The 41,941-nt window shown below is 51.9% G+C and carries 40 protein-coding genes and 3 tRNA genes; all 43 read right to left on the minus strand.

Annotated elements, in window-relative coordinates; translation table 11 throughout:
* Positions 1 to 211: 211 nt before the first annotated feature.
* Positions 212 to 457: a DUF433 domain-containing protein gene (locus KGZ92_03600; GenBank protein ID MBS3888374.1), complete on the minus strand. Its 246-nt coding sequence runs from the start codon at positions 455 to 457 to the stop codon at positions 212 to 214.
* A 266-nt stretch (positions 458 to 723) separates the two neighbouring features.
* Entirely contained in the window at positions 724 to 1,593 is an 870-nt protein-coding gene (locus KGZ92_03605) for a UTP--glucose-1-phosphate uridylyltransferase (GenBank protein MBS3888375.1), read from the minus strand.
* Between the two features lie 69 nt (positions 1,594 to 1,662).
* The gene (locus KGZ92_03610) at positions 1,663 to 2,574 is read right to left on the minus strand and encodes an NAD-dependent epimerase/dehydratase family protein (protein MBS3888376.1); all 912 of its coding nucleotides are present in this window, start codon (positions 2,572 to 2,574) and stop codon (positions 1,663 to 1,665) included.
* Positions 2,571 to 3,917 (minus strand): lipopolysaccharide biosynthesis protein RfbH, encoded by a 1,347-nt coding sequence (gene rfbH, locus KGZ92_03615; protein MBS3888377.1) that lies wholly within the window; start codon positions 3,915 to 3,917, stop codon positions 2,571 to 2,573. The genes KGZ92_03610 and rfbH overlap by 4 nt, the downstream gene beginning before the upstream one ends.
* Before the next feature lie 2 nt (positions 3,918 to 3,919).
* On the minus strand, positions 3,920 to 5,017 hold the full coding sequence (rfbG, locus tag KGZ92_03620; protein MBS3888378.1) for a CDP-glucose 4,6-dehydratase: 1,098 nt from the start codon (positions 5,015 to 5,017) through the stop codon (positions 3,920 to 3,922).
* Positions 4,999 to 5,775, minus strand: a complete 777-nt coding sequence (gene rfbF, locus KGZ92_03625; protein MBS3888379.1) for a glucose-1-phosphate cytidylyltransferase — start codon at positions 5,773 to 5,775, stop codon at positions 4,999 to 5,001. The genes rfbG and rfbF overlap by 19 nt, the downstream gene beginning before the upstream one ends.
* Positions 5,776 to 5,987: 212 nt before the next feature.
* Entirely contained in the window at positions 5,988 to 7,121 is a 1,134-nt protein-coding gene (locus tag KGZ92_03630) for a glycosyltransferase family 2 protein (GenBank protein ID MBS3888380.1), read from the minus strand.
* Between the two features lie 164 nt (positions 7,122 to 7,285).
* A complete protein-coding gene (locus KGZ92_03635; protein MBS3888381.1) occupies positions 7,286 to 8,611 on the minus strand; it encodes a hypothetical protein in 1,326 nt (441 codons plus the stop codon).
* A gap of 498 nt (positions 8,612 to 9,109) precedes the next feature.
* The gene (locus tag KGZ92_03640) at positions 9,110 to 9,595 is read right to left on the minus strand and encodes a hypothetical protein (GenBank protein ID MBS3888382.1); all 486 of its coding nucleotides are present in this window, start codon (positions 9,593 to 9,595) and stop codon (positions 9,110 to 9,112) included.
* A 277-nt stretch (positions 9,596 to 9,872) separates the two neighbouring features.
* On the minus strand, positions 9,873 to 10,994 hold the full coding sequence (locus tag KGZ92_03645) for a glycosyltransferase (protein ID MBS3888383.1): 1,122 nt from the start codon (positions 10,992 to 10,994) through the stop codon (positions 9,873 to 9,875).
* 105 nt (positions 10,995 to 11,099) lie between these two features.
* Positions 11,100 to 11,864: a glycosyltransferase gene (locus tag KGZ92_03650; protein MBS3888384.1), complete on the minus strand. Its 765-nt coding sequence runs from the start codon at positions 11,862 to 11,864 to the stop codon at positions 11,100 to 11,102.
* A gap of 296 nt (positions 11,865 to 12,160) precedes the next feature.
* A complete protein-coding gene (gene wecB, locus KGZ92_03655) occupies positions 12,161 to 13,294 on the minus strand; it encodes a UDP-N-acetylglucosamine 2-epimerase (non-hydrolyzing) (GenBank protein MBS3888385.1) in 1,134 nt (377 codons plus the stop codon).
* A 2-nt stretch (positions 13,295 to 13,296) separates the two neighbouring features.
* The gene (locus tag KGZ92_03660) at positions 13,297 to 14,406 is read right to left on the minus strand and encodes an NAD-dependent epimerase/dehydratase family protein (protein MBS3888386.1); all 1,110 of its coding nucleotides are present in this window, start codon (positions 14,404 to 14,406) and stop codon (positions 13,297 to 13,299) included.
* The gene (locus KGZ92_03665) at positions 14,403 to 15,425 is read right to left on the minus strand and encodes a polysaccharide biosynthesis protein (GenBank protein ID MBS3888387.1); all 1,023 of its coding nucleotides are present in this window, start codon (positions 15,423 to 15,425) and stop codon (positions 14,403 to 14,405) included. The genes KGZ92_03660 and KGZ92_03665 overlap by 4 nt, the downstream gene beginning before the upstream one ends.
* Complete coding sequence (locus tag KGZ92_03670; GenBank protein ID MBS3888388.1) at positions 15,401 to 16,645, minus strand: glycosyltransferase family 4 protein; 1,245 nt, start codon at positions 16,643 to 16,645, stop codon at positions 15,401 to 15,403. The genes KGZ92_03665 and KGZ92_03670 overlap by 25 nt, the downstream gene beginning before the upstream one ends.
* Positions 16,646 to 16,698: 53 nt before the next feature.
* Positions 16,699 to 17,826, minus strand: a complete 1,128-nt coding sequence (locus KGZ92_03675) for a DegT/DnrJ/EryC1/StrS family aminotransferase (protein ID MBS3888389.1) — start codon at positions 17,824 to 17,826, stop codon at positions 16,699 to 16,701.
* Between the two features lie 42 nt (positions 17,827 to 17,868).
* Positions 17,869 to 18,639 (minus strand): GNAT family N-acetyltransferase, encoded by a 771-nt coding sequence (locus KGZ92_03680; GenBank protein MBS3888390.1) that lies wholly within the window; start codon positions 18,637 to 18,639, stop codon positions 17,869 to 17,871.
* Positions 18,640 to 19,737: 1,098 nt separating this feature from the next.
* Complete coding sequence (locus tag KGZ92_03685) at positions 19,738 to 20,193, minus strand: GNAT family N-acetyltransferase (GenBank protein MBS3888391.1); 456 nt, start codon at positions 20,191 to 20,193, stop codon at positions 19,738 to 19,740.
* A gap of 20 nt (positions 20,194 to 20,213) precedes the next feature.
* Complete coding sequence (locus KGZ92_03690; protein MBS3888392.1) at positions 20,214 to 20,822, minus strand: sugar transferase; 609 nt, start codon at positions 20,820 to 20,822, stop codon at positions 20,214 to 20,216.
* A gap of 66 nt (positions 20,823 to 20,888) precedes the next feature.
* Positions 20,889 to 22,772, minus strand: a complete 1,884-nt coding sequence (locus KGZ92_03695; GenBank protein ID MBS3888393.1) for a polysaccharide biosynthesis protein — start codon at positions 22,770 to 22,772, stop codon at positions 20,889 to 20,891.
* A 44-nt stretch (positions 22,773 to 22,816) separates the two neighbouring features.
* Positions 22,817 to 23,500 carry a CpsD/CapB family tyrosine-protein kinase gene (locus KGZ92_03700; protein MBS3888394.1) on the minus strand — a complete coding sequence of 228 codons (684 nt, stop codon included), beginning with the start codon at positions 23,498 to 23,500 and terminating at the stop codon, positions 22,817 to 22,819.
* 8 nt (positions 23,501 to 23,508) lie between these two features.
* Positions 23,509 to 24,243, minus strand: coding sequence for a hypothetical protein (locus KGZ92_03705; protein MBS3888395.1), 735 nt, complete (start codon positions 24,241 to 24,243; stop codon positions 23,509 to 23,511).
* Positions 24,244 to 24,579: 336 nt separating this feature from the next.
* Positions 24,580 to 24,655, minus strand: a tRNA-Val gene (locus tag KGZ92_03710).
* Positions 24,656 to 24,805: 150 nt separating this feature from the next.
* A tRNA-Ile gene (locus tag KGZ92_03715) sits at positions 24,806 to 24,882 on the minus strand.
* A 5-nt stretch (positions 24,883 to 24,887) separates the two neighbouring features.
* A tRNA-Asn gene (locus KGZ92_03720) sits at positions 24,888 to 24,962 on the minus strand.
* 66 nt (positions 24,963 to 25,028) lie between these two features.
* Positions 25,029 to 26,147: an RNA polymerase sigma factor RpoD gene (rpoD, locus tag KGZ92_03725; GenBank protein MBS3888396.1), complete on the minus strand. Its 1,119-nt coding sequence runs from the start codon at positions 26,145 to 26,147 to the stop codon at positions 25,029 to 25,031.
* Positions 26,148 to 26,178: 31 nt separating this feature from the next.
* Positions 26,179 to 27,963, minus strand: a complete 1,785-nt coding sequence (gene dnaG / locus KGZ92_03730) for a DNA primase (GenBank protein ID MBS3888397.1) — start codon at positions 27,961 to 27,963, stop codon at positions 26,179 to 26,181.
* 33 nt (positions 27,964 to 27,996) lie between these two features.
* The gene (locus tag KGZ92_03735; GenBank protein ID MBS3888398.1) at positions 27,997 to 28,815 is read right to left on the minus strand and encodes a kinase/pyrophosphorylase; all 819 of its coding nucleotides are present in this window, start codon (positions 28,813 to 28,815) and stop codon (positions 27,997 to 27,999) included.
* Positions 28,816 to 28,826: 11 nt separating this feature from the next.
* Entirely contained in the window at positions 28,827 to 29,462 is a 636-nt protein-coding gene (locus KGZ92_03740) for a CBS domain-containing protein (GenBank protein ID MBS3888399.1), read from the minus strand.
* A gap of 4 nt (positions 29,463 to 29,466) precedes the next feature.
* Positions 29,467 to 30,219, minus strand: coding sequence for a DNA repair protein RecO (gene recO / locus KGZ92_03745; GenBank protein ID MBS3888400.1), 753 nt, complete (start codon positions 30,217 to 30,219; stop codon positions 29,467 to 29,469).
* Entirely contained in the window at positions 30,206 to 30,877 is a 672-nt protein-coding gene (gene deoC, locus KGZ92_03750; GenBank protein ID MBS3888401.1) for a deoxyribose-phosphate aldolase, read from the minus strand. Before deoC ends, recO begins: the two co-directional genes overlap by 14 nt.
* Positions 30,878 to 30,884: 7 nt before the next feature.
* Positions 30,885 to 31,772: a GTPase Era gene (gene era, locus KGZ92_03755; GenBank protein ID MBS3888402.1), complete on the minus strand. Its 888-nt coding sequence runs from the start codon at positions 31,770 to 31,772 to the stop codon at positions 30,885 to 30,887.
* Positions 31,769 to 32,170 carry a cytidine deaminase gene (gene cdd / locus KGZ92_03760; protein ID MBS3888403.1) on the minus strand — a complete coding sequence of 134 codons (402 nt, stop codon included), beginning with the start codon at positions 32,168 to 32,170 and terminating at the stop codon, positions 31,769 to 31,771. Before cdd ends, era begins: the two co-directional genes overlap by 4 nt.
* 51 nt (positions 32,171 to 32,221) lie before the next feature.
* Positions 32,222 to 33,265 (minus strand): DUF881 domain-containing protein, encoded by a 1,044-nt coding sequence (locus tag KGZ92_03765; protein MBS3888404.1) that lies wholly within the window; start codon positions 33,263 to 33,265, stop codon positions 32,222 to 32,224.
* Between the two features lie 106 nt (positions 33,266 to 33,371).
* Positions 33,372 to 33,740, minus strand: coding sequence for a diacylglycerol kinase family protein (locus tag KGZ92_03770; GenBank protein ID MBS3888405.1), 369 nt, complete (start codon positions 33,738 to 33,740; stop codon positions 33,372 to 33,374).
* Entirely contained in the window at positions 33,737 to 34,225 is a 489-nt protein-coding gene (gene ybeY, locus KGZ92_03775) for an rRNA maturation RNase YbeY (GenBank protein MBS3888406.1), read from the minus strand. Before ybeY ends, KGZ92_03770 begins: the two co-directional genes overlap by 4 nt.
* The gene (locus tag KGZ92_03780) at positions 34,170 to 36,269 is read right to left on the minus strand and encodes an HDIG domain-containing protein (GenBank protein ID MBS3888407.1); all 2,100 of its coding nucleotides are present in this window, start codon (positions 36,267 to 36,269) and stop codon (positions 34,170 to 34,172) included. Before KGZ92_03780 ends, ybeY begins: the two co-directional genes overlap by 56 nt.
* Positions 36,270 to 37,265, minus strand: a complete 996-nt coding sequence (locus KGZ92_03785; GenBank protein ID MBS3888408.1) for a PhoH family protein — start codon at positions 37,263 to 37,265, stop codon at positions 36,270 to 36,272.
* Positions 37,252 to 38,418, minus strand: a complete 1,167-nt coding sequence (gene yqfD / locus KGZ92_03790) for a sporulation protein YqfD (protein ID MBS3888409.1) — start codon at positions 38,416 to 38,418, stop codon at positions 37,252 to 37,254. The genes KGZ92_03785 and yqfD overlap by 14 nt, the downstream gene beginning before the upstream one ends.
* Positions 38,408 to 38,689, minus strand: a complete 282-nt coding sequence (locus KGZ92_03795; protein ID MBS3888410.1) for a sporulation protein YqfC — start codon at positions 38,687 to 38,689, stop codon at positions 38,408 to 38,410. The genes yqfD and KGZ92_03795 overlap by 11 nt, the downstream gene beginning before the upstream one ends.
* Before the next feature lie 112 nt (positions 38,690 to 38,801).
* On the minus strand, positions 38,802 to 40,520 hold the full coding sequence (locus KGZ92_03800; protein ID MBS3888411.1) for a HAMP domain-containing protein: 1,719 nt from the start codon (positions 40,518 to 40,520) through the stop codon (positions 38,802 to 38,804).
* Positions 40,513 to 41,199, minus strand: coding sequence for a response regulator transcription factor (locus tag KGZ92_03805; GenBank protein ID MBS3888412.1), 687 nt, complete (start codon positions 41,197 to 41,199; stop codon positions 40,513 to 40,515). Before KGZ92_03805 ends, KGZ92_03800 begins: the two co-directional genes overlap by 8 nt.
* A 179-nt stretch (positions 41,200 to 41,378) precedes the next feature.
* Entirely contained in the window at positions 41,379 to 41,555 is a 177-nt protein-coding gene (gene rpsU / locus KGZ92_03810) for a 30S ribosomal protein S21 (GenBank protein ID MBS3888413.1), read from the minus strand.
* Between the last annotated feature and the right edge of the window lie 386 nt (positions 41,556 to 41,941).

The following is a 41,941-nucleotide window of genomic DNA, read 5'->3' on the forward strand; positions in this document are numbered from 1 at the left end:
CCATCTCCCCTCCCCCCTAGGGGGGAGGGGAGATGGGAGCCCATCAGCTACGTTGCTCAACAAAAAGTAAGATTATTATTTGAGTGAGCTATCACCGTTGGGTAAGATTTTTAAATGAGTGGACACGGAGTTCGCAATCACTCATCTATAGCCTTCCCTAAAGCCATGCAACATGTTCCTCGCAACAGGATCCGTCCCTAGCGTAGCTTTTTCATGATGGGCTAAATGAAGCCGGCATAGGGCGATGATATTCTCCGGCAAGCCATGCTGCATAGCCAATGGCTTGAAGTATGTCTTCTGTCTTGAGTTCTGGGTAGGCCTTCAGAATTGCCTCGTTAGTCATACCAGAAGCCAGCAACTTGAGAACAAAGGCCACAGTAATGCGTAGTCCCCTAATGACTGGCTGCCCCATGCAAATCTCAGGATCCACAATTATGCGACCAAATGGTTTCGTCATGTCAAACCCTCCGTGTATTGATTCAGCTTCGCTAATGCCTCGTCAATCATCTTGCCAATATTATAGCCAATGCGCCGTCGTTTAGCTACACTTGGTGCTTCAAGAGCGCTTCACGATTCAAACACGCCTCGTTGCAGTCCTGACTGCCGGATATAGGATCCTCTTCTGCATGATAATATTGCTACCTCGCCTCCGCACCTCAACAAAGCTGTGCGCAGAAAAAATCACGCACAGCTCTTTGCCGCTAAGTACGCGCAACTCAAGCGCTAGGCTCCGTCCCTAGCGCTTGGCGTGGCTAAGATCTCTAGGACTCGGTCTCTCATATCTGGCCGGCTTAGGGCCATGCCGATATTGGCTTCTAGCAAGCCAAGTGGGTTGCCCGTGTCAAAGCGCTGGCCCACAAACTCGCATGCCCGCAGGGGGAGCCCGGCCTTAATCATCGACGCTAAGGCGTCCGTCAGTTGCAGCTCGCCACCCGCGCCGGGCGTTAACTGCTCTAAATGCCTAAACACCTCTGGCTGTAAGAGGTAGCGCCCAACCACCGCCAAATTGCTGGGAGCCTCACTCGGGCGGGGTTTTTCCACTATGCCCTTTATGAGGCCTGTGGCCTCGTCAATGCTTACTACTCCGTACTTCTCTGTGTCTTCAAGCGGAATGCGCTGCACGGCAATGACCGACTCGCTAGGGCTTTGCATCATCGCCAAAAGCTGCCTACACACCGGCACCTCGCTCAACACCAAGTCATCCGGCAGCAGCACAAAAAAGGGCTCCGAACCCGTGAAGCCCTTGGCGCAACCCACGGCATGCCCTAACCCCAAAGCCTGCTGCTGCCGCACAAACGAAATGCGGGCCAGCGCTGCCGGTGCAAGCACCTTAGCCAGCTGTTCAGTCTTCCCCCGCGCCTCAAGACAAGCCTCAAGCTCCGGCAGGCGGTCAAAGTGGTCTTCTATAGCCACTTTCCCCCGCCCAGTTACAATCAGTACATCGGTTACGCCACTCTGCACAGCTTCCTCAACCACATACTGAATAGCCGGCTTGTCCACCACCGGCACCATTTCCTTCGGTATCGCCTTCGCCGCCGGTAGCATCCGTGTGCCGAAGCCAGCGGCGGGTATTACAGCGCGGTATATAGTCATAGGCAAACCCCCTAATTCTAGGCTCCGTCCCTGTTGAGGGGATAGTGCGCGCGTGCGCGCACTATCCCCTCACAGCCCCAAGGTTAACTTGCAATCTTTGATGGTGTCCGACAATCCTTGATGCAATGATACATTTGGTCGCCATCCTATTTTCGCTGCTGTTTCAATATTTGCTTTCGAGTGCATGATTTCATTTTGCCGATATGGTAGTGAACCAAAGCGTAAGTAGGTATTAGCCTGGGTTAAATGAGCGACACGCTGCACGAAGTGTCTAATCGTGTTCGACTCGCCTGTGCCCAGTTCAAAATCTGTGTAGGCGGAGGTGAACTTCTCATAGCTATTGAGCATGCATGTGTAGGCTCTGACTACGTCCGAGACATATATGAAGTCTCGCTCTTGATCCCCTGCGGTCAATTCTAACTCTACAACGTTTCTCAGGCATTGCTCAATGATATAGGGTACGAATTTCTTGCTATCATCTCTTGGACCATACATATGCTCTAGCCTTACATTACAAATGCGCGTTGTCCTGGCATTTAATCTGAGCCATTCGCAGAACTGCCTCTTTGACAATGCATATCCACTTAAGTGTGCATAAGCGTGGTCAACCTTGCTAAAGAAGGTATCCGTGTTTATGAATGTTTTGGCGCCGTACAACTCAGCGTATTCATATAATCGGAGAGGGAAAACCATGTTGCTTAGCATTATATGCGAGCCCTCTTCAAGTCGCTGACCATAGCTTGTTGCTGCATGTATAACATGGTCGACCCCGCCAGCAGCATGAAAGGGGGCAGCCAAATCACCCTCGGAATCAAACCACTGCACTCGATGTTTGATATAGTCCACACGCCAAAGATCGGACGTTCTTCGCCGAAAAGCATACACCTCATGTCCAGTAGATAGAAGTTCTTTCAACAAATGGCTACCTAGAAAACCTGTCGCCCCCGTTAGCAACACTTTTTGTAAAGATGGAATGCTCATCTTGCCGCTCCTCTAAAAAAATCCTTGATGCTCTCGACGATAGCATCCACCATAGCTCTCTGTAGACCGGGATAAACACCCACCCAGAAAGAGTTACTCATAATCCGATTTGTATTAGAAAGGTTACCTACCGCCCTAAAACCGTCGTTGCTCTGTCTCATTTCATCAAAACATGGCTGCTTTAGTAAATTGCCTGCAAATAGCATTCTCGTTTGTATATTCCTGCGCTCTAGAAACTTGACAATTTCGTCTCGGGTAAAACCCGCATCATCTCTGACGGTTAGCATAAACCCAAACCAGCTAGGTTGGGTGCTTTCTGCGGCTTCAGGTAGAACCAGCTTGTCTGAAAGCGGATCGAGCTGGGCACGTAGTATCTCCCAATTTTGTGACCGTTGTTCGATGAAACTCGGTAATTTTTCTAATTGAGCGCATCCTATCGCGGCCTGCATTTCAGTGACTTTGAGATTGTACCCAAAATGTGAATAGACATATTTGTGATCATAGCCGTGGGGCAGTTCACCATGTTGCCACCCAAATCGCATTTGGCAGGTATCGTCGCTGCCCGATGGGCACCAGCAATCCCGCCCCCAGTCACGGAAGGATTCAATAATGTGTTTCAACTGCTGACTATTGGTGTAGACTGCACCACCCTCACCCATAGTCATATGATGTGGGGGATAAAATGACGAAGTTCCAATATCGCCAATAGTACCGGTATAGCGCCACTCGCCCTTGTAAAAATACTTGGATCCTAGCGCGTCACAGTTGTCCTCTATAAGCCAGAGGTCGTGTTGCTCGCAAAAAGACTTTACAGCGCTTAGGTCAAATGGGTTGCCTAGCGTGTGAGCTAACATTACCGCTTTAGTTCGCTTTGAGAGAGCTTTATCTAACTCAGCGCAGTCAATATTGTATGATGGCAGGGCTACGTCAACAAAAACGGGCACGGCTCCGTACTGAATAATCGGAGTCACGGTCGTAGGAAAACCAGCTGCCACAGTAATAACCTCGTCGCCTCGAGCTATCCTTCTCGCACCAAGCTTCGGCGAAGTGAGCGCCATAAAGGCAAGTAGGTTGGCTGAAGAACCAGAATTGGTCAGAGAGCAATATTTCACACCTAAGAAATTGGCGAATTCGCTCTCAAACTGCGCCGCATAGCGACCTGCAGTCAACCAAAAGTCCAGCGAAGCGTCAATGAGATTGGTGATCTCTCTCTGGTCAAATATGCGCCCGGCATAGGGGATACGGTCCCCGCTTACAAATGGTTTAACTGCCCTGTGCTCAGCTTCATAATACTTGACTGCTGCATCGATAGCCTGCTGACGCAACTCTTTTTTTTCATCCATACTTAGCACCCTTCCTTTCCCGAGAGAGAATAAAGGTTAATCTGCTCCTGGCATTTTGCTCTCATACATTCGTTTCGTGTGTAAGCCTGTGTCCAGTCTACGATACTATCGATCGCCTGGTCAATTGACCAACGCGGACGCCAGCCTAATTCTGCCCTAGCTTTAGAACAGTCAAGCCTGAGTGAGCGTGCCTCATGAGGATGCGAAGAAGCGTCAACAGAAAAAGCGGCATTACCGCCCCATTTTGTACAGAGACGGTTTACTATCCATTCAACTGGTTTAGCATCTTCATCAAGGGGGCCAAAGTTCCACCCCTCCGCATAGCGCGGACCTAGCTCGTACAGCCGCTGTGCTAGCAACATATACCCGCTAAGAGGTTCTAACACATGCTGCCAAGGCCTAATTGCATAGGGGTTACGAATAAAAATTTTTTCCTTTGCTAAAAGGGCCTTGATACAATCTGGAACAAGCCTGTCCGCAGCCCAGTCCCCGCCACCGATAACATTGCCTGCCCGTGCTGAGGCGACAGCTATACAACGTTCCGCATGGTGGATAGGGTTAAAAAAGGAACTGCGATAGGCATTCGTGACTAGCTCTGAGCATGCTTTGCTGCTAGAATACGGGTCATATCCACCCAATGCTTCGTTCTCCCGATAACCCCATACCCATTCTCTATTCTCATAACATTTGTCAGTGGTTACATTGACAAATGCTCTTACATTACTGCTTTGGCGCACAGCTTCGAACAAGTTTACTGTGCCCATTACATTAACCTCAAAAGTATCGCGCGGGTTTTGATAAGATTCTCTTACCAAGGGTTGGGCAGCCATGTGGATGACAATGTCAGGTCGCGCCCGCTTCACTGCGGCTACAAGCTTACTGTGGTCACGCACATCTCCAATGCCAGACTCTACTAGTTCATTAATCTTACACAACTCAAAGAGACTTGGACTGGTAGGCGGGGTCAGGGCATAGCCTGTTACTTCGGCACCCAGCATGTGAAGCCATAAACATAGCCAAGATCCCTTAAAGCCTGTGTGCCCAGTAACAAAGACTCGCTTACCATGCCAAAAAGAAGCTATCATCTCCAAACCTTCCATGCGGCGTTGCCAGCTCTCCACAATTCCTCAAGCTGATTCTTGTCACGAACCGTATCCATAGGCTGCCAAAAGCCGTGATGCTTATAGGCCACAAGCTCCCCTGACCGAGCCAAATTTTCTAGTGGGCCTCTCTCGAGAACAGTGTCATCGTTATCTATATACTGAAATACCGCAGGCTCCATAACAAAGAATCCGGAATTGACCCATGCCCCATCTCCCTTTGGCTTTTCCTGGAACGCGGTTACAACATTATTGTCCGCTAGACTTAGAGCACCGAATCTTCCTGCGGGCTGCGTAGTCGTAACAGTGGCCAACTTGCCCTGCGCGCTATGGTAAGCTAATAAGGCGCCGATGTCTACATTGGCAACTCCATCTCCGTAGGTAAGCATAAATGTATCTTCACCAACATATGGTTGAACTCGTTTCACTCGGCCTCCGGTCATGGTATTAAGCCCGGTATCAACTAAAGTCACACGCCAAGGCTCGGCAGAATGGGAGTGAACTACCTCTTGGTGGGATCTGGTGAAGTCGAAAGTGACATCCGACTCATGAATAAAATAATGCGCGAAGTATTCCTTGATGCTATAACCCTTGTACCCTAGACACACAACAAAATCATTGAACCCATAATGCGAGTAAATCTTCATTATATGCCAAAGTATAGGACGCTCCCCTATCTCGATCATAGGCTTCGGTTTGAGGTGTGACTCTTCACTTATCCTCGTACCGAAACCTCCTGCCAAAATAACCACTTTCATACTGCAGCCCCCCTTAACTCTACCGTTGCTCGGGTCACTTGCAAAGTCGATGCCACTGAGTCAATTACTCTACATCAAGACGTTGCAACAATCAGTCCTTTTTTTGTGGCATAAAAAACGGCATAGCTGTACAATATGCGCCTTGCACTAAGTTATCATGGTGCAAAACGACGACTTTATGCTGACTAGTTGCCCAGCGCAAAATACCATCTTCATTTGCGGCCGAGTCCTGGCATCATCGCTAACGCCTTCTGCCACCCTTGCCGCACGCAGATAACTGTTGGCCGGACTAGCCATCGGACTATACCCATATAAAACCATAGGTTGCTCCAGTGAATTGAGAGCATCTTCTGAGCGGAAATACTCTCCTCTGTTTTGACGCGTCCACCACGAATGTGTCGGTGGAGCATATAGGGCACGAACCACCGCCCGACTACTCCTCCTACCCACCTACGACACCTTCTAACTTGCCGTAATTGGAGTCCACCGCTCGCATATTCGTCCACAATTTCATCTAGCACTTTAAGGTAGATTACTGGCAAGGAGCTCTGCCATAAAGTAGACCCACTATCGGTTGCCCACTCCCTCACTCCATCCCCCGCCACAATGCAAGCTTTGCCATGATACCAGGCCTGTCGTCCAACAAATGCCTTGCTGAATACATAGCAGTGTGGGTATGTATTGTGTATTCGGGAAAACGCTCCGCTGACCGCAGCCTCATCCAAAGTAACCGATAGCCATAACGTTCGCCTGAACACATTCGCCATCACCGAACCCAACATGACGTTTTCAAACTTGGGGTCAACCAGTTCATCCCAAATGCATGCCTTGGAAATTTTGTGTGCCATAGCCGTTGCTTGCCAGTCAGCTTCCTTTGGCAGTCCCTCCTCGATTTCTCGAATCCACCCGCCAGCATTGGCACTTCGCAAATTAATGGAGTCGAACCCTATGCTGATAAAATCGATATTGGGCTGATTCCGAATTATGCCTAAAATGTCGCGCACTCCGCTGGCCAGAACAAAATCATCCGATCCAACTATCCAACAAAACGTGCCTGCGGACTTCCTTACTACTTCTAGAAAATTAGCTGCCATCCCACGATTCTCCGACAGAACTGAGTAGCGTACAACTACCCCTGGATTCTCGGAAGCTAAGTGTTGCACAACGTCGCAAATCGGTTCGGTTGACGCGTTGTCGCTAACAACTATCTCGACTAAATCCTCATAACCGCTCGCGGCCTTAATAGCACACCTTAGCGATTGTTCAAAAAGCAGCACCCGATTGTAGACCGGAATACAAATAGATAGTAGCGGAAAAGATATATCTCGCGATTGCAGCGTCATCATTCACACACCTCTCACATAACTCGCCTCAATGCTATATTTGCTTCATCATATTGACTCGGTCAAAGGGGGGATTTTGTTGCGTCCAAGCACCAGCAACTAACAAGTGGGACGATCAGGATGAAGCCAATGAATCTGGGCGTCGTCAAAATACCTCTTGCGCATCTTTAAAGTCGACCATCTCTGCTCCCATCTTTTCTCATTAATTGCTCACGCGTGTCTATCCCTAGACTATAAATAACGCCAGGGGTCACAAAAAACACCATGGATATAATGGGGACAGTCATCATCGTATTGATACAACCCAACAGAAAAAAGGTGATCATAGCGCACAAATACGTCTGTTTTTGAGTGCCTAAAACAAGGCGGCGATACACACACCGCACATTCGAATATAGGCTGACAAACAGAAGCCATGCGCCTACGATTCCATACTGGGCCAGATGGTCAAAGAAGGATGCATGCCCTCCAATCACATCATATGTGACGTAGACACCATATCTGCCACCAACACCTAAAATAGGGGCAGACAAAAATGTGCGGGCGGAAAGCGCTATTAAGCCTAATCGCCCTGCTGTGCTTATCGAACTCTCAAGACTAAGAGTCCTGCTAATTATTGCTAGTTCGTGAAAGCGCTCTGACAAAGCTTCGTGTCCCACTGAATCGCCGAGCACATGCAAGGCTGTACTCACAACAGGAGAGATTACCAGTAGAAACAATAGAATATATATGGTAGCTATTGCAAAATGCGAAGTGTTCTTTATTTTGAGGAGCAGCAACGTCACGGATATGGCCAATAGCAACAGCGCAATGGTGAAAGCGGCAGAGAAAATAGTATAAACAAAAATTACCGCCAAAGCAACTGCAGCAAATCTATGTTTTGCTAGAGTGCCGGCTCTAGTTGAACCGAGAATCGCGACGACAACAAATACGAGCCCATAGATAAATCCATAACTCCCTATGCCCATGCCTGCTAGTCCGATAGTCAGCTCCTCAATCCCAGTGGATAACAGCCGTGCAGCCATGGGATTCAGTGCCAAGCCTCGCAGCGTAGTAAGTGAAACAAAAAAAATGCAGATAAGCGCAAAAACGCTGAGCACTCTAACGGCAATCAAGTCGCTGCATTCCAAATAGTATCTAAAGAAGATCATGAAAAAGCCAATCCCAGCATAGTTAAATACACGGTCAAGTCCGGCACCATGCATATGACCGGCGAAAAAGAAAACACCATAGATTAAGAGCCATAAGTATACGCTATACGATTGAACGTTACGAACAATATATGCTCTGACGAACGCCTTTGGATTGGACAGAACGGCCAAGGCAGCCCACAATGCAAGCAACACTCCAAAAAAATGAACTCTCAAAAACCCAGGCACAATGCTCATCATCAATAACCCTGCAGCACTGGTATCCCGAAGCATTATGAGTAAAATAGTCTCTCTTTTTCTCGTTTGTGGCAAAAAAGACCTTTTCTGCACAGCTACCTCCATTGACAATTTCCTCCTCCCTTGCGCAAATATCCACACGATCTAATTTTTGACAAACACCTCTTGCCCCCTAAGACAAACGGCTTTACAGTCACACCCTTTGCAAGACTCTGCTTCTTGTACGGCGGTTCTGCGCGAATCAGATTCTTAGAACCGCGCTTCGACTAGCGAGCTTTCAGAAAGATTGCCCTCAGCATGAAACTCGCCTGCTAGGTCGCGCTACAGATATTCCAATTGCTGCTTGAGAAAATCGAAAGCAAGTCGTGACTTTGAATGGGTATTAGTATTGCACATAGCCACACCATTTACACTGAGACTCCGGAGCCAATACCCCACTTCCGTAGCACAAAGGCCTCAGCTCGAGTCACCCGCTCGTAGTAGTTGAACAAATTATATACCTTCATACATTGCAATGAGCCTCACGTCACCCTCGGTCGCTCCATAAATCCAAAGATGCTAAGTTAGGTGTGACAGGCAATGCTAAATGGCTGAAGCACGGTCCTATGCCTGTTTTCGCGAGTAACTCCACCTTCCAAGCATATTCACTGTTCCTTCGAAGGTGCCTTGTTGCAACGCATACGCGAACTCATTTACACGCATCGACAACGCCGGGTGTGCTACCGTGTGCCCAAAGTAAGTCAGTCTCCCGTGCAGCGGGAACGCCGAGAAAAGCAGACTGACTACCGCAATCGACAAGAGAACAGCTCCTCGCAGTGAGTTCTTGGCGTTAACTACATTCAGAGCGTACGCGACCACCACCAGCAACAGAGCCATGAATAGCCCAGCAGAGCATATTGTGCAGAGGAGGAGCGCTACTAGGGCAGCAAACTTACCCCAGGGATGTCTGATGAGATTCATGCGCAGCATGCCAACTATGGGAACTACAACACATACCGATCCGTAAACCAATCCGTAGCTACCGATATGTTGACCAGCAATGCCCTCGACCAGCTCGGCGCGCCCTGTAGCCAAAACTCTAGCTGCCATTGGATTATGCGCTAAAAACCGCGCCGTGTTTATCGAAATCCCAGCAATGGTAACTAAAGCTAGAACGATTAGTTGCTTTAGCGCTTACAGATCACCTTGATGAATGTAGCATTTAATAAACACACTCGAAAATCCTAGTCGAAAATGATTCATGAGACGAGAGACCTCGGAGCAACGACTAAACCTGACTGTACTAAAGTCATAAGTGATTGCCTCGTAGAAACTAGACGAACAATCGTCACCCCTGCACCTCTCTCCCAAAATTACACATGGAATTCTAATCCTGCACCTCAGATATCAGTTTTACAAGCTTGTCTACTTGAACATTCCATGTTTTTTCACGCAACACATATTCTCTGGCCGCAGTCGCTTTTGCAGCCAAAACATCGGGCGGTAGGGACAAAACAAATTCCAAGCCCGCAGTGATAGCGGATACTGAATCATCCTCAAAAACGTACATATGACTGAGATACTCCTCCGTCAATCCATTGAGCTTTGTTGTAATAATTGGCGTACCACTCGCCATATACTCAAGGATCTTGGAAGGAAAAGTGACTCTGCTGACTGGGTGGTCTACTAGGCGTGGATTTACAAGCAGAGTCGCAGCCTGCTGGGCAGTTATCACTTCTGAGTTAGGCTTTACACCCATATAACAAATTCTTAGATCTTCGCTACATGCTTTCTTTACATCAGGAACGAGAGGGCCATCTCCATACAAATCTAATCTAAATCTAGGGTTCTTAACATTCTTGGCTGCAGACAGCAAAGCGCGTATCCCGTTGTACTCAATGACCGCGCCGCTAAAAATGACCCGCAGGGCTTTGTTAGTAGAGTGGCCCAAAATATTGCTATCCGAGAGGGGGAAGTCGTTAGGATCGAGGCCCCCTTCTATTCGAACGGAACGCAATCCGGGCGCATACTCTATTGCCGCTCTGTCGTTTAGCACAACTACCGCAGAGAATTTTTTGATGCTACTCACTGTTGTGGCAGCCTCCAGACGCTGCGCAACACGGCCAACCAGACTTCTACTCATTACCTCTAAAGGCGGATCAGCTAAAATACAAATTACTTTAAACCCGAAAACTCTTGATGCCCATAGTAGTGGCAACGCCACGTATGGGTAGGCATTGTAACACAGGGCAATTTTAGGTTCACGCTTGAATTTCCAGCCCCATGCAAGTACCATAAAAAATGCGAAAACAATAAGGGTAAGTTGTTTTAACAGGAACACATTGATAAATGGGACTATTTTTGACTCCATGTGGCTTGTTAATTTCAATGTGTCAAACCCCATGCCAAGAATTCTCTCGCGTGGGTATGCTGCAACTGGGTACTCGGTTAGTATATGCAAATTTTGCCCATAGAGTTCAAAGAGTGCTTCCAAAAAACCAAGCTGCATTTTGTTCCCCGCCACTGATGGTCCGCGATGTCGTGTGCAGTCAACTGTTCTTATGGCACTCCCCAAAAAAAGCACTTTCAATTCGGGCACCTCACTTCCATGCGCCTACTTCTTTGGTCGTATTAACGAGCAAATCGCCTTAGCCCAGCTGGCAGCATCGTCGCCGTCACAATAAGTGACACTGCCTTTGTATTGGCCGATTACCTCTCGATACATTCCCAAGTTGTTGGCAATAATGTGGAGTGAAAAGCTTTGTGCTTCTAGCAGGGGCAGCCCGAAAGTCTCGACTTTGCTCGGGAAAACTAGGGCGTCTACAGATTGATAGTAATTCATAACTTGCTGGTAACTTAACTTGCCAGTTAAAACGACGTTCTCTTCAAGCTTGAATCCCTTTATGCAAGACCATGCTTTAGGGTTGTCGGGATCTAGCGTTAGGTAGAGCACGATTCCTTTCTTGCCAAACTTGTTCACAACTAATTCCATGGCTCGGTATAGAACTTGGTGATTTTTATACACAACACCACTTGCAGGATAAAATAGCTTTACCTCTCCCTTGAGGCCGCTCACGCCGCCCAACTCGCCAAGGTCAATTGTACCAATGTCCGGCCGTTCGACCACTATTTTTTCGTGGCTAACACGGCAACGCTCTGCCACACTACCTCTCATCCATTCAGTCTGAACGATCACTTTATCCGCCTCTGCAACACTTTTCTTTATAAGGTGGAAGTAAATGTTGCGATAGAACCACAGCATTCGCTCATCTTTGTTGAAGACGCCCCACTGATAGTCGAAAAACGGGAGGGACTGATGCACGTATACAGATTTGAACTTGACTCCACTTTTGAAGCCAAAAGGAAAATAGTTTTGCATAGAGAATAACTCGTCAGGCCACAATTTGTTTGCCCTACACCAATTTTGCATTCCAAGTAGGTTCCAGTAATCCCTACTTGTATAGTGAGGGTTAGCAGAGTTCTTCACTATCATGACATTGCTCGGGATGTTCACACTGTTACAGCTATCGGGAACAAACAAGTAGTACCTACTTGTGCGGTCTGCATTGAGGCTCAACCTTGCAATGTACTGGTTAAGTATAGTGAGCCCTCCGCCAGAAGCGAGAGATGTAGCATTAACCATAACAATCTTATTCATAGGAGCACGCTCCCCGCTCAATCATGAATGTCCCCCCACACCGTCCGGCGAACATAATCCGTATACGACAAAATAATCCGCAACACCTTGTCCGACACATTTGGTGCGTCGTAGTCGCGCACTAGGCGTATGGCACCTTTAGGTTGGGTTGCGAGTACCGCTAGCCCCTGCAAAATACGCTCTTTGGTGAGCCCCACCATCATGACCGCCGCCTCTTCCATGGCCTCGGGGCGCTCGTGGGCTTGGCGGATGTTTAGCGCGGGGAAGCCTAGGATGGAGGCTTCTTCGCTGATGGTGCCGCTGTCGCTAAGCACGGCTTTAGCGTGTAGCTGCAGCTTGATGTAGTCATTATACCCTAGGGGTTTGTGGATGTTGATGTGGGGGTGAAGTTCTAGCCCCTTGGCCTCTAGCCGCTTGCGCGTGCGGGGGTGAGTGCTAAAAATAACGGGCATGTTGTAAGTTGCGGCAACTGTGTTTAGGCTGTCGATTATATCAGTGAAGTTTACGTCGTTGTCGATGTTTTCTTCACGGTGGGCCGAAACAACGAAGTATTGTTCGGGCGTGAGGGCTAGGGTGTCTAAGATGCGCGATTTAGCGATGTCGTCACGGCGGGAATTTAGCACTTCGAGCATGGGGCTGCCGGTCTTTATGATGCGGTCTGGCGGCAGGCCCTCACGCAGCAAGTACTCGCGGGCGATGTCACTGTAGGTGAGGTTTATATCGGCGATGTGGTCGACGATTTTACGGTTGGTTTCTTCGGGGACGCGCTGGTCGAAACAGCGGTTGCCGGCCTCCATGTGAAAGATGGGGATGCGCTTCTTCTTGGCGGCAATGGCGCAGAGGCAGCTATTGGTGTCACCTAGTACAAGGAAGGCGTCTGGTTTTACTTCGTCAAGAACTGGGTCTATCTTGATTAAAATATGGCCGATAGTTTCAATCGCTGTGCCCGTGGCGGCGTTGAGCATGAAATCCGGACGGCGGAGATTGAAGTCCTTGAAAAAGACTTCGTTAAGCTCGTAGTCATAGTTCTGTCCGGTGTGGACGAGCACATGCTCAATGCTGGGCGATGCCTCAAGCTTTTGGATTAGCGCAGAGAGGCGGATTATTTCAGGGCGGGTGCCTACAACAGTCATCACTTTAAGTCTTTTCATGCTCACACCTGCAAAAAGAATGTATCTGGTCGTTGTGGCTCGAAGGCTTCGCTGGCCCACATCAGGGTGACTAGGTCCGCTTCGCCTATGTTCTCGATGTTATGCGTGTAGCCAGGGGGGATTTCGACTACCTTTAGTCTTTCGCCGTCGGTAGTAATGGCCACTACGCTGTCACTGCCGACTGCGCGTAGCCTAATTACCCCTTTGCCGCTCACGACTAAGAACTTTTCGTGCTTGGTGTGGTGCCAGTGATTGCCCTTGGTGATGCCCGGCTTGGCGATGTTTACTGAAAACTGGCCCTGACCCCTGGTGCGTGCAAATTCGGTGAAGGAACCGCGGGCGTCGGTATGCATATGTAGCTCATACGCCAAGGATTCCTCTGGCAAGTAGCTCAGGTAAGTGGCATAGAGTTTTTTGGTGAAGGCATCGTCAAGCGCAGGTATGGCAAGGCTTGCGCGCGCATGGTGAAATGATTGGATGAGGTCGGCCAGTGCCCCGACGGTGGTGCTGTGTGCCACAGGCAAAGAGGCGAACCGCCCAGTAGGGGTGACTACGCCGCGCAAGGCACGTAAGAATTCGTCTACCACATCATCCACATAAACTAAGGTGAGATTAGCACTTTGGTCGTTAATAGTGATGGGTTGTGCGCGGGCAATGTTGTGCAAGAATGTCGCCACTACGCTGTTGTAGTTTGGCCGGCACCACTTGCCAAAGACATTGGGCAAGCGGTACACGAAAACCGGGGCACTTGTCGCGTAGCTGTGAGCGAAGAGCAGGTCTTCGGCAGCTTTTTTGCTCTGCCCATAGGGGTTGTCTAGCGCTGCTTGCGCAGAGGAGGCAAAGAGAATGGGGCAGCGGTTACCATGTTTGCTTAAACTAGACAGTAAGGTGGCCGTAAAGCCCGCATTGCCGGGCATAAAGTCGCCAGCGTCTGGTGGGCGGTTAACCCCAGCGAGGTGAAAGACGAAGGTTGCCTCTTGGCAAAAGGCGGACAACTGCTCGGGCGTGGTGTCGGCGTCGCACTCGTAAACACTTTCGTATCCTTCATTGTGCAGGGTGGCTACAAGGTTACGCCCTATAAAGCCCTTAGACCCGGTAACAAGTATGCTCAAGCCCGCCTCCACCCTTCTAGTTCGTTACGTACGTATTCTAGGTCTAGTAGCTTGGCTTTGATCTCCTCAACTGACATGCGCGTGGTATTGTGAGAATTATACTCGGTGCCTAAGGTGAGCCGTTCGTCCCCTTGCACAAAGTACTTGTCGTAGTTCAGGTCGCGCTTATCGGCTGGTACGCGGAAAAACCCGCCGAGATCTTCGGCTACGGCATATTCCTCTTTGGTAAGTAAGGTTTCGTAGAGCTTTTCACCATGGCGCGTGCCAATGATGCGCAGTTCGTTAGGGGCGACAAAAAGTTCAAGTAGGGCCTGCGCCAAGTCGCCCACTGTCGCTGCCGGCGACTTTTGCACTAGCGTATCGCCTGCAACGGCATTTGCAAAAGCAAAGAGCACTAGGTCTACCGCTTCGGGCAGGCTCATAAGAAAACGCGTCATGTGAGGAGCCGTCACGGTTAGCGGCCGCCCGCTCTTGATTTGCTCGATAAACAAGGGAATAACTGAGCCGCGCGAGGCCATGACATTGCCATAGCGTGTACAGCAGATGAGCGTGAGTGTAGGGTCTACCGTGCGCGCCTTGGCGACTAGCACTTTTTCCATCATGGCCTTAGAGATACCCATAGCGTTGATGGGGTAGGCCGCCTTATCCGTAGAGAGGCCGATGACCTTCTTAACGCCCATTTCGACAGCTGCCGTCAAGACGTTGTCGGTGCCAAGGACATTGGTCTTGACTGCCTCGAGGGGGAAGAACTCACACGAAGGCACCTGTTTTAGCGCAGCGGCATGAAAGACATAGTCCACACCATGCATGGCGTTTTTGATGCTGCCGATGTCGCGTACATCACCTAGGTAGAACTTAAGCTTGTCGCTTTGGTAGCTACGGCGCATATCGTCTTGCTTCTTTTCGTCGCGAGAAAAAATCCGAATCTCGCCGATGTCGGTTCGTAGAAAGCGTTCCGCTACAGCGTTCCCGAAGGAGCCTGTACCGCCGGTGATTAAGAGGGTGCGGTGTTGGAACATGTGCGACCTCCAGCAAAATGCTTCATGATAATTTCGTAGGAATGCTTGGCTGTGTAGTTGTTTTCTAGATATGCCCTGCCGGACTGCCCCATCCTGTGGCGTGTCTCTGCGTTGCAGAGCAAGTTCACCTTCTGCATAAAGACACTTACGCTTCGGGATTCGCACCAAAAGCCGAACTTACCCCCCTCGATGATCTCACCCAAATCAGTGTGCGGGTCAGTGGCCGCCAATATCGGCAAACTGGCCTGCATATACGTCAGGAGGCGTGAAGGGAAATTAGGGACAGTAAAACCTTGATGGAGGAATATAAGACCGACGTCACACGCGGCACAAAGTAGATCGAAATCCTCCGCCGGTAGAAATGGCAGCAGCTTTGCCGCGCGTGGCTTGGCAAGCTCAAAGTAGCGCTGCAGTTTGGCATACTCAGTACCTGCCCCAACAATAACAAAAAATGCTTGATCGTCATGCTCGTTTTCTTTGAGGCATTCGATGATAAACTCCACGCCGTGCGGGGCCCCGATGTTGCCTCCGTAGATAAAAATGGGCTTATCGTGCGGTAGGCCATATTTCGTACGCCAATACTCACGTGCTGCAGCGGTTAGGGTTAAATCTTGTGGTTCTATGCTGTTAGGGCACACCTCGACAAGGTTGGGTGCGATTTTGGGATTCTGTTCGAGGAGGAACTTGACGTTAGCTGGCGACATACACCCAATGTGGTCAGAGAGGCGGTAGAGCTCATGCTCAGTGGAGCGAAAGTAGCGGTAGGGGAGCCCTAGCAAGCCGCTTGCACGCATCATCCCCAAATCTACAGCGTTCTGTGGGAAGATGTCCTTTAACAACAGATAAGTCTTTAACCCATCGCGGGCGCGTAAGTAGCGTATAGTCTGCGTCAGAGTGACGGGTGGCGTTGAATACAACAATACATCAAACTTGATATGTGACAACTTTAAAGCGACTGCCCGCTTAAGCCTTGTGTCTAGGGTTATCGTGTTCCACGCTTTCCGTATTGCGCCTGTCTTCTGGATACTTCCACTTGGCACTTTTACGATTAAAGCCCGCCCTTCTTCGTGCACTGTAACACCCGACTGGGCACTAGACGCACTAGGTGACACGACAGCAACAAAATGCCCATTAGCGACAAACTCGCGCATCAAGTCAGGATATATGCCCCGCTCTTGCAGCGATCGCATATCATACAAAGTAATTAACATTACATTCATTTTTGCCCTCTCCCTCGTCGGCCGCGGTGCATTACCATCGCCACTAACTGACCTTAATCCACTATCGCCATAACTCCCGCGATCACCCTCGCCTGTTCATCTTCAGTTAGGCTTGAGCCTGAAGGCAAGCAGACCCCTTGGGCAAAAAGCTCGGCGCCGACATCAGTGTGGTGCGGGAAGAAGGGGTAGGCCGAAAAGACTGGCTGCAGGTTCATGGGCTTCCACAGGGGGCGGGCCTCGATGTTCTGCTCCTGCAGGCACAGGACAATGTCGCGGGGGGTAACTTCGCTTGCGGGGTATATAGTGACGGCGGTCATCCAGTAGTTTGGCTGGCCGTAGGGCATAATGGGCAGAAGGCGAAGTGGGGTGTTAGCGAAGGCTGCTGCGTATCGCGCAAAGATCTGCTGCCGAGCGGTGATTCTTTCGTGAAGTACGGCTAGCTGCCCCCGCCCGATGGCGGCACAGATGTTAGAGAGGCGGTAGTTGTAGCCGTAATCCACATGTTCGTAGTGGAGTGCGGGCTCGCGGGCTTGAGTAGCCCAGTAACGCATTTTACGTAGGGCCGCTTCATCGTTTGAGACCACCATGCCGCCGCCCGAGGTGGTGATAATTTTGTTGCCGTTAAACGAAAAAACGCCGAAGTGCCCGAGCGAACCGCATTGCTTGCCTTGGTAGGTGGCCCCGAGCGCCTCGGCGGCATCTTGAATGACCGGCACACCATAGTTCTGGCATATAGGTAGAAGCGCTTCGTAGTCGGCGCTCTGACCATAGAGGTCGACAATTATTGCTGCCTTCGGCAACTTGCCCTGCTCTGCCGCCCAGTGAAAGGCTTCTTCTAGCGCGCGGGGGGACATATTCCAGCTGCTTGGCTCGGCATCTATAAACACCGGCGTCGCCTGTTGGTACATAATGGGGTTGCAGCTACCGGCGAAAGTAAGGCTTGAACAAAACACATAATCTCCTTGCCCCACACCGAGGTAGCGCAAGATAAGGTGAATGGCGGCCGTACCTGAGGTGAGAGCCAAGCCGTGCGCAGCACCCACGTAGCGACAAATCTCTTGCTCAAAAGCGTCGACTTGTGGCCCTAGGGGAGCAATCCAGTTAGAGTCGAATGCCTCTTTGATATACTCCATCTCTAGCCCGCTCATATGAGGAGGGGAGAGGTAGATGCGTTTACTCATAAATGCCCCCTTAAATTAGTGCGCCTTACTGGATTGAAGTCGCTAAGAGCGATAACTTGGAAAGAAGTCGTGATTTATGGGCTGAGAATACTTTTCACGGGCGCATACTAACTCGGCAAACACTTTCTCATCCAATATCCGTTTGCCCACCTTAAAATCGATGCAGCCTTTCGGGGCAAAACTATGTTTGTATTGAAAAATCCCGTCTTCTCCACAATAACCCCCGCCAAGTACATATTGTTCGCGGGCTGTATACTGCCCCCATCGAATAATCTCGTACTTTAATAGATCATTGGGCCGGTATCTATAATAGCTCTCGTCTGTACCCCCCAGAAAGGAGTAGATCGTTTTTTCGGAGAGCAGTACTAGCTCCGTGGAAACAACTTTACCCTCTACTATGGCATAGAAAAACTTCAAGTTGTCTGCCAGAGTGTGCTGCATCTGCGAAAAAAACCTTGCGTCAAAATGGTAGCGTGAGTCTGCGGATCGTCGTGCCATTGTGCTAGTATAAATGCTAATGAAGTGTTCGAGTCTTGAGCCTTCGTCGTATACCACTTCAACTCCGAGCTCCCGTGCACGATTCACGTTCTTCCGTACCTTATGATCAAACTCCATCCAAACATCAATGCCCGTGTCTAATCGCCTGACAACATTTCGCCCTCTGACTTCAATTTCTCCTGGATAGCCAGCATTGTCATGTCCACCCAATGGAAAGCGCACAAATTCGGAGACCACTTTATGGGACATCATCCATTCAGTTAGGCCTTGCCAAAATGCGCTAACGCTCTGGCTAGAAGGCTGTCCCCCTAGCAAAATGGGGCCGCCATATCCGTATGGCGATACTACGTCCCAAGAATGTCCAAGGTGGGCGGGAGTGAACTTCTCTATATGCAAAGGCCTTAATACAAAAGGATATATCACTGAGCCAGAATCAGAAATACAAAGTGCGCACATTACCCTATCACTTGGTCTTGCGAAAAGACTCGCGTAGCCAGGCAGGTGCATCGGTTCATTCGAAAACCTGCTGCGCACAACTTCTTGCCAAATTCTCTCGTCACTACAGGTGTTGTTGTTTAGAATTACTCCCCACGCGTAAGTTTCCATCATACTACTCCTCTAAGGTCCCTCTCTTAACAATCAACATACGCCCTGCAACACAGAACAGCAACAAAGCAGATCCCTACTGGCGTTACATAAACTAAGTCAACTACTCTACACTATTAGCAAATTTGTTGAGACGAGTCGCAATACTACCCTTGCAGACAAGGATGTGCTTTGTCCAGCTCTAGTGTCAGCCACTTACCCAACAACAATTAATCAGCGCATCTATGAGGTCGGGGTAGTAAGATTTATCCTCATCTGGATGAACTGGCAAGTTTAAAATAGAACGCGACAAAGCAAGTGCTTCTGCATGACGAATATTTCGCAAAGGTGGGATGGAAGACTTTGTGCCAAGAAAAAAAGTTATCTCTGACAGATTAACTGCCCGACGATAGAATGAAAGAACCCCATGCGCATTATCGTCAGTACGAACCGCTCGATGCTGCTTTACCAAGTCGAGGACTCAGAGATCTCTCGCATCAGTAAATCCAAAGTAATTAACTAACATAACGGCACGGTGACCTTGATCGCACCCTACAAGGAGTGATTCGAGACTGGAAATGTCCACTTCTAATTCTTCCGTCCTTCGATAAAATCCTGTGCGAAGTGAGGGTTCTTGAGAAACTGGATCCAACATGCCATTCCCTTCGCGCGCGGACCAGCCCATAAGCCAGGGAGATTTAACCATTAATGCCGCGATACTGCACCAAGTAAAAGGGCACATCTACAAGGGCAACTAGTGCTTTGTCGCAATGCACCACTTAAGACTATGCCAACTAGAATTTGGTCTTCCCTTAAGAATCTTAATTATCATTTAGACAAAACCTTGAGCATCTTGTAGCGCTCCACGTAATATCCCCCCTTCTGGTAGCAGCGTACAGCACGATCATTACAAGCGTTTACCATCAACTCAAGCTCACATATGTTACGCAAAACTGCTATATGCTCTATTGCATGCATAAGCTCAGTCGCAACACCCTGCCCCCGAAAATCAGATTTAACGCCTATCATGTTAATGTGGATACGTTTATGATCAAAATTATCAACTTCATACCCCCACAAAATGCCGACAAGTTGACCTCTATCAAAAGCTCCAAACAGTATCGCGGTACCATTCTGCAAGAAAACAATCAACTTATCATAGTAGGCCCCAGCAAAGTCACCTTCAATATCCGAGAAATTTGCGGTTAGTATTTCAGACAAAAGGGCACGTACTTCAAACTCATTCGCCGCTACTTCCTCTTCGTTTATCTGTTTTATGTCCACACATACACCCCTCCCCTAGACTATCGCTCTATGTCTAAGTCCTTGAAGTCTAAATTAGAAGCACACTCCGTGACATCTTTGCGTGAGACTACTCGTGCAACTGTGCTTAGCAATATTTTACAATCCAGCACAAAGGAAAGATTGTCCACATAACGCACATCGAGAACAAAACGCTGTGCCCATGGCAGATTATTCCGTCCGCTAACTTGAGCCAAACCTGTGACGCCTGGCCTAACAGTATGACGGCGCCTTTCGTGTTCGGAAAAATGGGGCAAGTACTTCACGAGCAATGGTCTTGGTCCCACTAACGACATATCGCCCTTCACTACATTCCAGAGTTCCGGTAGCTCATCCAAACTTGTGGAACGTAACAACCGACCGAAAGAGGTAAGTCGCTCTGAATCAGGCAATAGCTGACCACGCGAATCACGAGCAGAGGTCATAGTCCGGAACTTATACATGTTGAATATTTTCTCATTCAGCCCAGGCCGCGGCTGCACAAACAATATGGGACTGCCGAGCTTTAGCCGCACAAGTAGCGCCACAAGCGCCATGAGTGGTGAAAACAATGCGATCGCAGTAATCGCTATCGAAAAATCAAAACACCTCTTCAAATATCGCCTATACATCATGCTTATCTGCCCCTAACATATAGCTCTCATGCTAAACTAACAGCGAACAAGCCGGCAATCCCCTCAATCAATCCCCACAACCGCGCAATGTTCCAGTGGCCCGCCCCCCACACCCGCCGCCACTTCGTCGAGGGCTTTAGGGGTAAGTAAGTGTTCTAGCGCGCAGACATCAAAGCCTTTGCCTGCGGCGCAGAGCTCCCTCAGCTCGCTGAGGCAGGAGGCTAGGGCGATGGCGCAATGGTGGTTTTGCCGTGCCACCATGATCTGCTTATGCTGCGTGGCAGCCACGCCTTCTTCGGCCGTCAGTAGTTCTTCGTACAACTTCTCCCCTGGGCGTAGCCCAGTAATAGCTATCTCTATGTCTTGGCCTAGCTTCAGGCCTGAGAGAGTGACTAAGTCCTTCGCCAAGTCCATAATCTTTACTGGGGCGCCCATGTCGAGCACGAATACTTCGCCGCCTTGGCCCATGGAGCCGGCTTGGATGATGAGGCTGACGGCCTCGGGGATGGTCATAAAGTAGCGGGTCATTTCGGGGTGGGTGACGGTGACGGGGCCGCCGCGGGCGATTTGCTCTTTGAAGCGGGGCACGACACTGCCGCGGCTGCCGAGCACATTGCCAAAGCGCACGGCCATAAACTTGGTGGTGTTTGGTCCGTTCATGCCTTGAATGAGGAGTTCGGCAATACGCTTGGTGGCACCCATGACGGAGGTGGGATTAACGGCCTTGTCGGTGGAGACGAGCACGAAGCGTTCGGCTTGGTGGCGCGAGGCCGCCTCGGCCATGATACGGGTGCCGAAGACATTGTTCTTGATGGCTTCGGTCGGGTTTTGCTCCATAAGGGGCACATGCTTGTGGGCGGCGGCGTGAAAGACGACCTGGGGTTTGTGCGCGGACAGTAGGTGGTCGATGCGCTGGGCGTCTTGTACGTCGGCTATTAGTGGGGTGATTTTAAGAAAGGGGAAGCTATGCACTAGCTCTTTATGTACTTCGTAGATGCTGTTTTCGCCACGCCCGAGGAGTAAGAGGTGAGACGGGGTGAAGCAGGCTACTTGGCGACTGAGCTCAGCGCCGATAGAGCCACCTGCGCCGGTGATGAGCACTGCTTTGCCGCGGAGGTAGGAAGCAATGCCGGTGTAGTCGGTTTTAATTTCGGGCCGCGGGAGCAAGTCTTCTATTTGTACTTCGCGGATGGTGCTGACATCGATGCAGTTTTGGATGATGCTGTACAGCCCGGGCACGGTACGCGGCTTAATGCCAAGTGCCGTGCAGCGCTGAAAGAGCTCGCGTATGCGGCCTGCGGGGGCAGAGGGAGTAGCGATAATGACTTGCGAAATGGCGTGTGAGGACACGATCTGCTCTAGCAAGGACATGGGGCCGAGGACGGGAATGTTGTCGATACTTAAGCCGATTTTGCCTTTGTCGTCATCAAGAAAGCCTACTACTTGGCTGTCTATTTCGGGGTGTTTGGCCAGCTCTTTAACTGTGATGCGACCGGCGTCGCCTGCGCCTAGGATGAGGGTTTTTTTGCGGCCCGTTACACGGGGCCTCTTTTTGTAGGCGGCGAGCAACCGCACCATGAAGCGCATACCCCCTACCGCGGCTACGTTACCAAAGGCGGACATCACTATGACGCTGCGCGGAAAGTTAAGGCTTGGGTTTACGTACATAAAGCCGAAGAGCGCGGTTGTGGCGAGGGTAACGGTGCCCGCGATAGTGACGAGGTCTTCGGCCGAGGCGTAGCGCCAGAGGCGGCTGTAGAGGCCGAAGTAGTAGTAGATTACGATGTAGAGCGGGACGGCGACGACCATGTAACGCAGCCAGGTGTAGATAAAGATGGCGTCGGGCCGAAAATCAAAGCGGAGGTAGAGCCCGAGAACGCCGGAAACTACGAGGGCCAGGGCGTCGCCTGTAGCGAGAAGAAACTTGTATTTTACACTAGCTGACATAGTTCACCTGCCTTCGCGCCCGCTTTATATTAGAGATACGTGGACTAGGACTTCGTCCTGCGGCTGCCATAGTAGTAGTAATAGTAATCGTCCTGCGAGTCGCCTTCGACACCATTTAGTACCACCCCAAGGATGTTGGCCTTGACACTGGCTAGCTGGGCCTTGGCCTTGTTAGCCATTTCTTTGCTTACTTCACCCACGGCAACCACCAAAATAACCCCATCCACCATGGAAGAAAGTATGGCTGAGTCGGTTACGGCTAGGGTGGGCGGGCCATCGATAATGATGATGTCAAAGTCTTTTTTAAAGGAATCCAGCAAGTCGCGCATGCGGCCACTACCAATAATTTCTGAGGGGTTAGGCGGTATGGGGCCGGAACTGACTACCTTGAGGTTTGGCACACCGACGTCGCGCACGGCGATCTGCGTAGCTACATTTTGCATTAGCAGGTTGGTGAGCCCGAGTGGGTTGCTTGTTTTGAATACTTTGTGCTGGGAGGGCCGGCGCAAGTCGCCGTCTATAATGAGCACCTTGCTACCAGTTTGTGCAAAGGCGATGGCCAGATTGGCGGCGGTGGTGGACTTGCCCTCGGCTGGAGCCGTGGAGGTGATTAAAATAGTCTTGACGGGTTTGTCGAGCGAGGAAAACTGGATATTAGTGCGCAGTACGCGGTAGGACTCGGCCACCCGCGAAGAAAGGTCGCTCGTTATGAGCTGGTGGTTTTTCATTTTGTGCTTCATTTTGACGCCCCCACTTGCTCGCTCGCAAAGTCGTTTGCCTTAAATAGAGGTATGGTGCCGAGCAGGGGCAAGCCGAGGTGCTCTTGCACATCTTCTGGCTTTTTAAAGGTGTTATCTAAGTAACTTAGGACAAAAGCAGCCCCAAGCCCAGCCATACCGCCCGCAAAACCCGCGACCACCATGGTGAGGAGTTTGCGCGGACTGATTGGTAATTCTGGCACGGTGGCAGTGTCTATAACTGTTACGTTCTCGGCATTCATGATGCGCAGGGTGTTGCTACGAAACGACATGGCCACCGCGTTGGCTAGGCGGGCCGCAAAATATGGGTCTTCGTTTTCGACTGTTATAGCGATAATTTCGGTGTCTCCACGCAGCGTTACGTCGACCATGCTGCTAAGGTCGTCCGTGCTGATGTCTAGCCGCAGCAAATCGATAACCTCGCGAGCTACGGTGCGGCTACGGGCGATTTCGCGGTAGGTGCGAACTAAGAGGCGGCTGGCTAGGAGGTCGGAATGCACAACTTGGCCGGTGGTCTGGGCCGATGAACGCGCCCCAACGATGAGGGTGGTCTCGGCGCGGAAGATGGGCGGTAAAATGAAAAACACGGAGATGCCGGCAATTACAACGGCTACAGTGGGGACGATGAGTATTACCATTATGTACTTGCGGATGATGGAAAATACTTGCCTGAGGTCTAGTGTTACTTCGTCGTCAAATTCACGTCTCTCCATAAAGGGCCCCTCTCAAGATGAAATGTTCTACTACTATCTTCGACAAATAAGATAGGAATCCTGCCCTTATTTTTCGACAAGATTCGACAATCTTCGACAATTACTTACCTTAAATGTCAATCTGCAGGAAAAAGGCAACGACCTGATGATAACATGTCTGTGACACAGTTGTCAAACTTCTGCAACACAAAAAACGTCCGCACCGCGGACGTCTATCTTATCTCTTGCTTCTTATTTCTTCTTTTCCTTGCTTCTTATCTCTTGCCTCTTGCCTCTTGCCTCTTGCCTCTTGCCTCTTAAATCATGCTTCTATTTTCTTGCCTCTTGCCTCTTGAATGGTGGGCGATGACGGGCTCGAACCGCCGACATCCTGCTTGTAAGGCAGGCGCTCTCCCAGCTGAGCTAATCGCCCATATGCGCTCTCTTTACTTCTTCTCGTGCCTCTTACTTCTCTTATCCAACTTCTAACTTCTTGCCTCTTATTTCTTGCCTCTAACTTCTTGCCTCTTACTTCTCTTATCCAACTTCTTGCTTCTTATTTCTTGCCTCTTGTCTCTTGAAATGGTGGGCCCACTAGGACTCGAACCTAGGACCAATCGGTTATGAGCCGACCGCTCTGACCAACTGAGCTATGGGCCCAAAAATGGCTCCTCAGGTAGGACTCGAACCTACAACCTATCGGTTAACAGCCGATTGCTCTGCCATTGAGCTACTGAGGAATCTCTGACACAAGAACAATTATACGCAAAACGCGCCTTGTCGTCAATGAAAAATTGCGCTAAAAATTATTCTAAGAAGTCTCGTAGCCACTTGCTGCGGCTCGGGTGGCGCAATTTGCGCAGTGCCTTGGCCTCGATTTGGCGGATGCGCTCGCGCGTGACGCCAAACTCATGCCCTACTTCTTCTAGGGTGCGCGGCCTGCCGTCCTCTAGACCAAAGCGCAGCCGCAAGACTTTTTGCTCGCGCACTGTTAAAGTCGAAAGGGTGTCTTCAAGCTGCTCGCGCAACATGGCATAGGCCGCCGACTCCGCGGGAGCGGGGGCGTCTTCATCGGGGATAAAATCGCCTAGGTGCGAGTCCTCTTCTTCACCGATGGGTGTTTCGAGAGAAACGGGCTCTTGCGCAATTTTATGAATTTCGTGCACGCGCTCAACGGGCATGCCCATTTCGGCGGCGACTTCTTCGGGGGTGGGCTCGCGACCTAGCTCTTGCAAGAGCTGACGCGTCACACGGATGAGTTTATTAATCGTCTCGACCATGTGCACGGGTATGCGAATGGTGCGGGCTTGGTCGGCGATGGCGCGGGTTATGGCTTGGCGAATCCACCAGGTGGCGTAGGTTGAGAATTTGTAGCCCTTGCGGTAATCGAATTTCTCAACGGCCTTCATGAGACCAAGGTTGCCTTCCTGGATTAAGTCAAGAAACAACATGCCCCGGCCTACATAGCGCTTGGCGATGGAGACGACGAGGCGCAAGTTAGCCTCTACCAAGCGACGCTTCGCGTCCATGTTGCCGCTCTCCATGCGTTTGGCCAACTCTACTTCTTCGTCGGAAGTAAGGAGAGGCACGCGGCCAATCTCTTTAAGGTACATACGAACCGGATCATCGAGGCGCACACCATCGGGTATGCCGATTTCACCCTGCTCTACCTCTTCATCGGGAATAACGGCGCGCAAGATGACTCCGTCTGGCTCAATGGGCACCAAGGCCTCGTTCAGCCCACGCTCAGGGACCACGTCGATGCCTAGGCCCGCTAGCCCCTCATATAGCTCCTCGATTTGATCTGGTTCGAGCTCCACTTCATTCAGCTGGTCGCTCACTTCCTTGTAGGTGAGCACCCCGCTCTTCTTCCCCCGCTCAATCAGGTTCTTAATAGCTTCAAGCTGAATTTCTTTCTTGTTCAAGGAAACAACCCCCCCAGTTGGGCAACTCTCTCTATCTAAGTTTCTTCTTACGGAGAACTGCGTCGGTACGTTCTTTTAACCATTGGTTTCTTTCTTCGCTACTTTGGGCCGATTCTATCTCGCGGTCAATTTGCGCTATCTGCAAAGACAGACTATGCTCTTCTAAAGCGATAAAACATTCATTCGCCATGCTAGTAGTGTTTTCCTCTAAAATTTGCTCACTTAGCGCAATAAGAAGTTCGGACTTTAAGATGCCCTCTAACTCGTGTGCCAGAGCTACCGGATCATCGGCTAAGGTGAGGTCTTCGGCCATCCACGCTGCTAAGAGACGATGCTTGTCATCGCTAAACCCTAGGTCACTCCACCGGCGAGCGATTTCGCCGCGCAGCAGGGGCTGTGTGGCCATGAGGTAGAGCAGGGTGCGGGCCGCCTTAAGCCAACCCGCCTTGGGCAACGCCACATCTTTACCAGAAATATTATGCCGCCCTTTGGAAAGTTTATCCGAACTAGGTGATTTACCCATGACTTTAGCTAGTTCCTGCCGAAAAGACTCCCGCGGCAGGTGGTACTGATGCATAACTTTATCTAAGTAGCCTTCTCGCTCTACGGCGTTCTCGACCTCGGAGAGCAGCTTGGCGACACTGGCCGCAAAAGCACCCCGCCCTTCTGGGGTAAGCGTATCGTGCGACTTGGCAAGACTGGCAATGCGGTACTCTGTAAAGGGTATGCTCTCTTGCGATACTCTGACCAAAAAATCCTCTTTGCTGTGGGTGCGCAAGTAGTCGTCTGGGTCTTTGCTCGTGCCTAAGCTGGCGACGCCGCCACTAAGACCTAGGCGACGCACTACTTCAATGCCCCGCATGGTGGCGGCCACACCCGCATCATCGGTGTCATAACAGAGTATAAGGCGATCGGCGTAGCGCTTTAAGATCGTCACTTGTTCTATAGTTAGCGCCGTGCCAAGCGACGCCACGACATTGTCTAGGCCGTGCTTCCACGCTGCTATGGCATCCATGTACCCCTCCACTATGACGGCATACCCTGCTTTAGAGATAGCCTTGCCTGCCCTATCTAGCCCATAGAGCTCATGTCCCTTGTGGAATAGCTTTGTCTCGGGCGAGTTTAGGTACTTAGGCTGCGTGTCATCGAGCACACGACCCCCAAAGGCTATGACCTGGCCCTGGCGATTACGAATAGGGTACATGATACGATGCCGAAAACGGTCGTAGAGGCCCTTATCCCCCGCTACAGCTAACCCTACCCGCAGTAGCTCTTCTGGCGTGAAGCCGTCTTTCTCGGCGCGCTCGAGCAGGGTGCGCCATGGCGGCAGGCTGTAGCCAATTTTAAGCTCGGCCATAAGTTCGGGGGAAAGGCCCCGCTTGATTAAGTATTCGCGTGCCTCACGCCCTAAGGAGGCGTTCTGCAGTTGGCGGTAGTATATGTCGGCCGCCCACTCCATGACCCTGATATCGCGTTCGCGCTCACGGCGCTTGGCCAAGAACGCCGCATCATCGACTTGACTAGTGGGCATCTCGAGCCCCGCTCTTTCGGCGAGACGTTCTAAGGCTTCGTTAAAGGACAGCTTGTGGTGCTCCATGAGAAAGCTGAGCGAATTGCCCCCGGCGTGGCAACCAAAGCAGTAGTACATTTGCTTTTCGGGGCTGACTTTAAAAGAGGGGGTTTTCTCCCCATGAAAAGGGCACAACCCCCAGTAATCTCGGCCCTTCTTGTTTAGACGCACGGCTTCACCGACCACCTGCACTATGTCGGCGCTAGAGCGCACGAGCTCGACAAATTCTCTAGGGTAACTTGGCATGCGGCCACCTTTCTGCCGAAGCTTTATGCCGGCTTACTTGTCGGAACGCTCACGGCGATTGTAGTACTCAATAATCTTTGAGGCGGTTTCTTCAACGGCTTTCTTGGTGACGTCAATTATTCTACACCCGGCTTTGCGCATCACGCCTTCGCCGAAAGAGAGCTCTTCTCTGATGCGCTCGAAGCTAGCATAGCTAGCATTACTGGCCAGGCCAAGGGCCTTTAGGCGTTCTTGCCGGATGGCTTGGAGCTCATCGGCCCTAATGGTTAAGCCAAAGATGCGCGCGGGGTCCACCAGAAAGATTTCTTCTGGTGGGTTGACCTCGGGTACGAGAGGCACATTGGCGACGCGGTACCCGCGATGCGCGAGGTACATGCTGAGGGGTGTCTTGGAGGTGCGTGACACGCCAAGCAAGACTAAGTCGGCCTTGAGCAAGCCGCGCGGGTCTTTGCCGTCGTCGTACTTTACGGCAAACTCCACCGCCTCGACTTCGCGGAAATATTCTTCATCTAACTGATAGATACGCCCAGGCTGAAGTTTGGGTAACGACTGAGCGATGGTCGCCAAGCCGTCCATCATGGGCCCTAGTACGTCGACCACACCTACCCCCGCTGCGGCGCAGCGGGTATTTACATGCTGCCTAAGCTCGGGCAGCACCAGGGTATGGATGACGAGAGAGCGATGCAGCTTGGCCTCGTCGACTACTTCATCTAGCGCCTCGATACTTGAAACGTAGGAAATGCGCTTGTACTCCATATGATTGTCAAACTGACTGACGGCAGCACGGGCCACACGATGTGCTGTCTCGCCTAACGAGTCAGACACAACATAGAGGACGCTCTTTCTCTCCACAATACAACCTCCTAGCGTATTTCCGCCACTTCGGCGAGTAAGGCATTGATGGTACGCAGTGAAATGACCCCGGTCACCTCGAGGTGCTGGCCAGCTGCTGTCTGTACTACTTTGGTGACCGGTAGCGAAGTTAAACCATGGGTTCTGAGCTTACGCGTGGCGGACAAAATGGTTTCGTCCGGTTGTAGAGTCACCAAGTTAGCGCTGCGGGTCATAATGACACTGACTGGCATTCTGTGTAGGTCGACCTGACCGATGGAGCTACGCAGGAGGTCGCTCTGCGAGAGTGCGCCTAGGAGACGTGCAGCCTCGTCGACCACAAAGAGGGTGTTGGTGTCCTCGACAAAGGTGGCCACGATGGCATCATACAAAGAGGAAGTGGCCTTAACTACTACGGGTACGCTCTGTACTTCGCGCACACAGAGTTCTAGGAGACGGGCTAAGGCCTCCCCCCCCTGCTCTCGACCAGCGTAAGTGTAGCCCACCCGCGGGCGGGCTTCTAAGTAGCCGGACATGGTCAGGATGGCGAGATCGCCCCGTATGGTGGCACGCGACACTTTTAGTTCGGCGGCGAGGTCTTCGGCAGTGATAGGCTGAGACTGCTTTACTCTCTCTAAGATGCTACCTTGCCGTGGCGTAAGTTGCATGGCTTCACCTCGTTCCCCTTCGTAGCTCCGCCAAAAAGGCACGACTCTCGGGTGTTCGCTCTAACTTGTGGGTCATGATGCGGTCTAGTAGCACAGCCACCTCGCGCTCGGCGGGCGCGGGCTCCGGCCATGTTTCCAGGCGGCGCCAGCTGCCTTCGCTTAATGCCAGGAGCAAGTGATGAGCTTCTTTACTGACAGTGACCAGACTTTGGCTCTGCGCTCTGTTGCTGCAGGTGGGACAGAGAAACCCTGGAGCCGCCAGCACAAGTTTTTGGCCTGCCTCACTGCCGCATTCCATACAATGCTCCACGCTGACGGCGAAACCGAGCCGGCTTAGCAAACGAAGCGTAAAGAACGCCAAAAGCAGCTCGTGGCGCTCACTATGACACAAGATATGAAGGCAGGCCGTGAGTAGACTTAGGATGTCGTCATGGCTCTGCCCATCGACCAAAGATAAATCCACGAGCTCCATCATGTAGAGGCCAAAGGCAATTTTGTCTAAGTTCTCACGCAGGGGGCGAAAACCCTCGACCATCTCTACCTGACTTAGGGTGTAGAGAGATTTTCCTTGGTAGAGGGTGAAACGCAGGTGCGAGAAGGGCTGGGTGACAGACGCAAAACGACTCTGTACCTTGCGGGCACCTTTTGCTACCGCGCGCACCTTGCCATGGCCGGCGACCAGTATTAAGAGTAGCCTATCCCACTCCCCCAAGTTGTAAGACCGGAGCACTAGGCCTTCGCCCTTAAGTTGTGGCATTCTGAGCTTGGCTTTCCTCCACAATGGCTACGCCAGAACTAGTACCAATGCGATTAGCGCCAGCGGCAACGAAGGCGAGCAAAGTATCTAAATTGCGTACTCCCCCCGAGGCCTTGACCATAACGTCGGGGCCGACGGTGCGGCGCATAAGAGCGACGTCGGGCAAGGTAGCGCCAGCGGGGCCAAACCCGGTAGAGGTCTTGACAAAAGCTGCCCCTGCTCTTTTAGAGGCGCTGCACACGGCTATCTTTTCTTCGTCATTTAGGAGGGCGGTCTCAAGAATAACCTTGACGCCAACAGGCGCGGCTGCGAGTACCACGGCACGAATGTCGGCTTCTACTTCGGCCCACATACCTGCCTTAGCCCAGCCGATATTAATGACCATGTCTATTTCGCTGGCCCCGTCTAAAATGGCTTGCTTGGTTTCTTGGCACTTGCTATAGGTCGAAGTGGCGCCTAATGGGAAGCCAACCACGCTGGCGACATGAATATCGTCATGAACGATGCTCTTAACCAAGGGCACGTAGCAGGCGTTGACGCACACAGCCGCAAAACCGTACTGATTGGCTTCGTGGCAGAGCTTTTCGATGTCGCGCGGGGTGGCGTCGGCCTTTAGTATGGTGTGATCGATATATTTTGCTACTTCTCTTGCTTGCATCCCAACACTACCTTTCTCTCTCGTAACCAAGGCGCTGAATGTCGAGCTCTTTGTTGCGCCAACCCTTGCGTACCTTTACCCACAATTCTAAGTGGACTTGACTGCCTAGCAAGGCCTCCATATCACGGCGTGCGGCTATGCCGACGGCCTTAAGAAGTGCGCCCTGCTTGCCGATGACTATGCCTTTTTGCGACTCGCGCTCGACATAGATGTTAGCTGAGACATGCACGAAGTTGCCCTTGTCGGCCATGCTCTCGACAACCACAGCTAGGGAATGCGGCACTTCATCGCGCGTTAACTCTAACAGCTTCTCTCTGATCATTTCAGCCGCCACAAAACGTTCGGGCTGATCGATAATCATATCGGTGGGGTAGTACTGGGGCCCTACGGGCAGGTTTAGCCGCATGTAGGCTAAGAGATCGTCTACCCCTTGGCCCTGCAAGGCCGAGACGACAAAGACAGCCTTGAACCGATAAACGCCCAAGTAGGCATCGAGAGTGCGCCTAACTTCGTCGGCAGAAACGGTATCGGCCTTGTTGACGACGAGAACTACATGGGCGTTCTCTGGGAACAAGTCGATGATGTGCTGGTCACCCTTGCCTACGCTCGTGCTAGGCTCGACCACAAACCAAGCCTGATCGACCTCGGACAAGCTGCTGACCGCGTTTTGCACCAGTTGCTCGCCTAGCTTGTGCTGTGGCTTATGTATGCCTGGCGTGTCCAAAAAAACGACTTGCAAGTTGTCCTCTGAGAAAATGCAGCGAATTTTGTTACGGGTGGTCTGCGGCTTGTCGCTGACGATAAGTATTTTTTCGCCTAGTACCCGATTTAGCAGTGTGGACTTGCCCACATTAGGCCGGCCTACCACGGCCACAAAACCTGAATGAAACGTCAATTGATTTCCCCCTTTGTGAGCGACTGCGGACCAAAAGAATCGGGCAGTAATTTGGCAAGGCTTGTCTCGTGCACTTGCCCGTCACCGCCCACCAAGTAAACCGGAAAATCCTCGCCAAACTCGCGCAGTACCTGTCGACAGGCACCGCATGGTGAGGGCAGGCCTTTCTCGATAGCGATGGCCACGGCCTCTATAGAGCGCGGCGCACCGGCAGAAATGGCTGCAAACACGGCAGATCTCTCGGCACACATGGAGAGCCCGTAGGAAGCGTTCTCGACATTGGCCCCTAGGTAAATTTGGCCCCCACTCAAAATCGCCGCACCTACTCTGTAGCCAGAGTAAGGTGCGTACGCTCTGGTTAGGGCCTCTTGTGCCGCCTTAATCAATTCATTGTGCATGGTCTTTTTCCACCTCTTAAATCACTAGTATACCATTATTCCCACCCCGCCCTACCTAGACGGCAAAAAAGCTGGCAAGGTCATGTTACGCACCGGCACAACATCGACTTGTACCCCTCGCGTAGTGAGCAAGCTTGCTCTCACGAGACTGAGACTTGAATATAGTACGGCACTATCGCCCACGGCTTCGATGAGTACTGGGTCCACTACAATGGGACGCTGGTTCACCAGTATGACCGGACCGGCACAGCGTATAGAAGAAGTAGCGATAAGACGCTGTTCGCCTACGGCAATACCCGAGGCACCTGCGGCCAGCAACTCGTTGACAATATCGCGCACATCGCCATCGTGGACAATCTCTGCGGCATCAAGACCCCGAAAAGCGTCAAAAACCTTGATGCGCACCCCGGCACCAGTCAAGGGCAGGTGCCCCGCTTGGGTACGTAGAGCCTGCAGCTCTAGGCGCAGGGTAGCGGCTTCTTGCTCTAGCGAGGTCAACCGGTCGGTAAGTGAGCGCGGCAGGGGTGCACGTACCTGCCCATTTTCGATCTCTATATTAATGAGGGAGAAATTGCGTGCTAGGGCGCGGTGGCCGTTTAGCTCCCTTAGAAGCGCTGGCGTAACCATGTCGGGCGGACCTTTAACGAGCACCTCGCGCCCTTCCTCGCGGCTAACGGTGAGCGTCGCCTTGCCCCGCAGGTTCTTTACGGGACCTTGTGTGCGTAACAGGGTGACGATGGCCTCGCGCCGCAAATTTTCGGCTTCTCTCGCCATCACCGTCTGCGCCTCAAGTATCCCCCGCTGCAAAGACTGCGATACTTCGTCTGCCGTGCGAGCCTTGTTCACCTCAAACAGCATCACCGCCAGGGTGTCTTGCATGGCCCGATTCTTATCTAAGCCATCACTCTCCGCGATTCTCGTCAAATGATCGATAACGAGTTCTGCCCCAGCGCGTGCAGTGGCCGCAGCATCGGCCTCCCCCGGCAAACGATAGAGGTTGAAACTACGCCCGAGCATAAGGGTATTAATGAGTAGGACGACCGCGACGACCATCGTAAGCCAAGGCCGCTCTCTCTGCAACACGCTTACTTTCACTGTTCTACGCCCCCCTGTACAGGTAAACATGGCCTACCTACATGCCTACTATACTGCATTATATAGCGCTCGAGGTTGATACATGTGTAGAACTGCCTAGTAACAGCTAACGCCAGAGCGTATAGAGCCGCGGCCAAAAAACAATGGCGCCAATAGCGACTGCGGTGAGCGCGGCAATGAGTACACCCCCGGCAGCAAGACGCTTAGAGAGGGCCGCGAGGGGATGAAAGTTGGGCTCGACTAAGTCGACCACGCGCTCCACAGCAGAATTTAGCATTTCGCTAGTGATAACCAGCCCGGCGGCGAGCAGCACTAAGGCCCACTCCCATCTGTTTAGCCCCGCGTACCAAGAGGCGCCGAGCAGAATAAAGAACACGGCAAAATGAATGCGCATGTTTTTTTCTTCTCTGAAGGCGGTGGCTATGCCTATGAGGGCGTCTCTAAAGCTATCGGTAAGGCGGTGCGGGGCTTTCATCGCTCCATACCAAGGTGGAGCGTCGAACGCTCCACCCCAACGCTCTCTAACAGGGCTTCGGTCACGGCTTTCATTTCGCCTTCGTTTTCAAGATCATGGTCTAGGCCGGCAATGTGGGCCAGCCCATGAGCCAGCAAGAAGGCAATTTCGCGCTCTAAGCTGTGGCCAAAAGACGTGGCTTGGGCCGCGGCCCTCTCTAGCGAAATGACGATATCGCCAAGTAGTAGTGGCTTGTCTGCCGTAGCTAGATGGGGCTCGCCTGAGGCGGCGAAAGCAAAGGACAAAACATCAGTGGGCCCAGCTTTGCCGCGATACTCTTGATTTAACTGACTGATGGCCGCGTCATCGACAAAAGCGATGCTGAGCTCACTATGCTCTGGGAAGTTAAACACTTCTGCCGCTCGTGCCGCGACACGGTGCAGTAGATCGTCAATAGCGCTGGGGAGTGATAGTTGGTCTTGTTCGTTGCTCCATAGTACCTGCATCGAGCATCATTCCTCCTTGCTGCTCTGGGTATTCAATCCGCCGGTGAAAGATCCCTGTGAGGTGGCTTATAAAAGCCGAACCGATTTTATCGATATCTCTTAACGTAAGTTCACTTTCATCTAGCTGGCCAGCATGTAGCTTATCGCGCAGTAGGGAGCGCACCCTTTGTTCTATTTTAAGTGGTGTTGGGGCGGTCATCGCCCGTACGGCGGCTTCAACTACATCGGCCAACATCACGATGGCCGCTTCTTTGCTCCTTGGTCGCGGCCCTTCGTAACGGAAGTCGTCTTCTTTGGTATCGTGGTCGGCCTTTTGCGCCTTGTTATAAAAATACTGTACGACTGAGGTGCCATGATGTTCGCGTAGAATATCAATTATTACTTCGGGCAACTTGTGTTGACGCGCTAACTTAACTCCGTCCTTTACATGGCTAGTAATAATTAGTGCACTTAAATGAGGCGAGTAATCGTCGTGGGGGTTTTCGGCCACCAGTTGGTTTTCAATAAAGAAGTAAGGTCGCTCTACTTTACCTGCATCGTGGTAGTAGGCTCCGACCCTAGTGCGCAGGGGGTCGGCACCAACTTGCAGGGCAGCTGACTCTGCCAAATTAGCTACAATCAAACTATGGTGGTAGGTGCCCGGGGCCTCAATGAGCAGGCGCCTCAGTAAGGGATGCTGCGGATTGGCCAGCTCGGCTAATTTGATGCTTGAAACCACCCCAAAGGCGTTCTCTAAGAAGGGCAAGGTACCGATGGTAAGAATGGCGGAGAGCAAGCCATTAGTGAGGCCAAAGAAGGTGTCTCGCAGTGCTAGCTGTAGTACGTCACCTGATAAAAGAGCAAAGGCAGCCACCGTCACGGCATTGACGCCGCCGACTACGAGCCCGCTCTGCACGAGGCTGCGCCTAAGCTCACTACTAGACACGGCATAGATACCAGCAGCCGAACCAAGCAGCGCCACCACGAAAAACCGCGGTTCAAACCCGGTAAAACCGGCCACCAAGAGGCTTAGCGCCACACCAATGCCGATGCCAACTCTGGCATCGACTAGGACGGCAATGAGCATGCTGGCGGCGGCCACCGGCATCAAGTAGCCCGTTACCCCGGCGAGAGCAAAAGAAATAAAGGCTACACCTAGGCAGATGACGGCAATCAGCCCTAGCTGCGCGGTGGAGGCGTAGACAGCACGATAGTGAAAGTACAGATAGGCTAAGGGAAAGAGCAGTATTAAGAGAACTAGCAGCATTACGCCCGCTATGGCGCGAAAATTAAAGCCCGTGCGCAGTAGGCCGAGGTCGCTCAGCAGGGTAATCTCTCTCGTCGTAGCTATTTCACCCTGGCCAATGATTTTTTGGCCCTTCTGCAAGAAAATAGGGCTCACAAGCCTTGCTGCCGCTTCTCTCTCGCGCTCGGTAGCGACCTCGTTCAGGCGCAAATTAGGCGTCATAAGCGGGGGAACTAGGGCTGCCAGTAGGCCCCGCTCATCACTACTAAGGGGCGTCTCGCGCAAGGCCTCGCGCAGGCGTGATCGCGCTAGCTCCATGCCGTCCTCTTTGATGCCTAGCCTGTAGAGAGGCTCTAGTACCTGCGTTAACTCGAGCAGGAGATCTTGTCGAGCGACCGCATCGACCCTGAACCCGATCTTAATGATGTTCTCAGGCAAGGCTAGGGGTAACTGCGCCCGCGCCGCCTCTAGGCGGGCGGCCTCGGACATGTCTGCGGCGGCAATTGTTGCCAAACGCACTAGGGTGTCTTCGACCTTGTCGAGCACCTCGGTCACGGCTGCATTGTCTTGATCGTAGACTTCGCCAACAGCGGCCCTAGCGTTCTGCCTGAGGGCTTCTGTAGTGTACCTGTCTTCAACCCGTCGTGGTGCGCCGACAAAAGAGAGGCTGGCCTGCCCCACTCGCAGTGGGACGCTATCTGGTACTAATGTCGCTGTGAGCATGGCTGCGCAGGAGACGAACACTACCCCCAACAAAGTATAGCGATAGGCCTTGTTCTGCTCCACAAAGCGATGCCACAAAAGCGTGAGATATGACACTTAATCACCTTCCCGTTGGGAACTCTCTCCATAAGCCTGGATAATCTTCTGCACTAGGGTGTGCCTGACTACATCTTGATAGGTGAGGTAGACAAAGGAGATTCCCTCTATACCTGCTAAGACGGCACGGGCGTCATCTAGCCCCGAAAGCTTACCCCTAGGCAAATCAATTTGGGTCACGTCACCAGTGACGATAGCGCGCGAGCCAAAACCCAAACGCGTTAAGAACATTTTCATCTGTTCGGGCGAGGTGTTTTGCGCCTCATCCAAGATAACATAGGCGTCGTCTAGAGTGCGCCCGCGCATGTAAGCTAGGGGCGCAACTTCAATTACGCCTTTTTCCATGTGCTTGGTAAAGGTCTCAATACCCAAGATGTCAAATAGGGCATCATAGAGGGGACGCAGGTAGGGGTCGACTTTATCTTGTAGGTCGCCCGGTAAGAAACCGAGTTTCTCGCCGGCCTCGACGGCGGGGCGCGTGAGCACTAAGCGGCTTACTTCGCGCGCCTTGAGAGCAGCCACGGCATGGGCCATGGCGAGATATGTTTTGCCTGTGCCGGCCGGGCCGATGCCAAAAACAATGTCATGCTTGCGCAGGGCCTCTACATATTGTTTCTGCCCGAGTGTCTTTGGCTTTACCTGTTTGCCGCGAAAAGTCTGCACGACCAAGCCGTTAACTAATTCACTCATTTTGATGCCCTGCGGAGCTTCTGCTAGCCGCAAGAGGTAGGTGACATCGCCAAGGCTAAGGCTGCCGCCGCTACGTAAGAGTTCGAGCATGCCCCTGACAACGTCTTCTACTTTGCGAACATTTTCGCGAGCACCCGTAATCAATAATTCGTTGTCTTTACAGTATATGCCTACAGGAAAAACTGCCTCAATCGCTTTGACATGCTCATCGTGCAGGCCAAGTAGCGCGGCTGCCTCGCTGTTGTCACGGATGACAAGTTTCACTGCTTTAGCTTCGATGCAAATGCCCTCCTCAATGATCTGCATGTGCGACGAACTTACCTATGTCTTCGAGAGTTTCTACGGTGATGGTGACGGTCACCTCTGTTGCCGTTGGCGACCATTCTTCATGGTGTTTTCTTTCGACTATGCGTGCCTGTGGCGGAACAATAAGCCTAAGGTTCTGCTCGGCTTGCGCGCGGGCATCGGCTAGGACTTGCTCGCGCGAAACTGCCTCCATCTGCATTACTTGCTCGCGGAAGGTCACAACTACATGTTCGACGAAAGGCGCCACAATCCTTTTCTCTGTGACGGCATCGTAGTACGGAAAGGGCGATGTCGATACCCCAGAAAGGTGGACTCTCGCCTCGCCCGCACCTAGCCAGGTACCCACAGCTACCCGGCCGGTGAAGCTTCTCTGCTGTCTATGCGTTGTGGCCTGCCCCTTGGCCTCGTACCACACGCGGGCCTCGGCCATGCCAAGAGCATGGACGGGCGGCATAGTCTGGCCATTAATGACCATGCGACCGCTAATGAGCACTTGACCGGCCGTAACAGTAGCATTTGCATTGACCACGGCCTGCCCTGTGTAGGCGATTAAGCGGGTTAGGAGCCCGTTCTTGGCGGCGACTATGTCCCCTGGCGGGCGATGGGGGGGAATGATGGTCTCGCGCTCCACTAGTTTAATTTCGGCCCGACTACCGCGCAAGGAGACGGCCACAAAAACTAACTCGGGGAACTTTACGCGCAGGGCCTGCGTGACCTCCTCTGTTTTTATTCTTTCGCGCCATGCCCCTATATATAAGCCTTGCTCCTTGGCTACTTGGGCTATTTCGGCCGATGATATAGCTACGCTAGGCTCAATGTCGATAAACCAGACAATATTCGAGAGAAGCCAGATAAGCAGCGCAAAGACAAGTATCCCACAGGCAAAAGACCATCGTCGGTACATGCGCTGCATAAAGAACGGTAAGCCATGGCGTCGCACCACGCGCACCGAGCAGCGGTTGCGGCGCGCAAGCTTGCGCATAGCAAAGAAGCCTTTGATGCTGGTAGAGAGAGTAATGTGGTCGTGCCGCACTTTGACTCTCCACAGCGGTAGGAGCAGACGGTGGCAGCTGTTGATAAAGTCTATGCGTCCTTCGCCGCCGATGCGGAGGGTTAGTACGCCAAAGAGAAAGGTCCACCAGTTATTTCTCATGGTTGTCTGTCTCATACCTTAGTATAGTGATCTTGCCTGCCACGACTACTTCCTCTCGCCCTATACTGAGCAAGGTCAAATCGTCCCCTTGTATCGTAAGACTACCTCCTTTAACGGCAATTCTTAAGCCAACGAGCTCGAAAGCCAGTATGCATAGATAGTTTTCTACAATCAAGTGCCTGTTGCCCACCATGGTCAGGCGTGGCAAATTAAAGACCATTTCTTCCGGCATATCGAGCATCGAGTTAAAAAAGCCCCGCCACCCCCGCATAGTCAGCCCCCCTCTCTTCAACTTATGTCTTTAACAGCCGGGGAATAACAAAAGACGCCCGGAAGGGCGTCCGTTGCGGAGAGGGCGGAGGGTCGTGATACTTGCCATGTCTTTAGGCAAGGTGTGGCAAAGTTATGATGAAGCGCGTGCCGCGCCCTGTTTCACTAGCTACGCTGATCTTACCCTTGTGCAGTTCGATGAGCTCTTTGACAATGGCTAGACCCAGGCCACTGCCTCCGTGCAGGCGGGTGCGCGAGCTGTCGGAGCGATAAAATCGCTCCCAAATATGGGGCAAAGACTCGGGGGGTATGCCACAGCCTGTGTCATGGACGATGATCACGGTCTGCCTTTCATCTTGTTCTACCGAAATGCCGACTTCATGGCCGGCGCTGGTATAGGCGAAGGCGTTCTCAAAGAGATTGTCGAGCACCTGCTTCATGCGGTCTGGGTCAGCTAGGAGAGAGCCTGTGGCGTACACACTTTCTACAAAAGTGATGCCGTTTTTTTCGGCTAGGCGCCGCCAGGGGGTTACCACTTCTTCGATGTAGTTCATGAGCGGCAGCGGAAGCCGGCGGAGTGAGAGCGTGCGCGCGTCGCTTTGCGCCAAAGTAAGGAGGTCTTGACTGATACGACCGAGCCGCAGCGTCTCGCTAAGGGCCACGCGCAGATACTCTGATTTAGCCTTTTCGTCTACGGCCACGCCATCGAGAACAGCCTCTATATAGCCTTGTATATGGGCTAGAGGCGTGCGTAGCTCATGTGAGACGATGGCCACAAAACCCCGCCGCGCGTCCTCGAGCTCTTGGCGCGAGCTAATGTCAATAAGGACAGCCACTGCACCCCACACTTTTTCGCGACTGACAAGTGAAGAAGCTCGCACCAGCAAGGTGCGCTCACCGAGCTTTAATTCTTCTTCTACCTGTTCGCTACCCTGTGATGACCACGCCAGACGCAAGGCGCGCGATAATTCTAGAGAGGACTGATTATATTTGAGTAATTCTCTGGCCACTGGGTTTATTTGCAGTACAGCCCCATCCGCCCCAAAGAGAACCACGCCTTCAGTCATGTTTTGCAGGATGCCATGAGCCTGCTCCTTCTCTTGCGCGAGCTCTGTTACAGCTGTGGCCAAGTTGTGGCGCAAGGCGTTAAACCCATCTCCCAGAGAGTCAATCTCGGCTATGCCCGTCGGCAGAATGCTGCCTGTATAGTCTCCCCGCGACAACCGGGTAGTGGCCATGGCTAAGGCTCCTAGGGGCGCCGTCATACCTTTCGCCAGCCAAAAACTTAAGAGTAGCGCACCAAGTACGCCGGCTAAGCCCGACAGCGCAATGGTGCGTCTTACTTCAGCCATGGCTTGGTCAATGCCAGCTAGGGGCGAGTGAATGTAGATGGCCCCTATGGTTATGTTGCGCTGCACAACGGGTATGCCCACCAGCAGGTACGGAGCTTGCAGCAGGTGGTGGGTTTGCCTGAGAACGATGGCCTCGCCGCGCCCGAGCTTGCGCCATTCCTCCACAGGCAAGGCACGTCCCACCAAGCGTGCCATGGGTGCAGAAGACGCCACGATTACGCCCTCATCGTTGACCACCCAAAAGTCTTCGTCTACTACTTGGCGAAGGAGGGCCCACTGCCGCAGGCTCATGTTGAAACCGAGGTCTTCGGTGCCGAAACTGAGGGCGATGCGCGAGGCCTGGCGCGACAGGTCGCGCAGCCTTTGCCCCACTACGACATTCTCCACCAGGTAAGCGATAAGAAAACCGCTCACCGAAACGGTGAGGAGCACGACGACCAAGTAACTACCAAAGAGGCGGCCCCACAAACTCTTAGGCATTGTCGCGCACCTCGAACTTGTAGCCAACGCCCCACACTGTCTGCACATAAGAGTATCGCCCCACGCACTCAAGCTTTTGCCTAACTTTCTTGATGTGGGTGTCTACAGTGCGTGAGTCGCCATAAAACTCGTAGCCCCAGACCATATCGAGCAGCTGCTGTCGCGAAAAGACTTGCCCGGGGTGGCGAATTAGCGCCCAGAGGACCTCGAACTCTTTGGCGGTCAGCTCTACGGCCTGTGCGCCTACGGTGACCGAGCGACGGGCATGGTCCATGGTGAGCTCGGCCATGGCAACTACCTGCGAGCGCTCGTCTTCGGGTAGCGTTCGCCTGAGGACCGCCCTCACCCTCGCCACCAACTCGCGCGGACTAAAGGGCTTGGTGATGTAATCGTCGGCACCCATCTCTAGCCCCCGCAGCTTGTCTTCTTCGGTGGTGCGGGCTGTCAACATAATGATGGGCGCCTTAGAACTAAGCCTCACCTGTCGACAAAACTCCCAGCCGTCTATCGCGGGCAGCATAATATCTAGCAGCACAAGGCTGGGACGTTTCTCGCGAAAGAGAGAGAGGCCGATCTGGCCATCGAGGGCGACAAAGACGGTGTACCCCTCGCGCTCTAGGTAGGCTTTCATTAATTCGGCCAAGTAGTTTTCGTCTTCAACAATTAAGATAGATGACACAGAGGAGGCCCCCCTTGCTTCTATAAACGTACACTCTCCACGATTATAATGCGTAATTGTGAATTTTTGTTGTTCAAGAATCTCGTTTCAGAATCTCTAGATATAACAAAAACCCACCTGCCCGAGCTCTGCTGGTCAGTGGGTTTTTATCTATAAAGCACAGTTTATGCTACTCTGCTTTACGTGAATTTACGCTTGCGGGCCGCCTCAGACTTTTTCTTACGGCGCACACTAGGCTTCTCATAATGTTCACGCTTGCGCACTTCGGAAAGTACGCCTGACTTTTGGCACTGGCGCTTAAAGCGCTTGAGTGCTTGGTCAAGGCTTTCGTCTTTCCTTACTTTAACTTCTGACATTAAATTTCCCTCCCTCCGCCACTCACGAATGCTCGGAGAAGTCACGGGTAGTTAATCTATACACTTTCGTAATTATAACCTGCGATTAGGGAGGTGTCAACACGTTAGAAAATACCGCGCACTACTCTTCCTTGAGGGCCGCATACACCCGTTAGTTTGACAGGTCCTTTTTTACGTTAGTTTGACAGGTCCTTTTTTACGGCAAGTCTGAAGACCCTTGAGCTACAAGGCTGCAGGGGTATATTTTTTTAGTTTTTCCTTCATTTTTCAGTAGCATAAATTGGCATAATATGTTATGATGCTAGTAGCTATAGGCTGAAGGAGGTTTTCGTAGATGTACCTCAAGAAATCGTACCGCAAGGACAGCGGAAGAACATATCTTGTGA

This window comes from Bacillota bacterium, from assembly GCA_018333655.1.
GTDB lineage: Bacteria > Bacillota > UBA994 > UBA994 > UBA994 > BS524.

What these genes read in the sequence shown, in the direction of transcription:
- KGZ92_03600 (MBS3888374.1), bottom strand. Translation starts at nt 457, where the DNA reads ATGACGAAACCATTTGGTCGCATAATTGTGGATCCTGAGATTTGCATG.
- KGZ92_03605 (MBS3888375.1), bottom strand. Translation starts at nt 1,593, where the DNA reads ATGACTATATACCGCGCTGTAATACCCGCCGCTGGCTTCGGCACACGG.
- KGZ92_03610 (MBS3888376.1), bottom strand. Translation starts at nt 2,574, where the DNA reads ATGAGCATTCCATCTTTACAAAAAGTGTTGCTAACGGGGGCGACAGGT.
- rfbH (MBS3888377.1), bottom strand. Translation starts at nt 3,917, where the DNA reads ATGGATGAAAAAAAAGAGTTGCGTCAGCAGGCTATCGATGCAGCAGTC.
- rfbG (MBS3888378.1), bottom strand. Translation starts at nt 5,017, where the DNA reads ATGGAAGGTTTGGAGATGATAGCTTCTTTTTGGCATGGTAAGCGAGTC.
- rfbF (MBS3888379.1), bottom strand. Translation starts at nt 5,775, where the DNA reads ATGAAAGTGGTTATTTTGGCAGGAGGTTTCGGTACGAGGATAAGTGAA.
- KGZ92_03630 (MBS3888380.1), bottom strand. Translation starts at nt 7,121, where the DNA reads ATGATGACGCTGCAATCGCGAGATATATCTTTTCCGCTACTATCTATT.
- KGZ92_03635 (MBS3888381.1), bottom strand. Translation starts at nt 8,611, where the DNA reads ATGGAGGTAGCTGTGCAGAAAAGGTCTTTTTTGCCACAAACGAGAAAA.
- KGZ92_03640 (MBS3888382.1), bottom strand. Translation starts at nt 9,595, where the DNA reads ATGGCAGCTAGAGTTTTGGCTACAGGGCGCGCCGAGCTGGTCGAGGGC.
- KGZ92_03645 (MBS3888383.1), bottom strand. Translation starts at nt 10,994, where the DNA reads ATGCAGCTTGGTTTTTTGGAAGCACTCTTTGAACTCTATGGGCAAAAT.
- KGZ92_03650 (MBS3888384.1), bottom strand. Translation starts at nt 11,864, where the DNA reads ATGCAAAACTATTTTCCTTTTGGCTTCAAAAGTGGAGTCAAGTTCAAA.
- wecB (MBS3888385.1), bottom strand. Translation starts at nt 13,294, where the DNA reads ATGAAAAGACTTAAAGTGATGACTGTTGTAGGCACCCGCCCTGAAATA.
- KGZ92_03665 (MBS3888387.1), bottom strand. Translation starts at nt 15,425, where the DNA reads ATGTTCCAACACCGCACCCTCTTAATCACCGGCGGTACAGGCTCCTTC.
- KGZ92_03670 (MBS3888388.1), bottom strand. Translation starts at nt 16,645, where the DNA reads ATGAATGTAATGTTAATTACTTTGTATGATATGCGATCGCTGCAAGAG.
- KGZ92_03675 (MBS3888389.1), bottom strand. Translation starts at nt 17,826, where the DNA reads ATGAGTAAACGCATCTACCTCTCCCCTCCTCATATGAGCGGGCTAGAG.
- KGZ92_03690 (MBS3888392.1), bottom strand. Translation starts at nt 20,822, where the DNA reads ATGTATAGGCGATATTTGAAGAGGTGTTTTGATTTTTCGATAGCGATT.
- KGZ92_03695 (MBS3888393.1), bottom strand. Translation starts at nt 22,772, where the DNA reads ATGTCAGCTAGTGTAAAATACAAGTTTCTTCTCGCTACAGGCGACGCC.
- KGZ92_03700 (MBS3888394.1), bottom strand. Translation starts at nt 23,500, where the DNA reads ATGAAAAACCACCAGCTCATAACGAGCGACCTTTCTTCGCGGGTGGCC.
- KGZ92_03705 (MBS3888395.1), bottom strand. Translation starts at nt 24,243, where the DNA reads ATGGAGAGACGTGAATTTGACGACGAAGTAACACTAGACCTCAGGCAA.
- dnaG (MBS3888397.1), bottom strand. Translation starts at nt 27,963, where the DNA reads ATGCCAAGTTACCCTAGAGAATTTGTCGAGCTCGTGCGCTCTAGCGCC.
- KGZ92_03740 (MBS3888399.1), bottom strand. Translation starts at nt 29,462, where the DNA reads ATGCAACTTACGCCACGGCAAGGTAGCATCTTAGAGAGAGTAAAGCAG.
- recO (MBS3888400.1), bottom strand. Translation starts at nt 30,219, where the DNA reads ATGCCACAACTTAAGGGCGAAGGCCTAGTGCTCCGGTCTTACAACTTG.
- deoC (MBS3888401.1), bottom strand. Translation starts at nt 30,877, where the DNA reads ATGCAAGCAAGAGAAGTAGCAAAATATATCGATCACACCATACTAAAG.
- cdd (MBS3888403.1), bottom strand. Translation starts at nt 32,170, where the DNA reads ATGCACAATGAATTGATTAAGGCGGCACAAGAGGCCCTAACCAGAGCG.
- KGZ92_03770 (MBS3888405.1), bottom strand. Translation starts at nt 33,740, where the DNA reads ATGAAAGCCCCGCACCGCCTTACCGATAGCTTTAGAGACGCCCTCATA.
- ybeY (MBS3888406.1), bottom strand. Translation starts at nt 34,225, where the DNA reads ATGCAGGTACTATGGAGCAACGAACAAGACCAACTATCACTCCCCAGC.
- KGZ92_03785 (MBS3888408.1), bottom strand. Translation starts at nt 37,265, where the DNA reads ATGCAGATCATTGAGGAGGGCATTTGCATCGAAGCTAAAGCAGTGAAA.
- yqfD (MBS3888409.1), bottom strand. Translation starts at nt 38,418, where the DNA reads ATGAGAAATAACTGGTGGACCTTTCTCTTTGGCGTACTAACCCTCCGC.
- KGZ92_03795 (MBS3888410.1), bottom strand. Translation starts at nt 38,689, where the DNA reads ATGCGGGGGTGGCGGGGCTTTTTTAACTCGATGCTCGATATGCCGGAA.
- KGZ92_03800 (MBS3888411.1), bottom strand. Translation starts at nt 40,520, where the DNA reads ATGCCTAAGAGTTTGTGGGGCCGCCTCTTTGGTAGTTACTTGGTCGTC.
- rpsU (MBS3888413.1), bottom strand. Translation starts at nt 41,555, where the DNA reads ATGTCAGAAGTTAAAGTAAGGAAAGACGAAAGCCTTGACCAAGCACTC.